Origin of the sequence: Micromonospora sp. DT31 (assembly GCF_049841795.1) — a bacterium.
Taxonomy (GTDB): domain Bacteria; phylum Actinomycetota; class Actinomycetes; order Mycobacteriales; family Micromonosporaceae; genus Micromonospora.
In genome coordinates, this window is record NZ_JBNCKZ010000004.1 from 166,953 (window position 1) to 218,079 (window position 51,127).

Genomic DNA, 51,127 nt, shown 5'->3' on the forward strand with positions numbered 1-51,127 from the left:
GAACGGCGCACCCGTCGACGTCTTCGCGGAACACCACGGCGCCGTGCACGTCCGTGTGCACAACGACGTCCCGATGTTCACCCAGGGGCGGCGTAGCGTCTCCAAGCGGATCGCCGAGGTCTACGACGACAACGGCACGATCAACGTCGGCCGGGTCCGCGGCGCGGCCTGATCCGTTAGTCGGCGCGGGGGACGGGCCGGTCGTGCCGGCGGCCGGTCCTCCGCGCGTTTCCCGTTCTCGTGTTCCCCGTCCCGCCAGACGGGCGGACAGCGGGGCGGCCCGCGCGTCCGTCACCGGGTGGACAGCGGAGCGACCGCGGCGAAGGCCTTGAGGTCCAGTTCGCCGGTGACCGGCACGACCGCCACGGTCAGCGCGCCGTCGACCTCGGCCGCACCACCTCGTCGGACGGCAGCCCGGCCGGGTCGGCGCCTACCCGCCTGGCCGGCAGACCAGCACCGTCGGCGCGCCGGCCACCCGGGTCAGCACCAGACTGGCCGGCGCGTCGCCGGCCAGCCGCAGATCGCGGCGCAGCTTCTCCGGCTCCAGCGCCGACCCGCGCTTGCGGATCTCCAACCGTCCGACCCGGCGCTCCCGCAGCAGCGCGCGCAGCCGCTTCAGCGAGAACGGCAGCACGTCGGTGATCTCCAGGCAGCGGGCGAACGGGGTGGGGCGGGCCTCGTCGGCGTACAGGTAGGCGATCGACGGGTCCGCCAGCGTGGCGTCGAGGTCGGCGGCCAGCTCGGCGACCAGGTGCGCGCGTACCACCGCCGGGTCCGGGTCGTAGAGGAACCGCCGCACCGGCCCCACCTCCGCCTCGGCCGCTCCGGTGCCGGTCAGGTGATAGGAGGGGACCCTTTTACTACCGGAGGCGTTAACAAGGGGCCCTTCCTTCTCACGCAGCAGGGTGGCGCGGCGGGGGACGCCGGCCAGGTCGCCGCACCACAGCGCGGCCTCCACCAGGTCGCCGTCGACGCTCACCCACTCCGCCTCGGCGCCGGCCGGGATCAGCGCGTGGTCCAGGCCGGGCGCGACCTTGACCACCGTGCGCGGCACCCGGTCGGCCAGTCCGGTGACGAAGTCCCACGGCGGCGAGTAGGCGTTCGGGTCGAACACCCGCCGCCCGGTGCCGGCCCGCCGCCGCGCCGGGTCGCAGAAGGCGGCGTCGACGCCGCGCACGTCGAACGCGGTGGCGTCGCCGCACTCCACCGTGACCGACCCGGCGAGCCCGGCCGCTTCGGCGTTGGCGGCGGCCATCGCCGCGGTCAGCGGGTCGGCCTCCACCGCGTGCACCCGGATGCCCGCGCGGGCCGCGGCCAGCGCGTCCGCGCCCAGCCCACAGCCCAGGTCGGCCAGGGTGCGCACGCCGGCGGCCCGCAGGCGCGCCGCCCGCCGGTCCGCCACCGCCCGCCTGGTGGCCTGTTCCAGGCCGGCCCGGGTGAGGAACATCCCGGCGGCCTCCGCCCCGAACTTGCCGACCGCCCGGCGACGCAGTTCCGCCTGGGTGAGTGCGGCGGCGGCGAGTCCGCCCGGAATGCCTGCCGAACGCAGCGCGGCGGCCGCGGTCAGCGGGTCGCCGCCGGCCACCCGGTCGGCCGCGGCGAGCGCGGCCGACCCCTCGGGGGTACGCAGCGCGGCGAGCTGGTCGAGGTCCACCGGACCATTCTCCCGACCCGGTTCCGGGGCGACACGAAGGGCACGGCGTTGGCACTCTCCTTGACGGAGTGCTAGCTGAGGAATAACCTGCGATTAGCACTCTCACCCTGAGGGTGCCAACGACCGGGCCTCGTGCCCGGGAGTTGAGCGCCAGGCGGACCGGCACCCGCGACGACGGTCCCGCCCGGTGGCATGTGGCAGATTGACGCCGGTCGGCACGCTGACCGGTAACGACACCAAGTACCCGGGAGGGTATGCCCGTGACTACCGCGACCAAGGTTGCGATCAAGCCGCTCGAGGACCGCATCGTGGTGCAGGCGAACGAGGCCGAGACCACCACCGCCTCGGGCATCGTGATCCCCGACACCGCCAAGGAGAAGCCGCAGGAGGGCACCGTCCTCGCTGTGGGCCCCGGCCGGATCGACGACAAGGGCAACCGCGTGCCGGTCGACGTGAAGGTCGGCGACACCGTTCTCTACTCGAAGTACGGCGGCACCGAGGTCAAGTACGCCGGCGAGGAGTACCTGGTGCTCTCCGCCCGCGACGTCCTCGCGGTCATCGAGAAGTAAGCAACCGATCAGTGTCGTTGCCCCGATCCGGCTCGCCGGGCCGGGGCAACGTCGCTTCGAAGGGATATTGATGGCGAAGATCCTGAGCTTCTCGGATGACGCCCGGCACCTGCTCGAGCACGGTGTCAACGCCCTCGCGGACACGGTCCGGGTCACCCTCGGCCCGCGCGGGCGCAACGTCGTCCTGGACAAGAAGTTCGGTGTGCCCACGATCACCAACGACGGCGTGACCATCGCCAAGGAGATCGAGCTCACCAACCCCTACGAGAACCTGGGCGCGCAGCTGGTCAAGGAGGTGGCGACCAAGACCAACGACGTCGCCGGCGACGGGACCACCACCGCGACCGTGCTGGCCCAGGCCATGGTCCGCGAGGGCCTGCGCAACGTGACCGCCGGCACCAACCCGACCGGCCTGAAGCGGGGCATCGACGCGGCGGCCGCCAAGGTCTCCGAGGCGCTGCTCGGCAAGGCCGTCGAGGTCTCCAGCAAGGAGTCGATCGCGCACGTGGCGACCATCTCCGCGCAGGACGCCACCATCGGCGAGCTGATCGCCGAGGCGATGGAGAAGGTCGGCCGCGACGGTGTCATCACCGTCGAGGAGGGCTCCGCGCTCACCACCGAGCTGGAGGTGACCGAGGGTCTGCAGTTCGACAAGGGCTTCATCTCGCCGAACTTCGTCACCGACGCGGAGGGGCAGGAGGCGGTCCTGGAGGACCCGTACATCCTGATCACCACGCAGAAGATCTCGGCCATCGAGGAGCTGCTGCCGCTGCTGGAGAAGGTTCTCCAGAACAACAAGCCGCTGCTCATCGTCGCCGAGGACGTCGAGGGTCAGGCCCTGTCCACGCTCGTGGTCAACGCCCTCCGCAAGACCATCAAGGTCTGCGCGGTGAAGGCGTCCGGCTTCGGCGACCGCCGCAAGGCGATGCTGCAGGACATGGCGATCCTCACCGGCGCCGAGCTGGTCGCCCCGGAACTGGGCTACAAGCTCGACCAGGTCGGCCTGGAGGTGCTCGGCACCGCGCGCCGGGTCGTGGTCGACAAGGAGAACACCACTGTCGTCGACGGTGGCGGACAGGCCTCCGAGGTCACCGACCGGGTCGCCCAGATCCGCAAGGAGATCGAGGCGTCCGACTCGGACTGGGACCGGGAGAAGCTGGCCGAGCGGCTGGCGAAGCTCTCCGGCGGCATCGCCGTGATCAAGGTCGGCGCGGCCACCGAGGTCGAGATGAAGGAGCGCAAGCACCGCATCGAGGACGCCATCGCCGCGACCAAGGCCGCGGTCGAGGAGGGCACGGTCCCGGGTGGCGGCGCCGCCCTGGCCCAGATCCTGCCGGTTCTCGACGACGACCTCGGCTTCACCGGTGAGGAGAAGGTCGGTGTCTCGATCGTGCGCAAGGCGCTCGTCGAGCCGCTGCGCTGGATCGCCCAGAACGCCGGCCACGACGGTTACGTGGTGGTGCAGAAGGTCGTCGGCCAGGACTGGGGCCACGGCCTGGACGCCGCCACCGGCGAGTACGTCGACCTGGCCAAGTCCGGCATCATCGACCCGGTGAAGGTGACCCGCAACGCGGTCACCAACGCCGCCTCGATCGCCGGCCTGCTGCTCACCACCGAGAGCCTGATCGTGGAGAAGCCGGCCGACCCGGAGCCGGCCGCCGCCGGTGGGCACGGCCACTCGCACGGGCACGGCCACCAGCACGGCCCGGGTTTCTGACCCGAGGAGTTCGGCCCGACGTCAGGGCACACCGCCGACGTGGCGGTGTGCCCTGACGCGTACCCGGCGCCGGACGAGGTTGGCGGCCGAGGCCCGCGGTCGACAACACTGGATGGGTGAACACCCTCTCCCGCCGTCGCGCGGCATTGTCCGGTGTGGTCGCCGCCGTGGTGGCACTCGGTGTGGCGGAGCCGGTGGCGGTGCTGACCGGTCCGCGGTCCGCCCCGCTGATCGCGGTCGGCGGCCTCGTCGTCGACCTGGTGCCGGAGCCGCTCAAGCAATTCGCCATCGACGTCTTCGGCACGTACGACAAGATCGCGCTGCTGATCGGGACGGGGCTGTTGCTGGCCGTCTTCGGCGCGCTGCTCGGTCTGGCCGCCGCCCGCCGGCTGGCGACCGGCCTGGCCGGCATCGCGGTGTTCGCCGCGCTCGGGGTGGCCTCCGCGCTGACCCGGCCCGGCGCGGGCCCGCTCGACGTGCTGCCGTCGCTCGTCGGCGGCGCCCTGGGCGCGCTCACGCTCTGGGCCTTCGTCGCCGGCCCGCTGCGCGGGGTCGACTCCGACCGGCCGGCCGGCGATGCCGCGGCACACCGCCGGGCGTCCGTACCGCCCCCGGCGGTCGCGGCGCTCGCGAAGGACGAGGAGTCCTCCGGCGGTTGGGAGCCACCCGCGCGGGACGACGATCCGGAGTCGCGTCGCCGGTTCCTGCGCGGCGTGGGGCTGTTGGCCGGCGCGGCGTCGGTCGCCGGTCTGGGTGGGCACTGGCTGGCCGGCCGGCGTGGTGTCTCGACGGCCCGCGCGGCGGTGAAGCTGCCGGCCCCGGCCGCGCCCGCGCCACAGGTGCCCGTCGGGGCGGACCTGTCCCTGCCCCGGCTCGCCCCCTACGTGACGCCGAACCGGGAGTTCTACCGGATCGACACCGCGCTGGTGGTGCCGCAGGTGGACCCGGTCACCTGGCGGCTGCGCATCCACGGCCGGGTGCGCAAGCCGATCGAGTTGAGCTTCGACGACCTGCTCGCCCGCCCGCTCGTCGAGCGCTACGTGACGTTGGCCTGCGTGTCCAACGAGGTCGGCGGGGACCTGATCGGCAACGCCCGCTGGCTCGGCGTACCGCTCAAGGACCTGCTGGACGAGGCGGGCCCGGAGGACGGCGCGGACCAGGTGGTGGGGCGCGCGGCCGACGGCTGGACCTGCGGCGCCCCGACCGCGGCGCTGCGCGACGGGCGGGACGCGCTGCTCGCGGTCGGGATGAACGGTGAGCCCCTGCCGATCGAGCACGGCTTCCCGGTGCGGATGGTGGTGCCCGGCCTGTACGGCTACGTCTCGGCGTGCAAGTGGCTCACCGAGTTGGAGCTGGCCAGCTTCGCGGACTTCGACGCGTACTGGGTGCCGCGTGGCTGGTCCGCCGAGGGGCCGGTCAAGACGCAGTCGCGCATCGACACGCCCCGGCCCCGCAGCCGCCCGGCCGCCGGCCCGGTGACGGTCGCCGGTGTGGCGTGGGCGCAGCACCGGGGCGTGCGGCGCGTCGAGGTGCGCGTCGACGGCGGCCCGTGGCGGGACGCGACGTTGGCTCCGACGGTGTCGACGGACACCTGGGTGCAGTGGTCGTGGCGTTGGGAGGCCACGCCGGGGGAGCACACGCTCCAGGTGCGGGCCACCGACGCGACCGGTGGCACGCAGCCGGAGCAGCGCAGGCCGGTCGCCCCGGACGGCGCGACCGGTTGGCACACCGTACGGGTCACAGTGGCCTGACCTCCCGAGGTGGCGCGAGCGCCTGGTGACGACATCCAGGCTGCTAGCCTGCGGCCGTCGGTGTGATCATCGAAACGGGGGATCGGGTGCACATCATGCGGGGGATGGCGCGGCTGGGTGTCGTGATCGTCAGTGTCGTCTCGTTGGTCGGCTGCGGAGGCGATGACCTTCCGACGACGAAGGACTCGTCGGCGACCACGGCGTTGCGTGCCGGCGCCGAGGCCGTACGGAGCGCGAAGACGGTGCGGGCGTCGTTCAAGGTCAAACTGTCCGAGGGGGGTCTCCTGACCGGCAAGGCGGAGACGGTCGTCGATCTCGCCACCTCCTTCTCCTACACGTTCCGCAACGACATGGTGCCGACGTCCGACATCGATGGGACCGCGGTGGCGGAGGCCGACAGGGCGTACCTCCGTTCCTCGCGGTGGAAGCCGCCGGCCGGCAAGCAGTGGTTCGAGGTGGGCCGGAGCGCGGGCGGCAAACTGGACGAGCCGGTCCAGGGAGACTGGCTGGCCGTGGCGATGTCCTGGCTGTGGGACCCGTCGTTCCTGCTCGACCAGGGGTTGTCCGAGGTGGAGCGGATCGAGAGCGCCGTGGACGCGAGCGTGCCGGGCGCCACGGTGCGGTACGACGTCGACGTGTTCGTCGAGCATGAACGCCTGGGTCAGGAATTGACCGCGTGGGCGAAGCAGACCGGCGGGTCGACGTTCGGCGTCGTCCTGTGGACGGATGAGGACAACCGGCCGGTGCGGTTGAAGGTCAAGTCCTCGACCGCGTACATGTTGTTCGACGCCGACGTGACCTTCACCGACTACGGCGCCCCGGTGCAGGTCATCGTGCCGCCCGCGAGCAAGGTCGCCCCCGTGAGGTGACCCGCCCGCCACCAGGGTCCTGCCGCTCGGGGCCGATCGACCCCTCGGCCTACGACACCGCCGCGCCCCGGAAGCCCGGGGCGCGGCGGTCGAGGATCGTGACGGTTCAGGCGACCTTGCGCTGATCGGGGACGGCGCTCTTGTGCGAGCGGCCGAGGCGCGCCTCCAGCCGGTCGATGTCCACCCGGCTCTGCCGCCGGTCGGCCAGGTCCTCCCAGCCGAGTGCGAGCAGCCGCAGTCGCTCCGACTCGCTGAAGCCGCCCCACACGCCGTAGGGCTCGCGGACGGACAGCGCGTGGGCGGCGCACTCGGCGCGCACCGGGCAGGCACGGCAGACCGTCTTGGCGCCGGTCTCCCGGCGCAGCCGGGAGGAGCCCCGCTCGCCGTCCGGGTGGAAGAACTGGGCGCTGTCGCGGCCGCGGCAGGCACCGAGCCGCTGCCAGTCCCACAGGTCGACAATGGGTCCAGGCAGCCTACGTACGTTCGACATCAGCACCCCTCCTCCCGCGCGGCACCGCGGATGATGTTCGTGGCCAGCTACCGGGCGGCGGTCCGCGCGGGATGCCGGTTCCGGATGAAGCCCTCGGTACCCGGGTCGTTGGCGGCTCACACATGTGTGATCGAAAAGCTCGGACAGCCGGTGGCATATGCCCCATCTGTCGGAAAAGTTCGAATGATTGCCCGGAACCCCCTCCCGAGAGCACCTCCGCGTGGTCTGCTCTGAGTCGGAGAGGAGACCACTGTGAGTAGTGTTCTTGTGTGCGTTCGGACACCATTGGCGGCCCAGCATCTGACGTCCGCGGCGGCGCGGCTCGGGCTGTCCGGCGTCGTCCGGACGGCCGTCTCCGACCCGGAGGTGATGCTGCGGTTGGCTGAGCGTCCGGTCGACGTGGTGCTGGCCGACACCGCCCTGACCCGACCGGACAGCGCCGGCTTCGTCCGCCGGGTGCTCGCCCGCGCCCCGCAGGCGGCGGTGCTGCTGCTCGGCGTCGAGGAGTCGGAGTCGGCGGCGGCCACCATCAGCGCCGGGGCCCGCGGTCTGATCCAGAACGTGGACCACGACCTGACCAGCGCGGTCGCCAAGGCGCTGCTGCTGCTGTCGGCCCCGGGGCGTAACAACCGCCACCGGGTGACCGATCCCGCCCGGGACGCGGCGGCGGTCGGCGGGACGACCCGGACGGCGACGCCGGGGCGTGCCCCGGGCGGGCCGGGCTGGCCCGCGGCGGCCGTGGATGCGGCCGGCCCGCCCACGATGGTGCCGGTGCAGCGGGGCGAGGACCCCAACGACCCGGTGGCCGACGGGGCGGAGGCGGCCCAACCGGCCGTCCAGCGGTCGGCGCGCTCGCCGCGCAGCGCCACCGGGCTCACCGAGCGGGAGCTTCAGGTGCTGCTCGGCATGGCCGAGGGTAAGAGCAACGCGGAGATCGGGCGGGAGCTGTTCGTCTCCGAGGACACGGTCAAGACACACGCCCGCCGGCTGTTCCGCAAGCTCGGTGCCCGCGACCGGGCGCACGCCGTGGCCGCCGGGTTCCGGGCCGGCCTGGTGGCCTGACCCGGACGGGCTCAGCCCTCGGCGGTCTCGTCGGTGCCCTCGGTGAGCGTGTCGTGCACGCCGTCGGCGTAGCCGCGGGCGTAGTCCCAGCTCACGTAGTGGTCGGGATCGGGGTCGAAGGCCGGCTCGTGCACCCGGGGACGCCCCGAGTTGAGCAGATGGCGCAGGTTGCCCCGCAGCAGGTCCCAGTCGAAGTAGTGCGGCTCCCGGCAGTCCTCGCACTCGATCACCAGGCCACGGACCCCGATCGGCTGGAGCAGGGCCTGGTAGATCTCCAGATCGGCGAGATCCTCCAGGACGTCCTGCCGCTCGCCTTCGGTCAGCGGGTCGAGCGCGTCCTCGTCGCCGGTGTCGTGCAGGCCGGCAGCCGGATCGGCGGGGTCGCCGTTGAACGGGTCGATGGGCTCCTCGTGCACCCCCTCACCGTAGACCCCGCGCCGCCGGAAAGCCCGCCCCCGGGCCCGCTGTGGTCCGGCCTACCCCCGGGCCCGCCGCTGCCCGGGGCGGAGCAGGCCAGTGGGTACGATGAGGCGACGCGCCGTCACCCGGCGCACGCCGGTGCCCCCGCGCGCCGCCTCGCTGCAGCCCGTTCGACCAGCTCAGGGGAGCAATCGTGGAGAATTCGCCCAGCACCGAGATCCCGGCCGGCGTCGACGGCGGGGAGCTGGGTGGCCATCTGCCCGAGCTGCCGGCCGGTTCGGCCCGGGTGGTGCCGCTCGGGCTGACCTTCGACGACGTGCTCCTTCAGCCGGGCGAGTCGGACGTCGTACCCAGCCGGGTCAACACCCGGACCCGCCTGACCCGCAACGTCGAGCTGACCGTGCCGCTGCTGTCCAGCGCGATGGACACCGTCACCGAGGGGCGGATGGCGATCGCCATGGCCCGCCAGGGCGGCATCGGCGTGCTGCACCGCAACCTCTCGGTGGAGGACCAGGCGCTCCAGGTCGACCTGGTGAAGCGCTCCGAGTCCGGCATGATCACCAACCCGGTCACCGCCAGCCCGGACGACACGCTGCGCGAGGTCGACGCGCTCTGCGGGCGCTACCGCATCTCCGGTGTGCCGGTGGTGGACGGGCAGGGCCAGCTGGTCGGCATCGTGACCAACCGGGACATGCGCTTCGTCTCCGACCCGGCCACGCCGGTACGCGACATCATGACCCGGACGCCGCTGATCACCGCCCCGGTCGGGGTGAGCAAGGACGACGCGCTCGGGCTGCTGCGCCAGCACAAGATCGAGAAGCTGCCGATCGTCGACGGGGTCGGCAAGCTGCGCGGCCTGATCACGGTGAAGGACTTCACCAAGAGCGAGCAGTACCCGGACGCCACCAAGGACGACGCCGGCCGGCTGCGCGTCGCCGCCGCCATCGGGGTCGGCGAGGACTCCTACAAGCGGGCCCGGGTCCTGGTCGACGCCGGGGTGGACGTGCTCATCGTGGACACCGCGCACGGCCACCAGCGGGCCGTTCTGGAGATGGTCGCCCGGCTCAAGCGGGACGTGAGCATCGACATCGTGGGTGGCAACATCGCCACCTACGCGGGGGCGAGGGCGCTCGTCGAGGCCGGCGCGGACGGCGTGAAGGTGGGCGTGGGCCCGGGTGCCATCTGCACCACCCGGATCGTCGCCGGGGTCGGCGTACCGCAGATCACCGCGATCATGGAGGCGGCCCGGGCCGCCCGCCCGGCCGGCGTGCCGGTGATCGGCGACGGCGGCATCCAATACTCCGGCGACATCGCCAAGGCCCTGGTGGCCGGCGCCGACACGGTGATGCTCGGCAGCCTGTTGGCCGGCTGCGAGGAGAGCCCCGGCGAGCTGATCTTCGTCAACGGCAAGCAGTACAAGGCGTACCGGGGGATGGGCTCGCTCGGCGCCATGCAGTCGCGCGGGCAGGTCAAGTCCTACTCCAAGGACCGCTACTTCCAGCAGGACGTGACGAGCGACGAGAAGCTGGTCCCGGAGGGCGTCGAGGGTCAGGTGCCCTACCGCGGCCTGCTCTCCCAGGTCGCCCACCAGCTCACCGGCGGCCTGCGCCTGGCCATGGGCTACGCGGGTGCGGAGACCATCGCCGACCTGCACCAGCGCGGCCAGCTCATCCGGATCACCGCGGCCGGGCTCAAGGAGAGCCACCCGCACGACATCCAGATGACCGTCGAGGCGCCCAACTACCACACCCGCTGACCCACCACCCCCAACCATCTGGAGTCCCCATGCGTGACGTGGTCGAGATCGGGCTGGGCAAGACCGCGCAGCGCGGCTACCACCTGGACGACATCGCCATCGTGCCGAGCCGCCGCACCCGGGACGTCGACGACGTCTCCACCGCGTGGCAGCTCGACGCGTACCGGTTCGACATCCCCTGCGTCGCGCACCCCTCGGACGCGACGATGAGCCCCGCCTCGGCGGTCCGGCTCGGCCAGCTCGGCGGGCTCGGCGTGCTCAACGTCGAAGGGCTGTGGACCCGCTACGAGAACCCGGGCAAGGTGCTGGAGGAGTTGGCCGGCCTCGGCGAGGACGCGCGGGCGACCAAGCGCCTCCAGGAGGTCTACGCCGAGCCGATCCGCCCCGACCTGATCGCCGAGCGGGTGCGCGAGCTGCGGGCCGGCGGCGGCACGGTGGCGGTGCGGGTGTCCCCGCAGCACACCCTGGCGCTGGCCCCGGTGATCCTGGACGCCGGGGTGGACATCCTGGTCATCCAGGGCACCCTGGTCTCCGCCGAGCACGTCTCCACCACCGACGAGCCGCTGAACCTCAAGGAGTTCATCGCCGACCTGGACCTGCCGGTCATCGTCGGCGGCTGCACCGACTACAAGACCGCGCTGCACCTGATGCGTACCGGCGCGGCCGGCGTGATCGTGGGCATCGGCGGTGACGACTGGTCGACCACCGAGTCGGTGCTCGGCATCCGGGTGCCGATGGCCACCGCCATCGCCGACGCCGCCGCGGCCCGCCGCGACTACCTGGACGAGACCGGCGGCCGGTACGTGCACCTGATCGCCGACGGCGACATGCAGACCTCCGGCGACGTGGCCAAGGCGCTGGGCTGCGGCGCGGACGCGGTGATGCTCGGCGAGCCGCTCTCGCTGTGCGAGGAGGCCCCGGCCGGTGGCGCCTGGTGGCACTCCGCGGCCAGTCACCCGTCGCTGCCCCGGGGCGCGTTCGAGGTGGCCGGGGAGCCGCTCGGCTCGATGGAGCGGCTGCTGTTCGGCCCGGCCGACGAGCCGGACGGGCAGCTCAACCTCTTCGGCGGCCTGCGCCGCGCGATGGCCAAGTGCGGCTACCGCGACCTCAAGGAGTTCCAGAAGGTCGGCCTGGTCCTCGACCGCTGAACACCGCGCGGCGCGGGTGCGGGTTCCGGCCCCGCCCGCGCCGCCGCGCGTCTAGGCTCGCCGGGTGGGCGCCCGTGCCGCCGTGACGTGCGTGTGACCGTCGCTGGGTAGGCTGCCGCGGGCGGAACGGCCCGCGGGGAGGGCCGCCGTGCGGGCTCCGGGAAGGATCGAGGCGATGACGCGGCGCGGGGGACGACGACTGCTGGGACTGGTGGCCTGCGGAACGCTCCTGGCCGGCTGTGGATCGGCCGAACCGGACCCGGCTCCGCCGTCGTCCGCGACCGCGTCGCCGTCGGCCACCCGCGGGTTCGCGCCCGGTGCGCCAGGTGTCGGCGATCCCTACTTCCCCCGGTACGGCAACGGCGGCTACGACGTCGCGCACTACACGCTGAAGGTGCGCTACGACCCGGCCACCGACAAGCTGACCGGGGTCACCACGCTGCGGGCCACCGCCACCGCCAACCTGTCCGCGTTCAACCTGGACCTGGCCGGGCTGACCGTCCGCTCGGTCACCGTGGACGGTGCCAAGGCCCAGCACAGCCGCACCGACAACGAGCTGGTCGTCACCCCGGCCACCGGCCTCACCTCCGGCAACGGCTTCGTCGCCGAGATCCGCTACGACGGGCGGCCGGAGGCGTTGCGCACCGAGGCGCTCGGCGAGGGCGGCTGGCTGCACACCGACGACGGGGCGATCGCGCTCGGGCAGCCGGAGTCGGCGAGCACCTGGTTCCCGGTCAACGACCACCCGTCGGACAAGGCCACCTACGACGTCGAGATCACCGTGCCGAAGGGACTGACCGCGGTCTCCAACGGGGTGCCGAAGCCGAGGACGACGAGCGGCGACTGGACCACCTGGCGGTGGTCGGAGGGCGCGCCGATGGCCAGTTACCTGACCACTGTGGTGATCGGGAAGTTCCGGGTCACCTCGGGGGAGCACAAGGGACGGCCGGTGTACCACGCCGTCAGCACGCGGTTGGCCGAGGGCGCCCCGGACCGGTCGATCGCCCGCACCGTGGAGGTCGCCGACTACCTGGAGAGCGTGTTCGGGCCGTACCCGTTCGACGCGTACGGGGGTGTGGTGGTCGCCGACGACCGGGTCCGCTACGCGTTGGAGACGCAGAGCCGGCCGGTGTACTCGGCGAACTTCTTCCGGCAGGGCGACAACACCGGTGTGGTCGCGCACGAGCTGGCCCACCAGTGGTTCGGCGACAGCGTGTCGATCCAGCGCTGGCAGGACATCTGGCTCAACGAGGGGCTGGCCACGTACGCCGAGTGGTTGTGGGCGGAGCACAGTGGCACGTCCACCGTGCAACGCACGTTCGAGCAGATGTTCGCGAACGCCTCCACGCAGGTGTGGCGGACGCCGCCGGGCCGGCCGGGGGTGGAGAACCTGTTCAGTCGGTCGGTCTACGACCGGGGCGGGATGACCGTGCACGCGCTGCGGGTGGCGGTGGGCGACGCCGCGTTCTTCCGCATCCTGCGCACCTGGGCGGCGGAACGGAAGAACGGCAACGCCACCATCGCGGACTTCGTGGCGCTGGCCGAGCGGGTCTCCGACAGGGACCTGGCGAAGGTGTTCGACCCCTGGCTCTACGGCACCGAGCGTCCGCCGACCCCGAAGGCCCTCTGAGCCCCGCCGGGCGGCTCAGTTCCTGACCCGCAGGGCCGGGTGGGCGGCCAGGAAGGGCTCCGCCCGCCCACGGCGCAGGGCGGTGAGGAAGTCCCGACCGAGCGGTTGGAGTTGCTCACCGCGGTACGCGCCGCCGCTGCCCACGCCGGCGCCGGGCAGCCCGACGAGGGTGAGCCGGTCGGCCGGCAGGCCACCGAGGGCGTACGCGAAGTCGATGAGCTTCCGTCCGCCCCCGGTGTAGACCAGGGTCCGGCCCAGCGCGGCGACCACCTGCTCGACCCGTTGCGGGTCGCGGGCCGTGCCCTGGCTGAGGATCTTGCGGGCCAGTGCCCGGAGCAGTTGCTGCTGGTGCCGCTGCCGGGTGTAGTCGCCACCTGCGGTGTAGCGCTGCCGCGCGTAGTCGAGCGCCTGCCAGCCGGTCAGGCGGCGGGTGCCCTTCTCGTAGACCATCTGCGGGCCGACGTATCCGCCGCCGGTGAGCGTGCGCATGGCGCCGTCCGGCCGGCGGTGCCGGGAGGCGACCCGCTGGTCGACGTAGAGGTCGACGCCGCCGAGCGTGTCCACCAGCCGGTCGAACCCGCCGAACGTGATCACCGCGCCGGCGTCGATGCGCAGCCCGGTGTAGCGGGACACGGTGGCGCGCAGCAGCTCGTACCCCTGCTCGGTGCTGGGGTGGGCCTTGTCGCCCGGCACCCGGCTGCCGTAGCTCATCGCGTGGGTCAGCTTGGTCCGGCCGCCCGGGTAGCGGGCCTTCGGGTAGGCGGGGATGTCCACCACCAGGTCGCGGGGGAGCGAGAACAGGTACGCGCGGTCCAGCCCGGCGGGCACGTGCAGCATCAGCACGGCGTCGGCGTGCGGCTCCCAGCCGGGGATGCTGACCCGGGTGTCGACGCCGACGAGCAGCAGGTTGAGCGGGCCGGTCAGGTCCGCGCCGGGCGGTGGTGCGGGGCTGGCGGTGGTCGGGGCCGGCGTGGGGGAGGGCGGGGGTGGTGTCGTCGGGTCGGCGACCGGGGCGGCCGGACGGTCCGCCACCAGTCGCGTGCCCACCACCGCCCCGGCGGTGACCAGCAGCAGCACCACCAGCGCGGCCAGGCCCAGCAGGCGTCGTCTCTCCACGGCGTCGTCCTCTCCCCGTCCGATTCGACGCGTCCGGGATGCCCTGGGTTGCATCGATGGGCTCCGGGCGGTCGAGCGCTCTGCATGATCTGCGAAAAACACTCGCTGGCGCCATAGCTACCGGTCGGTAATGATGCGTGCATGCGCTACGACGTGGTCGTCATCGGTTCGGGCTTCGGCGGCAGCGTCACCGCGCTCCGACTGGCCGAGAAGGGTTACTCGGTGGGGGTCCTGGAGGCCGGGCGGCGCTTCGCCGACGAGGACTTCCCGCGTACGTCCTGGCGAGCCCGCCGGTTCCTGTGGGCACCCCGGCTCGGCTGCTTCGGGCTCCAGCGGATCACCCTGCTCCGCTCCGCCGACCGTCGGGCCGGTGGCGGCGTCCTGGTGCTCTCCGGCGCCGGGGTGGGTGGCGGGTCGCTCGTCTACGCGAACACGCTCTACGAACCGCTGGACGCGTTCTACGCCGACCCGCAGTGGCGGGACATCACCGACTGGCGCGACGAGCTGGCCCGCCACTACGACCAGGCGAAGCGGATGCTGGGGGTCACCACGTACCCGGTCGACACCCGGGTGGACCGGGCGATGCGGGCGGTGGCGGAGCGGATGGGGGTGTCGCACACCTTCCACGCCACGCCGGTCGGGGTGCACATCGGGCGGCCCGGCGAGCGGGTGGCCGACCCGTACTTCGGCGGGGCCGGGCCGGAGCGCACCGGGTGCAGCCACTGCGGCTCGTGCATGACCGGCTGCCGGCACGGCGCCAAGAACACACTCGTGAAGAACTACCTCTGGCTGGCGGAGCGGCTCGGCGCGCAGGTGCATCCGCTGACCACGGTCACCGCCGTGCGCCCGGACCCGGCCGGCGGCTACACGGTGCACACCGAGCGCACCGGCGCCTGGCTGCGCAAGCGCCGCGAGGTGATCCACGCCGAGCAGGTGGTCTTCGCGGCCGGCGCGTTGGGCACCCAGCGGCTGCTGCACGGGATGAAGGCGACGGGCGCGCTGCCGGCGCTCTCGCCGCGGCTGGGCGACCTGACCCGGACCAACTCGGAGGCGATCCTGGGCGCCTCGGTGGCACCCGGCGCGGCCCGCCGGCGCGGCCTCGACTTCACCGAGGGGGTGGCGATCACCAGTTCGTTCCACCCCGACCCGCAGACCCACATCGAACCGGTCCGCTACGGCAAGGGCTCCAACGCGATGGGCCTGCTCCAGTCGCTGCTCGTCGACGGCGGGCCGCGCCGGGTGCGGCGCTGGCTGGGCAGCATCGTCCGGCAACCCGGGCTGGCGGCACAGATGCTGTCCGTACGCCGCTGGTCCGAGCGCACCGTGATCGCACTGGTCATGCAGTCGGTCGACAACTCGCTGACCACCCGCTACCGCAGGGGCCGGCTGGTCTCCGGCCCGGGTCACGGTGCGCCCAACCCGACCTGGATCCCGGCCGGCAACGCCGCGGTCCGGCTGCTCGCCGAGGAGATCGGCGGCACCCCGGGCGGGGCGGTCACCGAGCCGTTCAACATCCCGGTGACCGCGCACATCCTCGGGGGCGCGGTCATCGGCGCCACGCCCGACGAGGGGGTCGTCGACCCGTGGCACCGGGTGTACGGGTACCCGGGGCTGCACGTGGTGGACGGCGCGGCGGTCTCGGCGAACCTGGGCGTCAACCCGTCGCTGACGATCACCGCGCAGGCCGAGCGGGCGATGTCGTTCTGGCCCAACAGGGGCGAGGTCGACCCGCGCCCGGCGCTCGGTTCGGCGTACACCCGGGTGGAGTCGGTCCCGCCGCACCGGCCGGCGGTCCCCCCGCACGCTCCCGCCGCCCTGCGGTGAAAGGAAGGGCCCCTTGTTAACGCCTCCGGTAGAGGAGGGGACCCCTGTTGACACGTTCGCCCCGCCACACCGCCGGGGTGCGTCCGCGCGCCCGGTGACTGTCGGTAGGCTTTGCCCACATGAGCACGCCTCGCCCTGTCCTCGTGGTGGACTTCGGAGCCCAGTACGCCCAGCTCATCGCGCGTCGTGTCCGGGAGGCGAAGGCCTACTCGGAGATCGTCCCGCATTCCATGCCGGTGTCCGAGATGCTGGCGAAGGATCCCGCCGCGATCATCCTGTCCGGCGGTCCCGCCAGCGTCTACGCGCCGGGCGCGCCGCAGATCGACGCCGGGATGTTCTCCGCGGGCGTGCCCGTCTTCGGCATCTGCTACGGCTTCCAGGCGATGGCCCAGGCGCTCGGCGGCACGGTCACCCGCACCGGCAACCGCGAGTACGGCGGCACCCCGCTGCGCCCGCGCCTGACCGAGCCGGGGGTGCTGCTGCGTGACCTGCCGGCGGACCTGCCGGTGTGGATGAGCCACGGCGACTGTGTCACCGAGGCGCCGGCCGGGTTCACGGTCACCGCCGAGTCGGCGGGCGCGCCGGTCGCCGCGTTCGAGGACGTGCCCGGCCGTCGGGCCGGTGTGCAGTTCCACCCGGAGGTGGGGCACACCGCGCACGGCCAGGAGATGCTCACCCGTTTCCTGTACGACATCGCCGGCATCGCACCGACCTGGACGCCGGCGAACATCATCGACGAGCAGGTGTCGCGGATCCGGGAGCAGATCGGCGACAAGGAGGTCATCTGCGGGCTGTCCGGCGGTGTCGACTCGGCGGTCGCCGCGGCGCTCGTGCACCGTGCGGTGGGTGACCAGCTCACCTGCGTGTTCGTCGACCACGGCTTGCTGCGGGCGGGCGAGGCGGAGCAGGTGGAGAAGGACTACGTCGCGGCCACCGGCATCAAGCTGAAGGTGGTCGACGCCCGGGAGCGGTTCCTGGGCGCGCTGGCTGGGGTGACCGACCCGGAGCAGAAGCGCAAGATCATCGGCCGGGAGTTCATCCGGGTCTTCGAGGCTGCCGCCCGGGAGATCGCCGCGCACGGCGACGTGGAATACCTGGTGCAGGGCACCCTCTACCCGGACGTGGTGGAGTCCGGCGGCGGCACCGGCACCGCCAACATCAAGAGCCACCACAACGTCGGCGGCCTGCCCGAGGACCTCAAGTTCGCGCTCGTCGAGCCGCTGCGCACGCTGTTCAAGGACGAGGTCCGGACGATCGGGCTGGAGTTGGGGCTGCCGGAGGCGATGGTGTGGCGGCACCCGTTCCCGGGGCCCGGCCTGGCCATCCGGATCATCGGCGCGGTCGACGAGGAGCGCCTCGCGGTGCTCCGCAAGGCCGACCTGATCGCCCGTCAGGAGTTGACCGCGGCCGGCCTGGACCGGGGTGTCTGGCAGTTCCCGGTGGTGCTGCTGGCCGACGTGCGCAGCGTGGGGGTGCAGGGCGACGGGCGCACCTACGGTCATCCGGTGGTGCTGCGCCCGGTCTCCAGCGAGGACGCGATGACCGCCGACTGGTCTCGGCTGCCCTACGACGTGGTGGCCCGGGTCTCGACCCGGATCACCAACGAGGTCGCCGAGGTCAACCGCGTGGTCCTGGACGTGACGAGCAAGCCACCGGGCACCATCGAGTGGGAGTGAGGCCGGGTCACGCCGGCGGCGGCCCGGCGTCAGTTCGGGGCGCGGTCGGCGGCACCGGCGGCCAGCCCGGCGCGGTGCCCGGCGGGTGCGGCCACGCGGGCGCGTCGGCCGGCTCCTCGGGCATCAGGAACCACATGATCGGGTACGCGAGCGAGGCCAGACCGCCGGTGAGCACCGTGGCGGTCGCGAAGATGACCCGGATCAGGGTGGGGTCGGCGGCGAAGTAGCGGCCGAGGCCGCTGGCCACCCCGGCGACCATGCGGTCGCTGACGGGTCGACGGAGTTGTTTGTACGGGGTCGGCGAGGGCTGCGAGGTGGTCATGTCTCCACGGTCCCGCGTGGCGGGGCGGACGGCCTCGGTGACCGCCCGGACGCCTACCCTGAGCTGTCCCTGAGGTGCCAGACAAGAGTCAGGAATCTGACTCTTTTCGATGTCGGTAACCCGTTCCGGGGAGAATTTGACCCCGTGACCACCTCACTGGAGCCGCTTCGCAGGATCGCGGCATACGCAGTTTGTGCTGACTCGAACGGCCGAGTGTTGCTGGTCCGCGCATCGGAGCGCTCCGGCACCCCCGGCACCTGGTCGCTCCCCGGCGGTGCCGTGGACCACGGTGAGGACCCCAAACACACGGTCGTCCGCGAGACCGCCGCCGAGACGGGGCTCTCCGTCGCGGTCGCCGGCCTGCAGGACGTGCTCGCCGACATGCGGGCCCTGCCGGAGCGGCACATCACCATCCACACCGACCGGCTGCTCTACACCGTCTCGGTCCGCGGCGGGACGCTCACCGAGCGCGTCGACCGCCCCACCGACCTGGCCCGTTGGTTCACCCTCGACGAGGCCCGGGAGTTGCCGCTGCGGCTGTTCACCGCGCGCGCCCTCGGGCTGCCCACCTCCACCGACGACATCGTGCCGGAGGAGGTGCCCGAGTTCCCCTCGTTCTATGCCGTGCCCGGCCCGGACGGGCTGCACCGGGCGCAGCGCTTCGCCGCGTACGCGGTGGTGACCGACCCGGACGAACGGATCCTGTTGACCCGGGTGTCCGACGGTTACCCGGGCGCCGGGTGCTGGCACCTGCCGGGCGGCGGTACCGACTACGGCGAGCAGCCGGGCGCCGCGCTGATCCGGGAGCTGGTCGAGGAGACCGGGCAGACCGGACGCCTGGTGGAGTTGCTCGGGGTGGCCAGTCACCGGGACGCCGCCTCGCTCGGCCCGGAGGGCTACCCGATCGACTGGCACGGTGTGCGCGCCTTCTACCGGGTGGTCGTCGACCAGCCGGCGCCGGCCACCGTGACCGATGTCGGTGGCTCCACCTGCGAGGCCCGCTGGTTCGGCCGCGAGGAGCTCGGCGCCCTGCCCACCGACCGGCTCACCGAGGTGACGGCCGAAGCGGTCCAGGCCGCCCACCTCCTCTGACCCACCGACCGCCCCGCCGACCACGTGGTCGGCGGGGCGAGGTGTCCGCCTGGAAACCGCTAGCCTCATGATCGACCGGTGGGTGGGCGACGGGACGGTGGTGCGGGTCGTGGAGCAGCGGCGGCAGGTGGCGGCTTACGGGGTCCTTCGGGATGCCGGTGGGCGGGTGCTGTTGACACGTGGGGCGGCGGGATCCCCGTACCCGGGGGTGTGGCGGGTGCCGGGCGGCGGCGTCGCGCACGCCGAGCACCCGGCCGACACGGTGGTGCGCCAGTTCGCCGAGGAGACCGGCCTGACCGTCGCGGCCGGCCCGATCCGGGCCGCGCTCGCCGACGTGGCGGTGTTCGCCGCCGAACGGGTCGCGTTGCACACCGACCGGTTGATCTTCGAGGTCGAGGCGCGTGGCGGACGGCTGCGGCCCGAGCCGGCCGGCGACAACGACGAGGTGTGCTGGTTCACCCCGGACGAGGTGGCGGGCCGGCCGCTGATGCCGTTCACCGCCGACCTGCTCGGCCTGCCCGCGTCCCCGCTGCCGGCGGCCCCGCCCCGCGCACTGCCGGCTCCGCCCGCCGGCCCGACCGCCGACCGCCGGCAGCGTTTCGCCGCGTACGGGCTGGTCACGGACTCGGCGGACCGGGTGCTGCTGACCATGATCGCCGACGGCTATCCGGGTGCGGGTCGCTGGCACCTGCCCGGTGGGGGCACCGACCACGGTGAGCAGCCGGCCGCCGGGCTGTTGCGTGAACTGGTCGAGGAGGCCGGGCAGGTGGGGCGCGTGGTCGACCTGATCGGGGTGGACAACCTGCACAGTCCGGCCGCGCTCGGCCCGGAGGGCCGCCCGCTGAACTGGCACGGGGTCCGGGTGATCTACCGGGTTCTGGTGGACGCGCCGACCGAGGCGGTGGTGACGGAGGTGGCCGGGGGCTCGACCGCGCGGGCGGCCTGGTTCGCGCCGGAGCAGCTCAGCTCCCTGTTCCTGACCGAGGTGGCGGCGCGGGCCACCGGGCGGCGGGTGAGCTGAATCGCTCCCCGAGCCGCCCTGGGTGATCTCCGGTACAGTCAGAGACAGGCTGGTCGAGGAAATGGGCGTCGAAGCCCGAGATGGGAATAAGTGGGCGGTTAGCACCGTTGAGGCGGATATAAGCACCGTCGACGGCTATCGCCAACCCCCAGTTCCCTATGCAATGGTGTACTCCGCAAAAAGGCTGCCGGGCCCGCAAGGTCCGGCACGAGACAGCCGGACACCCGCCCCGTCGTGGGCGGCCAGCCGATCCGGTGATGGAGGAAGCGTGCCGAGAGCCCCATGGCGCCGGCGTCGTACGACTGACAGTCCGCGCCCCGCAGGGCGTCGCTGGGCGGGCAGGTTGCGCCGCAGCAGCACGTTCGCCCGCCAGGTGCTACTGGTCCGGGTGGGTCGCCGCGACGACCTCACCGGGCCGGGAACCGACCTGGTCACCCCCGACCACCGCTACGGCGACCGCCAGCGGCTCCGCTACGCCCGACGGGACGCCGACCGGGTACGCCCGAGCAACCCGGCACCCGCCCCGGCCGCGCCTGTCGACGAGTCCCCGGCGATGTCGATCCCGCTGCTGCCGGGCGAGCGCACGGCCGCCCGTCGGATGAAGTTCGCCCTGGTGAACGCGTGCAGCCTGAGCAGCCTCATGCTCGGCATGTTCGCCATCTTCCTGGCCATGCAGGGCGAGGTCCGGATCGCCGCGGTCTGCCTGATCGCGTGCGTCGTGTTCGACGGCCTCGACGGCGCGCTGGCCCGCAAGTTCGGTGTGGCCAGCCCGTTCGGCGCGCAGATGGACTCGCTCGCCGACATGTGCTCGTTCGGTCTCGCCGCGCCGGTCGTGGTCTACGCCTCGCTCGCCGGCTCGGCGCCCGCCGCGGCCGCCGCTGTCGCCTGCGCGCTGGTCGCCGCCTGCGCGGCCGTCCGGCTCGCCCGGTTCAACGTCTCGCCGAAGGACGGCCGCTTCTTCTGCGGTGTGCCGACCACGATGGCCGCCGCGGTGCTCGCCCTGACCGTGGCGATCGGGGTGCCGGTCCCCGGCCTGGCGATGGTCGCCGGCGTGGCGCTGCTCGCCTTCGCGATGGTGTCGAGCTTCCCCTACGCCAAGCTCGCCCGGCTGCTGAAGCTGCCGCCGTGGCTCTGGTTGCTCCCGGTGGTCGGCGCGCTTGTCGACATCCGGCTCACGTTCGTCCTCGTGGTGGTGGGCTACCTGGTCAGCGGGCCGCTGCTCTGGCTGCACCAGCGCCGGGCCGCCTGACCCGACGCACGACCGAAAGGGCGCCGCGGAAGCGGCGCCCTTTCGTCTGTCCGCGCCTCAGCGCCAGCGGGCGATGACCGTGGCGCCGCCGACCACCTTGTCACCGGGGCCCACGAGCGGGTCCGCGGCGTCGGCCGGCAGGTAGACGTCGGTCCGCGAGCCGAACCGGATCAGGCCGAACCGCTCGCCCCGAGCCAGCAGCGAGCCGACCGGCGCCCGCTGCACGATCCGGCGGGCGATCAGCCCGGTGCGCTGTGCCACGACCACCGTGCCGTGGTCGGTGTCCAACACCGTGTACGCGGCCACGTTGTGCTCGGCGTCCGGCTTCATGGCGTTGACGAACCCACCGTCGGCGACGAAGTAGTCGACCACCTTGCCGGCGACCGGCGAACGGTTGACGTGCACGTCCAGGACCGACAGGAACACCGCGACCCGCAGCCACTCGCCGTCGCCGAAACGCTCGTCGTGGAGGCGCTGCACGGACAGGACCTGCCCGTCCGCGGAGGCGACCACGGCCGACGGGTCCTCCGGCACATCCCGCTCCGGGTCCCGGAAGAACGCGGCCACCGGGGCGGCGGCCAACGCCGGCACCAGCCAGAGCCGGGACTTCGGCCGCGCGGCCCGGGCGAGGGCGGCCAGGCCGAGCGTGATGCCGGCCGCGGCCACACCGTTGGAGTCGATGTGCATCCCCCGGGTCAACGGCACACTCGACGGCCGGTACGCCGGGGACAGCGACGCGGCGAGCGCGGTGGGCGCCGGGGTGAAACGCAGGTGGTGTACGCGTACCGGCGGGGAGTTGCGCAGCACCAGGTCGGTGCGGACGCCGTGCAGCACGCTCTGCCGGTCGAGTTCACCGTCCGCGCCCTCGGTGCGGAACAGCGGTGCGGCCACGCCCAGCACCCCGCCCTCGGCGAGGTACTTCGCCAGGCCGTCGATCGCGGTGCGGGCCTCCTCGGCGGTACCGGTGAACGGTTCCGCGGCGACCACGACCGCGGCGGCGTCCGCCTCGGCGATGGCCTCGACGACGCGTACCCGGTCGGCGACCCAACGGCCCTGAGCCTTCACGTGCTCGCGTAGCGCCACCGCCGCGGCGCCCTCGGCCGGCACCACGGTGAGCCGGTCGCCGGGCAGCAGCGCCTCGATCGCCGCGGCCAGCACCGCGGACTCCGGGGTCGCGCCGACCAGCAGAACGGTCTTCGGGTCGTTACGCCGGGCGAACTCGCTGACGAGCGTGCGGGCGGCGCGCTCGCCGATGCGGACGGCACCGGAGGGGGCGGTGACGCGCACGGCGGGGGACTGGGTCATCTCGGGCGAGCTCCTGACGCGGTAGAGAACGGACGGGTCCGCTCCGGCGACGCGGCCGGCAGGTCCGGCTGGATCCTCAGGTGGCGCGGGCCGGCCGGCGGAGACGGGATCTCCCCGACCAGCATAGGCCGCGTCCGGAGCCGGGCGTAGCGGCGCGGTCAGGCCGCCGGCCCCTCCGGCGTACGGCCCGGCACCCGTGGCTCGTCCGGCGCCGCGTCGACCGGCGGCAACTCGCGGGTGGCCGGCTCGGGCACGTCGGTCGTGGCCCCGGTGCTCCACTCGTCGGCCGGCCCGGCCCGGCCCGGCCCGGCGAGGTCGTCGGCCGGGGCGTCGTCCCGGTACGGCACGGCGACCGTCACCTCCGGCGAGTTCGGCGTCCCGCAGCCCTCCGGCGCGCGGCTGGAACGCAACGCTCCGAGCAGCCCGAGCACACCGATCAGGACCAGCCCGCCGGCCAGGAACCACCCGACCGGCGGCACGGCCAACCCCATGATCCGGGCCAGCAGCCACCAGGTGGCCAGGCCGAGGAAGACGAGCCCGAAGAAGAACGACACGAGATCGGTGCGGTGGGCCTTCACCGGGTCACCTCCAGGTCGCCGGCGTTGACGTGTACGTAGAGGCGCAGCTTGCCCCCGCCGGGGCCGTCGGCGCCGGTGTCGGTGCTCTCGTACGGACGACCGCCGAAACCGCCGCTGCGCTTGCCGAACACGGAGATCTCCCGGGCGTTGCCGTCGGCCACCGTGGTGACGTCGACGTTCGGCGGTACGACCACCGTCGCGTTACCGAGGTTCACGTCCACGGTCACCTGGATCTCCTGGCCGTCGAAGTTGATCGCCCGCAGGTCGAGCACCGCGTCACCGATGTTGTTCTCGTAACGGGTGGCCAGGTCGCGGAGGTCGGTGGGTGCCCAGGTGACGTCGCCGTCGACACCGCGTACCCGGTCGTAGGACTCGGCGACGGTGGCGATGCCGAGCGCCGCCGCGGTGACCAGTCCGAGGGCGATCAGCCAGCGCGCCCGGCCGAACCAGGTGCCGACGAGCAGACCCAGGCCGATGGTGGCGAGCACCGCGGCGAAGTATCCGGCGGCGCCGACCGGGAAGACGTCGAGCAGGTCGACCATGGCGACCAGGCCCAGCGCCAGGAAGATCAGCGAGAACGTGATCGCACCGAGCGGGGAGCGTTCCTTCGGCCGCTTCGGCGGTCGGGGTGGCCGGGCCGGGCGGTCGGGTGGCGGCGGTGACCCGGCGTACGGGCCGTGCGGGGCGAACGGCGGACGGTAGCCGCCGGGGAGCAGCGGTGTGCCCACCGGGGTGGGGGGTGGTACGGCGGCCGGCTCGTCGAGCGGAGCGCCGATGGCGGGCGGCGCGGGCCAGGCGACGCGGCCGTCGACCGGGGCGACCGGGGCCGGCATCGCGGCGGTCACCGGCTCGGAACCGGAGGGTCGGGTGCCCGCCGCGGCGGGCCAGCCCGGTGCCGGCAGCGCCGGGAAGCCCACCGGGGCGACGGGGACGGTGCGGTCCGGCTCGGCGACCGGCGGGCGGTCCGGCTCGCCGCCGGGCGTCGGCGAGTGGGCCGGCTCCGACGGGTGGCCCGGCTCCGGGTGCCCGGCGAGCGGGTCGCCGGCGGGCGGGTCGCCGGCGGGCGGGTCGCCGAACGGGTCGAGGGTCGAGGGCCCGGGGCTGACCGGCCAGCCGGCGGGGCGTACCGGCGAGCCGACCTTGACCGGCTGGTGCGCCGCCGAGGCGGGGCCCACGGTCGGGTCCCCGGCTCCGGCCGGTGGCGTGGGCCAGGCGCCGGGGGGAGCCGGTGGGGTGAACGCGTCCGGCTGCCGGGGCGAACCGGGCTGTTCGCGGTTGAGCAGCAACGCTCCGCAGACCAGGATCACCGCGCCGAGCAGGATGGCTCGGAAGCCGTCGGTGACGACGTACGCGAAGCCGACCGCGACCACGATGCCGAGCACGATCACCGTGATCGGGGACATGCTGGACCGGCCGCGGCCGAGCATGGCCTCCACAGGTGAGGCGGTGTCCCCCTCGCCGGGGATGATCAGCCAGCCGGCGACGTACACGATGACGCCGATGCCGCCGAAGAAACCGAGCACGGCCAGCAGGACCCGCCACAGCACCGGGTCCGTGTTCGTGGCGCGGCCGATGGCGGCGCACACTCCGGCCAGATAGCGGCCCTGGCGGGGGCGGACCAGCCCGTACCGGGTGGTGAAGCCGGCGGCACCGGGCGGTGGGGCGTACCCGCCGGGCGGTGGGAGGTACCCGCCGGGCGGTGGGGCGTACCCGCCGGGGGGTGGGCCGGCGAACGACGCGCCCGCACCGGTGGGCGGGATCGGTCCGTGGGTAGGTGCGGCGCCGGGCGGGGGCGGGGGCGGGGCGTCCTGTGCTGCCGCCCAGGGGCGGGGCGGACGGGCAGCGTCCTCGGTCATGCCTCCGATACTGCGGCCCGCACGGCCCGGGTGGCCTCAGGACCCGACCCTGACGCCACCCTGAGATCCGTCGCAGGTGAAGTCCGGGGCGTCCCCGTGGCCGGCGGGGTTGCCGCCGTGTGACGATCGCAGCGTCGGCCGTAGCCGACCCCTGCGACTCGACCCGGGAGCCTCCGATCAGCAGCACCGCCGCCCCGCAAGCCCCGCGCCTCTACCGCGCCACCGAGCGCCGGATGGCCGCCGGGGTGGCCGCCGGCATCGCCGAGCACCTGGGCATCCCGGTGCTCCGGGTGCGGATGGCGTTCATGGTGCTGCTCGGGCTGAGTGGTCTCGGACTGCTGCTCTACGCCGCGTTCTGGGCAGTCGTCCCGCCGCGGCCGGGTGACAAGGCCGCTCCGCCGCGTCGAGACCTCGCCCAACTGCTGCCCTTCGTGGCGATCGGCCTGTGCGTGCTGCTGCTGCAGGTGTTCGCCTTCAACTCGGTGGGCGCCGCGGGCACCGCCGGTTGGCTGGTGGCGATCATCGCGGTAGGTGCCGGCGTCATCTGGCACCAGTCGGGGCCGGAGCGGCGCCGGCAGTGGGGCGACTCCGCGGTGCCGTGGCTGGGCGCGGTGGTGGAGGAGAGCGACAGGCGGGCGTTCGTGCTCCGCTTCATCGGCGGCGGCGTGCTCGTCGCGGTCGGCATCATCGGGGTGGCCGCGGTCTACTCGCCGGCGCAGAACGTCGACGCGGTGCTCAACGGCGTGATCTTCGCGCTGGTCGGCCTGGCCGGCGTGGGCGTGGTGACCGGCCCGATGCTCTGGCGGACCTGGAACCAGCTCCGGTCGGAGCGGGAGGGTCGGATCCGCGAGCAGGAGCGGGCGGAACTCGCCGCCATGGTGCACGACCAGGTACTGCACACCCTCGCCCTGATCCAGCGCAACGCCACCGACGTCAAGACCGTGCAGCGGTTGGCCCGTGGTCAGGAACGGTCGCTGCGCAACTGGCTCTACAAGCCCACCGCCTCGCCGACCGACCGCTTCGCGGCTGCCCTGGAGCAGGCCGCGGCCGAGGTGGAGGACACGTTCGCCATCACGGTCGAGGCGGTGGTGGTCGGCGACCGGGAGACCGACGAGCGGGTCGGCGCGCTCGTGGCGGCCGCCCGGGAGGCCCTGGTCAACGCGGCCCGGCACGCCGGGGTGCGGACCGTGTCGCTCTACGCGGAGGTGGAGCCGGAGCAGGTGAGCGTGTTCGTCCGGGACCGGGGCAAGGGCTTCGACCCGGATACGGTGGAGAATCACCGGCACGGCGTCCGGGGGTCGATCATCGGACGGATGAAGCGGCACGGCGGTCGGGCGGAGATCCGGTCCGAGCCGGGGGAGGGGACCGAGGTGCGGCTGATCCTGCCGATCACCGGCCCCGGTCCCACTGTGGAAAGGGACAGGTGACATGTCCGAACAGGAACCGGTCGAGGGCGCGGCGCCGCGAGGGCCGCTGCGGGTGTTCCTCGTCGACGACCACGCGATGTTCCGGGCCGGCGTCCGCGCCGAGCTGGGCACGCGTGTCGAGGTGGTCGGTGAGGCCAGTTCGGTGGCGGAGGCGGTGACCCGGATCGCGGCCACCCGGCCGGACGTGGTGCTGCTCGACGTGCACATGCCCGACGGCGGGGGCCGCGCGGTGCTGGAGGCGATGCGGCGTACCCAACCGCAGGTGCGGTTCCTGGCGCTCAGCGTCTCCGACGCCGCCGAGGACGTGATCGGGCTGATCCGGGCCGGCGCCCGAGGGTACGTGACGAAGACCATCTCCCCGGAGGAGCTGACCGACGCGATTCGCCGGGTGGCCGACGGCGACGCGGTGTTCAGCCCGCGGCTGGCCGGGTTCGTGCTCGACGCGTTCGCCTCCCGGCCGGACGCGCCGGTGGCCGACCCCGAGCTGGACCAGCTCACCAACCGGGAGCGCGAGGTGCTCCGGCTGCTCGCCCGTGGGTACGCCTACAAGGAGATCGCCAAGGAGCTGTTCATCTCGATCAAGACGGTTGAGACGCACGTCTCCAACGTCCTGCGCAAGCTGCAGATGTCGAACCGGTACGAGTTGTCCCGCTGGGCCGCCGACCGCCGCCTGGTCTGAGTCGACACCTCATCCCCGCGGCCGGCGGGGGTGCCTGCACAGTCCGTCCGGCATCCTCCGGACGGACAAAATATGCCGGGCCTGCCGGTGTGGCGGAGTTCTCTGCCGGGGTGGTCTGACTCTCAACCGCTCCCCCCGGGCGGCGGTGTTAACGACCCCGGGGTGTCCGTCTTTCCTGTTCAGGGCCCTGCCGCTGAGCTGCTTTGTGATCTTTTCTCAAGTATCGGCAACGTGGCAACCAACTAACGGCTTGATAACGGCACCTTCACGGAAAGGGCCGGTGGGTGTCACAGTGGCAACACCTCACCCCCCGGTGTGAGGCATCTCGTCGGGCCTTCCGGTCGCGTGACGCCGCCATCCGCGTCGCCGCGTGACCATCGGCCCTGCGCGGTGTCTATGTCCAGGGGTGTGGCGCCCGGCGGATCGGTACCCCTGGGGTGTCCCGAAATGCTCTGTGGTAAACCGGCGGTCTGTGGTTCAGCCCGTCGGTGGTGTCACCCCCCAAGCGTGCGTGAAACTCACGACGGAACCAGGTTAGAAAGAGGAGGCCCCTCGGAATGAGAGTCTCGAAGCGGGCGAGCGGCGCGCTCGCGGTGGGCGCGGCATTCGCGCTCGTCGCGTCCGGTTGCTCCAGCGGTAACGACGACGGTGGCGACACCGGCGCCAGCAAGGATGGCGCCATCGTCATCGACGGTACCCAGCCGGAGAACCCCCTGGTTCCGGCGAACACCACCGAGACCGGTGGCGGTGCGATCATCGACTGGATGTGGAGCGGCCTGGTCGAGTACCCCAACAACGGTGGGGCGCCGCAGAACCTGCTCGCCGAGTCGATCGACACGAGCGACTCCAAGGTCTTCAAGATCAAGATCAAGCAGGACACCAAGTTCCACGACGGCACCACCGTCAAGGCCGAGAGCTTCGTCAAGGCCTGGAACTGGGCGGCCTACGGCCCGAACGGCGCGCAGAACGCCTCCTTCTTCTCCGACATCCAGGGCTTCGACCAGGTCTACACCGAGGACCCGGACGGCCCGGAGGGCGCGAAGAAGGCCCCGGAGCCGCCGGCCAAGGAGATGTCGGGCCTGAAGGTCGTCGACGACTGGAACTTCGAGGTCACGCTCGCCGCGCCGACCGCCGTGTTCCCGACCAAGCTCGGCTACAGCGCCTTCATGCCGCTGCCGGACGCGTTCTTCTCGTCCACCGCGGCCGACTTCGGCAAGAAGCCGATCGGTAACGGCCCGGTCAAGCTCGTCTCCTGGCAGGACGACGTCGAGATCAAGCTGACCCGCTTCGACGACTACAGCCTGCGCGACAAGATGAAGGTCAAGGACGTCACCGTCAAGATCTACCAGGACGACACGGCGGCGTACAACGACCTGCTCGCCGGCAACCTGGACTTCCAGCAGCAGGTTCCGGTCTCGGCGCTGGCCGGTGACAAGTGGAAGACCGACCTGGCCGACCGGGCCATGTCCTCGACCACCCCGTCGACCGGCATCATCGCCTTCCCGATCTACGACAAGCGCTTCCAGAACCCGAAGCTGCGCAAGGCGATCTCGATGTCCGTCGACCGCCAGGCGATCACCGACAAGATCTTCTTCGGTAACCGCACGCCGGCTGACAGCTGGGCCAACCCGCTGACCCCGGGTGCCCAGCCGGGCAACTGCACCGCCTGCAAGTTCGACGCGACCCAGGCCAAGCAGCTCCTCCAGGAGGCCGGTGGCTTCCAGGGCAAGCTGACCCTGTCCTACAACGCGGACGCCAGCCACAAGGAGTGGATGGAGGCCGTCGCCCAGCAGATCAAGACCAACCTGGGCATCGACGCGGTCGCGGTCGGCGTGCCGACCTTCGCGGTCTTCCGCGCCAACATCAACGCCTACAAGATGACCGGCGCGTACCGGGCCGGTTGGCAGCAGGACTACCCGGACGTGGAGAACTGGATCAACCCGCTCTACGTCACCGGTGGTTCCTCGAACGACGGCAAGTACAGCAACCCGCAGGTGGACGCCCTCGCCAAGGAGGCCTCCGCGGCCCCCAGCCTCGAGGAGGCCCACAAGAAGTTCGCTGAGGCCGTCAAGCTGATCGACCAGGACGTCCCCGCCATGCCGATCTACTTCGGTGGCCAGCAGTCCGGCCACTCCGAGAAGATCAAGAAGATGGAGCTGACCAACGTCGGCGAGATCGACATCACCTCGGTCGAGATCTGATCCGAACGGTCTGACCCCGGGTCGGGCTCGCCTACCGGTGAGCCCGGCCCGGGGCCGTTCCGCGAGGGGCGTACAACGGGCCCCTCGCACGTTGTCGCCGCCGCGCCGGCTCACCCGGCGCTCCCTGTCTGGAGGACCACCCCATGGGCCGTTATCTCTTGAGACGGCTGCTGCAACTCGTGCCGGTGTTCATCGGTACGACGTTCCTGATCTACTGGCTCGTCTGGTCAGTGCCCGGTGACCCGTTCGCCGGCAAGTGCGGCGACCGTGGCTGCCCGCCGAACTACCGGGCCATGATGACCGAGAAGTACAACCTCGACGAGTCGATCTGGGTGCAGTACGCGACCTACATGAAGAACCTTCTCCAGGGTGACTTCGGTATCACGTTCAGCGGTCGCGAGATCAGCGACATCATCGCCACGTCGTACCCGAACACCCTGAAGCTGGCGGTGGTCGCCCTCGCCATCGAAGCCGTGATCGGTCTCGGTGCGGGCATCCTGACCGGCCTGCGGCGCAACGGCTTCCTGGACAACCTGGTCCTGGTGTCCACCCTCTTCCTGATCGCCCTGCCGGTCTTCGTCATCGGCTTCGTGCTGCAGTGGCTGCTCGGCGTGAAGTGGGGCATCATCAACCCGACCGTGTCCAACGAGATGCGGTTCAGCGAGCTGATCGTGCCGGGCTTCGTGCTCGGAAGCGCATCGATGGCGTACATCGCCCGGGTCGCACGGACGAGCATCGCGGAGAACCGGCGGGCCGACTACGTCCGCACCGCGATCGCCAAGGGCCTGCCGATGCGCCGCGTCGTCGGCGTGCACCTGCTGCGCAACTCGCTCATTCCGGTGGTCACCCTGCTCGGCACCGACCTGGGCGCGCTGATGGGTGGCGCGATCGTGACCGAGGGCATCTTCGGCATCAACGGCATCGGCCGGCAGGTGCTGCGCTCGATCGTCACGAAGGAGAGCGCTACCGTTGTCGGTATCGTGGTGGTGCTCGTGCTCGTCTACCTCGTGATGAACCTGGTGGTGGACCTGCTCTACGCCGCCCTCGACCCGAGGATCCGCTATGAGTGACCGCCGCAGCGATCGAATCGTCCCAGCAGTCTGCGCGGGTAACCACGCCCGCGCCGAGCGCAACGAGGTGCGGGCATGAGTGACCCGAGTTCTGCGTCGATCGTGTCGACGCCGCCCGCGACGATGCCCACCGAGGCCGGTTCGGGCGCACCGACCAACGCCGGCCTGCCGGAGAGCGCCAAGCAGCAGAAGCCCCGCGGCCTGCTCGGCGACGCCTGGATCGACCTGCGGCGCAAGCCGCTGTTCTGGATCTCGACGTCGTTCATCGTGCTCTTCCTCGTGATGGCGGCCTTCCCCTGGCTGTTCACCTCCACCGACGCGGTGAACGGAACGTTGGACCGCAGCCGCGTCGAGCCCTCCTCGTCCGCCTGGTTCGGCTACGACGTGCAGGGCCGCGACGTCTACGCCCGGGTCATCTACGGCGCCCGCGCGTCGATCGTGGTGGCGGTGGTCTCCACCCTCCTCACGCTGCTGTTCGGCGGCGCGATGGGCATCATCGCCGGCTACCGCGGCGGCTGGGTGGACGCACTGCTGTCGCGCATCGCCGACATCTTCTTCGGCCTGCCGTTCGTGCTCGGCTCGATCGTCATCCTGACCACCTTCAACGGCTCCGGCGCCGACAACGGCGAGTGGACGATCATGGGGCTAGTCATCATGTCCCTGAGCGTGCTGACCTGGCCGGTGGCGATGCGGCTGATGCGCTCCTCGGTGCTCGCCACCAAGGAGGCCGACTACATCGTCGCGGCCCGCGCGCTCGGCGCCAGTCACGGCCGGATCATCCTCAAGCACCTGCTGCCGAACTGCCTGGCGCCGCTGCTGGTCTACGGCACGATCCTGGTGGGTTCGTTCATCGGCGCGGAGGCCACGCTGTCGTTCCTCGGCATCGGCCTGAAGAACCCGGTGGTCTCCTGGGGCATCATGATCAGCGAGGCGCAGAACTACATCCGGGTCTCGCCGTACCTGTTGCTCTTCCCCTCCGCGTTCCTCGTCACCGCCGTCCTGAGCTTCGTGATGCTCGGCGAGGCGGTCCGCGAGGCCCTCGACCCGAAGCTCCGTTAGGGGAACTGAGTTGTCCGACATTCTCGTGTCCGAGCAGTCCGCGCCCGGCGCCGACGGCTCCGGCCGCCCTTCGGGCCGCCTGCTCGAGGTCGACGGCCTTCGGGTGGAGTTCCGTACCCGGGACGGCGTCGCCAAGGTCATCAACGGAGTCACGTACCACGTCGACGCGGGGGAGACCCTCGCCGTGCTCGGCGAGTCCGGCTCCGGCAAGAGCGTCACCGCGCAGACCATCATGGGCATCCTGGACACCCCGCCGGGCTTCGTCACCGGCGGTCAGGTCCGCTTCCACGGCAGGGACATGCTGAAAATGTCCGCCGAGCAGCGGCGGCGGATCCGTGGCGAGGGCATCGCCATGATCTTCCAGGACTCGCTCTCCGCCCTCAACCCGGTTTTCACCGTCGGCTTCCAGATCGCCGAGCAGTTCCGCATCCGGCGCGGCCTCAGCCGCGCGGACGCCAAGAAGCGCGCGATCGAGATGCTCGACCAGGTGAAGATCCCCAACGCCAAGGGTCGGTTCAGCAACTTCCCGCACCAGTTCTCCGGCGGTATGCGGCAGCGCGCCATGATCGCCATGTCGCTGGCGCTGGACCCGGAGGTGCTGATCGCCGACGAGCCGACCACCGCGCTGGACGTGACCGTGCAGGCCCAGATCATGGACCTGCTCGGCGAACTCCAGCGGGAACGGCAGATGGGCATGATCCTGATCACCCACGACCTCGGCGTGGTCGCCGACGTCGCGGACCGGATCGCGGTCATGTACGCCGGCCGGATCGTCGAGGAAGCCGACGTCTACGATTTGTACGCCAAGCCGGCGCACCCGTACACCCTCGGGCTGCTCGAGTCGATCCCGCGGTTGGACGAGAAGGGGCAGGAGCTCCGGACCATCAAGGGCCTCCCGCCGAACCTGATGAACATCCCGCCGGGCTGTCCGTTCAACCCGCGCTGTCCGATGGCGCAGCCGGTGTGCCGGGAGAACGTTCCGCCGCTGCTTCAGCTGGGCAACGGCCGGGCCAGCGCCTGCCACTTCGCCGAGGAGCTGGTGAACCGTGTCTGAGCACATCATCGAGGTTCGCGACCTGGTCAAGCACTACCCGGTGACCCGGGGCGTCGTGTTCAAGAAGACCATCGGGCAGGTCAAGGCGGTCGACGGCGTCTCGTTCGAGCTGAAGGCGGGCGAGACGCTCGGCGTGGTCGGCGAGTCCGGCTGCGGCAAGTCGACGCTGGCCCGGGTGCTGATGAACCTGGAGAAGCCCACCGCCGGTCAGGTGCTCTTCAAGGGGCAGGACATCTCCAAGCTGTCCGGCGGCGCGCTGCGCCGGCTGCGTCGGCAGATCCAGCTGGTGATGCAGGACCCGTACACCTCGCTCAACCCGCGGATGACGGTCGGTGACCTGATCGGCGAGCCGTTCGAGATCCACTCCGAGGTGGCGCCCCGGGGCAGCCGGCGCGGCAAGGTCAAGGAACTGCTCGACCTGGTCGGCCTCAACCCGGAGCACATCAACCGGTATCCGCACCAGTTCTCCGGCGGCCAGCGGCAGCGCATCGGCATCGCCCGGGCGCTGGCGCTGCGGCCCGAGGTGATCGTCTGCGACGAGCCGGTGTCGGCGCTGGACGTCTCCATCCAGGCGCAGGTGATGAACCTGCTGGAGAAGCTCCAGGGTGAGCTGGGCCTGTCGTACGTCTTCATTGCCCACGACCTGTCGGTCGTGCGCCACCTGTCCGACCGGGTCGCCGTGATGTACCTGGGCAAGATGGTGGAGATCGGCACCGAGGACGAGATCTACGAGCGGCCGACCCACCCGTACACCCAGGCGCTGCTGTCGGCGGTGCCGGTGCCGGACCCGACCGTGCGGGACAACAAGGCGATCATCCGCCTCCAGGGTGACGTCCCGTCGCCGGTCAGCCCGCCCTCGGGCTGCCGGTTCCGCACCCGGTGCTGGAAGGCGCAGGACGTCTGCGCCCAGGAAGTGCCGCTGCTGCAGATCCGGCCGGGCTCGGACCACCCGAGCGCCTGCCACTTCGCGGAGAAGCGGCAGATCGTCGTCACCCACGAGGTGGCCTGATCCGAAACCGGACCGCCCATCGGTGTCAGCGCGACGCCGGTGGGCGGTCCGTCGTCTGTGCAGCGGCGGTCACAGCGGGCCGCGGCCGGCGCGCAGCAGCAGGAGCGCGAGTTGGGTGCCGTCGGCGCCCAGTTCCGCCCGGAAGCGTTCCAGGATCTCCCGCTCGCGGGAGAGCACCAGCCGGGTCCCGCCGGAGGCCATCCGGGTCGCGCCGACCTCCTGGGACAGCGTGGCCCGCTCCCGCCAGAGCGCGAGGATCGTGCGGTCGATCTCGTCGATCCGCTGCCGGATCTCGTCGATCCGCTGCGCCGCCGCCGAGTCGCCGGTGCCGGTGGGGGCCGCCGCGGCCCCGGTCGGGTCGCCACCGCCCGGCCGGCCCTGCCCCGCCCTGCTGCCGCTGGACTCCACCACGTCAGTCATCATCGTCGTCCCTCTCGGGGCTCGGGCCCGGTACCCGGATCCCGGAACGAGAACGCCCCGGGCTCTGGGAGCCCGGGGCGTTTCGTAGGTCTGTGATCAGGCGCGACCCACGGCTGCCGGACTCCCGGTGCCGTAGTAAAAGGAGAAGCGCTGATCGAGCACGCGTCGAGTATGCCGACCGTCGGGGCGGGCGCGCAAGGAAACGCACCAACAGGTGGGACGGGATGCCGCCCGCGCGACCGGCCGCGCGGGCGGGGAACTGTCCGGCCGGCGGCATAGACTCGGGCTGCGATGCATCCTCTCTTCGACATCCCCGCGTCCCCGTCCGCGCCGGAGTCCCGGCCGACCCCGCCCCGCCGCCCCGCGGGCGCCGGGTCCGATCCGCAGGCACTCCTCGACGGCCTGAACGGCCCCCAGCGGGACGCGGTGACCCATGCCGGTTCCCCGCTGCTCATCGTGGCCGGTGCCGGCTCCGGCAAGACCCGTGTGTTGACCAACCGGATCGCCTACCTGCTCGCCGCCCGCGACGCGCATCCCGGCGAGATCATCGCGATCACCTTCACGAACAAGGCCGCCGGCGAGATGAAGGAGCGGGTGGCCGTGCTGGTCGGCCCGCGCGCCCGGATGATGTGGGTGTCGACGTTCCACTCGGCCTGCGTACGCATCCTGCGCGCCGAGCACGAGCACGCCGGGCTGAAGTCGACGTTCTCGATCTACGACGCCGACGACTCCCGCCGGCTGATGCAGATGGTCGCCCGCGAGCTGGACCTGGACCCGAAGCGCTACCCGGCCCGGGGCCTGGCCGCCCAGGTGTCCAACCTGAAGAACGAGCTGGTCGACCCGGAGGGGTTCGCCGGCCGGGCCCAGGGCCCCAACGAGCGGGCCCTGGCCGAGGCGTACACGCTCTACCAGCGGCGGTTGCGGGAGGCGCACGCGCTGGACTTCGACGACCTGATCATGACAACGGTGCACCTGCTCCAGTCCCACCCGCACGTGGCGGAGAGCTACCGGCGGCGGTTCCGGCACGTGCTGGTGGACGAATACCAGGACACCAACCACGCCCAGTACGTGCTGATCAAGGAGCTGGTCTCCGGCACCGAGGGGATCCCGCCGGCCGAACTCTGCGTGGTCGGCGACGCCGACCAGTCCATCTACGCGTTCCGCGGCGCGACCATCCGCAACATCCTGGAGTTCGAGCGGGACTTCACCGACGCCCGCACGATCCTGCTGGAGCAGAACTACCGGTCGACCCAGACCATTCTGAACGCGGCGAACGCGGTCATCGACCGCAACACCTCCCGCAAGCCGAAGCGGCTGTGGAGCGACGCCGGGGCCGGCGAGCAGATCGTCGGGTACGTCGCCGACACCGAGCACGCCGAGGCGGACTGGGTGGCCCGGGAGATCGACCGGCTGGTCGACGACGGTGACACCCGTCCCGGCGACGTGGCCGTCTTCTACCGCACCAACGCCATGTCCCGGGTGTTCGAGGAGGTCTTCATCCGGGTCGGCCTGCCCTACAAGGTGGTCGGCGGGGTGCGCTTCTACGAGCGCAAGGAGGTCCGCGACGCGCTCGCCTACCTGCGCGCGGTGGTCAACGACGACGACACGGTGAGCCTGCGCCGGGTCCTCAACACCCCGCGCCGGGGCATCGGCGAGCGGGCCGAGGCGTGCGTGGAGGCGCTGGCCTCCCGGGACCGCGTCTCCTTCGGCGCCGCGCTGCGCCGGGCCAAGGACGCGCCGGGCATCTCCACCCGGGCGGCGAACGGCATCGCCGATTTCGTCGGGCTGCTCGACGCGGCACGCGAGGTGGCCGCCACCGGCACCCCGGAGGCGGTGCTGGAGGCGGTGCTGACCCGCTCCGGCTACCTCGCCGAGCTGGAGGAGAGCCTCGACCCGCAGGACGCCGGCCGGGTGGACAACCTCCAGGAACTGGTGAGCGTCGCCCGGGAGTACACCGAACGGGTCGAGGCGTTGGGCGCCGACGACGAGCGCGCCACGCTGGCCGGGTTCCTGGAGCAGGTGGCGCTTGTCGCCGACGCCGACCAGATCCCGGCCGACGACCCCGACCACCAGGGCGTGGTGACCCTGATGACGCTGCACACGGCCAAGGGCCTGGAGTTCCCGGTGGTCTTCCTGACCGGCCTGGAGGACGGCGTCTTCCCGCACCTTCGTTCACTCGGTGACACCCGCGAGCTGGAGGAGGAGCGCCGCCTGGCGTACGTGGGCATCACCCGGGCCCGCCAGCGTCTCTACCTGTCCCGTGCGGTGACCCGGTCGGCCTGGGGTGCGCCGGCCTACAACCCGCCGTCCCGCTTCCTGGAGGAGCTGCCGCCGGAGCTGGTCCGCTGGGAGCGCACCGAGGGGTCGTACACCTCGTGGGGTGGCGGGGGCGGTGGCGTCGGCGGCCGGGCGGACCGGGTGGGCCGCGGCGGTTTCTCCGGCGGCACCCCCAAGGCGACCGAGTTGGCGAAGCGGCTCGGCGTGGACGCCAGCCGGTTGTCCACCGCGAGCGAGTTGAAGCAGGCTCCGAAGGTCTCGGTCGGCGACCGGGTCAACCACCAGCGCTACGGCCTGGGCCGGGTGTTGGCGGTCGAGGGCGCCGGGCCGGGGGCGCGGGCGCAGATCGACTTCGGTGACCAGACCATGTGGCTGGTGCTGCGGCACGCGCCGATCGACAAACTCTGACCCGACCGGCGGCAAAAAACCTCCGAACTCCGCCTGTTCCGCTGTAGACATCCGCCAACGCGAATGAACCAATATGGGCACCCGTGTCACAGCTGGTAGGAGGCCGTGCGGTGGCCCTGCGCCCGAAGCTTGTCCACTCTGTAGTCATCGCGTTGGCACTGGGCGCGCTCGGCGTACCGACGCCGGCGGGCGCGGCCCCCGCGGCGCGTGCGGCCGACGGCCGGGTCTCGTTGCGCGACGGCATCCCGGCCGCGCAGCGCCCCGCGGCGACCATCGGCACCAGGACCGGTCCGGCCGCCGCGCTCGTCGGCGAGAAGCCGCAGCGCCCGAAGCTGGATCCGGAGGCGACCGAAGCGGTACGTGCCGACGGCAAGGTCGGCGTGGTCATCCGGCTGCGCGACCAGGTGAACCTGTCGGACGTGGCCAGCCGGACCCGCAACACCACCGACCAACGGGTCCGCGGCGCGACCGTGGTCACCGCGCTGAAGGACAAGGCCGCCCGGACGCAGGGCGGAGTGCGCCAGCTGCTCGCCGCGGCCGGCGCCACCAGGGTGCGCCCTTTCTGGGTCTTCAACGGCGTCTCGGCGACGGTGTCCGCCGGCGCGTTGGACCGGCTCGCCGCCAGCCCGGACGTCGAGAGCATCAGCCTGGACGAGCGGTACACGCTGCCCGACACGACCGCCGGTGAGCCGCGGCTGCCGACCTGGGGCCTGGAGAAGGTGCGGGCCACCGACGTGTGGGCCGACTACGGTTTCACCGGCAGGGGCGTCGTCGTCGGCATCATGGACGGCGGGGTCGACGTCGGGCACCCGGCGCTGGCCGGCTCCTACCGGGGGCGCGACGGCGACCACGCGCACAGTTGGTTCAACGCCACCGGCGACAATTATCCGACGCCGGGGGACGGCAGTGGGCACGGCACGCACGTGGCCGGCACGATCGTCGGCGCGCCGCCGGGCAAGGTGACAGGCGTGGCCCCGGGCGCCGAGTGGATCGCCGCCAAGATCTTCAACGACGCGGGGCAGGCGACGTCGAGCGGCATCCACGCCTCCTTCGAGTGGATGCTCGCCCCCGGCGGCGACCCGGCCAAGGCGCCGGACGTGGTGAACAACTCGTGGGGCGCGGACGACGCCTACCGCACCGACTTCTGGGAGGACGTCAACGCCTGGGTGGCGGCCGGCATCTTCCCGAACTTCGCGGCCGGTAACAACGGGCCCGGCCCGATGACCGTCGGCTCGCCCGGGAGCTTCCCGCAGTCGTTCGCGGTCGGCGCGACCGACGTCAACGACCGCATCGCCTCGTTCAGCAGCCGCGGCTCACCGACCTGGGACGGTGTCCAGCTCCAGAAGCCGCAGGTGAGCGCGCCCGGCAAGGACATCTACTCCACCTGGCCCCGGGCGCTGGACCCGGACGGGTACCACACCATCAGCGGCACCAGCATGGCGACGCCGCATGTCACAGGCGTCATCGCGCTGCTGCTGCAGGCCAAGCCGGACCTCTCCGTCGATGCCGTCCGTGAGCTGCTGACCTCCACCGCGCGTACCGAGCCGCACATGGGCAAACTGCCCGACAGCAACTACGGCGCCGGCATCGTCGACGCCCGCGCGGCCATCGAGTCGGCCCGGTACAGCGGGACCGTCAGCGGCACCGTACGCGGCCCGGAAGGCCCGCTGGCCGCCACCGTCAGCATCCCCGAACTCGGCCTCAGCACCACCGCCGACCGGGCGACCGGCTCCTACGAGCTGCGGGTCAAGGCCGGCACCTGGACCGTGCGCTTCGCCGCCTACGGCTCGGTGCCGCAGGAGAAGCGGGTCACCGTGGTCGTCGACGGCACCCACGGCCTGGACGTCACGCTCGCCGCGGCCGCCGTGCACACCGTCTCCGGCACGGTACGGGCGGTCGGCGGCGCACCGCTGGCCGACGTCGAGGTCAGGATCGGCGGGACGCCACTGGCACCGGTCCACACCGGCCCGGACGGGAAGTACACGGTGTCGGTCGCGGCCGGGACCTATCCGGTCTCGGCGCAGCTCACCGGGTACGCCCGGCGGTCGGTGGAGCAGCCCGTCACCCGGGACACCACAGTCGACTTCACCCTGGCCGCGCTGGACGTGGACTCGACACCGGGCTGGCGCGAATACCAGAACAACCCGCGGCGCAGCGGCCACTCGGCCGACCCGGTGCGACCGGAGGCGCTCACCGCACGGTGGCAGGTCGACGTGCCGGGTGGCCAGGCGGTGTTCAGCTCGCCGATCGTCGCGGACGACCGGGTCTACCTGATCACCGAGGACGGGCAGATGCACGCCCGCGCCCTCGGCGACGGCGCCGAACTGTGGCGGTTCAGCGGCGGAGACCTGATGCGGGGCACCCCGGCGGTGGCCGGCGGCAAGGTCTACCTCGGCGGCGGGAACGACCAGGTGTTCTACGCCCTGGACGCGGCGACCGGAACGCCGGTGTGGACGTATCCGACAGGTGACAACCTGAACTACACCACGCCGACAGTGGTCGGCGACACGGTCTACTTCGGCACCGGCTGGGGCGAGGGCGACGGCGGTTGGGTGTACGCACTCGACGCCGGCACCGGCGCGCTGCGCTGGCGGTCGTTCATCGGCAGCCAGATCTACTTCGCCCCGGCGGTCGCCGCCGGTACCGTCTTCGCGGCGAGCTACGACGCCCGCCGGCTGGTGGCACTGGACGCCGCCACCGGCGCGCAGAAGTGGGCGCTGGCCCGCACCGCCGACTCGTTCGCCGCGATGCCGACGTACGCCGACGGCACCGTCTACGTGGGCACCGCCAACTTCGACACCGGGGCGGGCAGTCTGCTCGCCGTCGACGCGGCCAGCGGCGCGCTGCGCTGGGAGGCCGCCGGGCACGGTGACGCCTCCGGCAGCGCCCCGAACGTCCACGACGGCCTGGTTATCGCCGGCTCGCACGCGAACGCCTGGGTCGCGGCGTACGACCGCGGCACCGGTGCCCGGCGTTGGGTGACGCCGGCCGGCTCGGCGGTGAGCAACGCGATGGCGGTGGCGGACGGTGTGGTGTTCGGTGGATCGCAGCTGGACCGCCGGGCGTGGGCGCTGGACGCGTACACCGGGGCGTTGCGGTGGGAGGTGACGCTGGGTGAGAGCGTGCTCGCCGCACCCGCGTTCGCCGACGGAAGGCTTGTGGTCGCCGCCCGCAACGGACAGCTCACCATGTTCGAGTCACCGGCGACCGTCAGCGGGAAGATCACCGGAGTCGGCGGGGCGCCGCTGTCCGCCGCCGTCCGGGTCGTGCAGACCGGCGAGACGGTCCGGACCGATCCGGCCACCGGCGCGTACACCCTGCGGCACCGTGCGGGCAGTTGGCGGCTGGAGATCTCGGCGTACGGCCACCGCACCGCCAGCCGCGACGTGTCCGCCCGCCCGGGGCGGACCCGCACCGTCGACGTGAACCTCGAACCGGTCGCGGCCGGCTCGCTGTCCGGCGTGGTCACCGACGGGGCGGACAGGCCGCTGGCCGGGGCGACCGTCGCGCTGACCGGCACCCCGTTGCCCAGCACCGTCACCGACAGCGCCGGACGGTACACGTTCGCCGAGGTGGCGGCCGGCACCCACGAGCTGCGGGGGACGCGCGACGGGTACGCGCCGTACCAGAAACCGGTGACGGTCGCCGAAGGTGAGGACTCGGTCCGGGACCTCACCCTCCAGCGCTACCAGATCGCGGTGACCGGGGACTACGAGGGCACGTTGACGAAGCTGCTCACCTCGAAGGGGCACCGGGTCGAGGCGACCACGATCGCCGCGATCGCCGACCGGCCGGGCGACTACCCGGTGGTGGTGGCCAACGGCGCGGTGGACGACCCGGGCGCGGAGGTGTTCAAACGGTTCCTGACCAATGCGGACGCCGCGGGCACCAGCGTGGTCTTCCTGGACACCTGGGGCAACAACTACGGCTCGTTGTCGCACCTGTCCCGCTACACCGGCGACCCGCCGACCGTCGGCACCGGTGACGTCGACGGGGAGGTCAGCGTCATCGCCCGGGCCGGCCACCCGCTCACCAGGGGGCTGCCGATCGGGGTACGGACCCCGCTGATCACCACGGACCGCGAGTACGCCTGGTTCTCCGGTTACCGGGGTCACTCGGTCGCCGACCTGTACGTCGGCGCGACCGAGGTGACCGGCTCCACCATCGGCTACCAGCCGCGTACCCCGGGCAGCGCGCACGTGCTGCTCTCCGCCGGTGCGGTGAGCCCGTGGACCGGGCCGGGCAACGGCTGGCAGCCGGCCGCCTACACGGTGCTCGACAACGCGATCGCCTACGCGCTGGCGGCCAGCTACGGGACGGCGACCGGCCGGATCACCGAGGCGGACGGCGCGGCGGTGGCCGCCACGGTGAGCGTGGTGGAGACCGGGGACCGGGTCGCCGCCGGCGGGGACGGCAGCTACTCGGTGCTGCTGCCCGCGGGCACCTACACCCTGCGGGTGGAGGCGGTCGGCTTCACCACCCGCGAGGCCCGGGTCACGGTCGCCGACCAGGGCAGCACCACCACCGACCTGACCCTGCTCTCCTCGGGGCTGGGCACGATCACCGGTGTGGTGCGCAGCGGCGGCGAGCCGGTCGCCGGGGCCGCCGTCACGATGCTCGGCCTCGACCGGTCGGCCACCACCGCCGCCGACGGCCGGTTCACCTTCTCCGAGGTGCCCGGCGGCACCTACCGGCTGCGCACGACCGCGGCCGGCTACGTCACCAGCACGGTGACCAGCACGGTCACCGACGCCCGGGTGACCACCACGGACGTGGAACTGGCCCGGGCCCTGCGGGTCGCGGTGGTCGGGGACAGCCGGGACGTGGTGGACAACGAGTTGACCGCGCTCCTGAAGGCCAACGAGGTGGCGGCCACGGCGACCGGCTGGGAGGCGCTGGACCAGCTCGACCGCTACGACGTGGTGGTGTTCAACACCCCGACCAACCCGGGCCGGCCCGCGTTCCTCGCCGCCCTCGACAAGTTGGACGCTGCCGGCGTGTCCGGCATCTTCATCGAGCACGCGCTGAGCGGCAACAACGGCGGCGGGGCCGGCCTGCTCCGCGCCCATCTGGGCAACCCGACCGGCCGGGACACCACGTCCAACGCCGGAGACCCACAGCTGACGCCTGTCGACCCGGCGCACCCCCTGTTCGCCGGGGTGGGCAACCCGGCGAAGATCCTCGTCACCGATTCGTGGGCGGGCTACTACACCGGACACACCGGGTTCAAGCTCGCCGACTTCGGCACCAGCGGCAGCGGCGTGCTCGGCGGGGGCGCGTCCTTCGAGCCGCGCACCGCGACCAGCCTCCGGCTGCTGCTGTCCGGGCTGTCGGCCAGCAGCTTCGCCAGCCCGTCCGACGGGTGGAGCGCCGACGGCAAGCGGGTGTTCCTCAACGCCGTGAAGTGGGCCGCCTCGCCGGGGCTGGGCGGCTACGAGGCCCGGGTCACCGGCGCCGACGGCGAGGCGGCCGGGCTCAGCGCCCGGATCGTGGAAACCGACACCCCGGCCCAGGTCATCGGGAACGGCCGGCTCTCCGTCGCGCACCCGGCCGGCACCTACACCCTTGAGGTCAAGGCGTTCGGCTACCGGGTACACACCCAGCGGGTGACGTTCGCCGCCGGCCAGGTCGAGAACGCCGAGATCGCCCTCACCCCCGGCGCGGTCGGCACGGTCACCGGCCTGGTCACCGACCGGGCCACCGGCGCTCCGCTGCCAGGCGCCCGGGTCGAGGTGGACGGTGCGCCACGGGCCGCGACCACCGGCCCGGACGGCCGGTTCGTCCTGCCGATCGTGACCGCCGGGCGGTACTCGGTGCGGGTGACCGCCGCCGGTCACCTCCGCCAGGTCTTCCCGGACGTGGTGGTGAACGAGGGCGCCAGTACCGCGCTGGCCCTCGCGCTGCTGCCCACGGCCAGGGTCGCCGTGCTCGGCGACTTCGAGGGCCGGGCGAAGGCGCACCTTGTCGAGTGGGGCTACCAGGCGGAGGACCTGACCTGGGCCGACGTGTCCAAGGTCGGCGACTACGACCTGGTGCTGGCCAATCTGCCGGCGAGCACGGGCACGGACCCGGGGGCCGCCGGCTGGCGCGCGTTCACCGACGCGGTGGTCCGGGCCGACGTGCCTGTCGTCTGGCTGGACCAGTCCGGCCGGGGTGCGCTCAAATACCTGACCGCGTACGAGGGTGACCCGCGGGTGCGGGCCGACGACCGGCTCGACGGCCCGGTCCAGGCGAAGATCCTGGTCGACCATCCGCTGACCGCGGGCTTCCCGGCCGGCTCGACCGCCGCGCTGACCAGGGACGATGCCGAGTACGCCTACTACTCCGAGTTCTCCGGCGTGACGGTGGCCAACCTGGTCACCGGCGCCCAGGGCGAACGCGGCGGGACCATCGGCTACCGAGGCCGGTCCGCCGGCTCGGTGGACGTGCTGCTGTCCACCATGTCGATAAGCACCTACGGCTATCCGGCGCGGGCCGACCAGCCGGCCCGCAACTGGACCCCGCAGACCGAGCTGCTGTTCCACAACGCCCTGCGGTACGCCCTGGACGCACCGCCGCTGGCCGCGACCGTGCGGGGCACGGTCCGCACCGGCGGGACCGGTGAGCCGATCGCGGCCACCGTCACACTGGTCGAGACCGGCGCGGCGGTCACCGCCCGGGCCGACGGCAGCTACGCGCTGCCGGTGCAGCCGGGCACCTGGACCGTTCGGGTGAGCACATTCGGTCACCAGAGCGTCGAGCGCCGGGTGACCGTGGCCGCCGGTGACACCCCGACGATCGACGTCACCCTGCCGGTCGCCCCGAACGGCACCGTCGGGGGCACGGTGCGGACCGCCGGGGGCGCGGCGGTCGCCGGTGCCACGGTGACCGTCGTGGGCACCCCGCTCACCGCGACCACCGACGCCGACGGCACCTACCGGATCGCCGGCGTGCCGATCGGCGAGCACACCCTGCTGGTCCGGGCCGCCGGGTACGCCCTGGCCCGACCGGCCGTGACGGTGCGGGCGGGGGAGTCCACCGTGGCCGACGTACGGCTTGAGGTGTCCCGGGTGCTGGCCGTGGCCGGTGACTCGAACGGTGGCGAGGTCACCACGCTGCTGACCGGGAACGGCTACCAGGTGCGGAAGTGGAACTGGGCCGACATCCACCTGCACATCCCCGAGCTGGGTCAGGTCGAGGCGGTGGTGCTCAACGGCAGTGGCGCCGCGCCAACCGCGGCCGAGCTGAACGCCTTCCTCGCCGCCGCGGCGGAGGCGCAGGTGTCAGTGATCATGACCGGACAGTGGGGCTCCGGCGCGATCCGGGCGGCGCGCACCGCCCGCAACGACCCCAGCGGGATCAGCGACGGCTTCACCGAGGACGGGATGGCGATCACCTACACCCCGTCCGCGCCGCACCCCGTCTTCGCCGGGTTCGAGACCGGCAAGCCGATCCCGCTGATGCGCAACCCGCAGGGCAACGGCCAACAGTGGCAGCACTTCAGCGGCTACTCGGGCGAGACCATCGCCAGCATCGGTGAGGAGGACACCGGGGCGCTCGGCGGCGGGGTGGGGGTCAAGTTCACCTCCACGTCGAGCGTGGAGGTCCTGCTCGAAGGGCTGGCCTCGGGTTCCTACGGCCGCCCGGACGACAGGTGGACACCGGAGGCCGTCCGGATCTACCTCAACGCGGTCGCCTGGGCGCTGGACGCCCGGCAGGGCCGGATCACCGGCACGGTGACCGGTGCGGGCGCCCCGCTGGCCGGGGCCGAGGTGCGGGTGGTGGAAACCGGGGCGACGGTGCGGACCGCCGCGGACGGCACGTTCCAGGTCGCGCTCGTGGACGGGACGTACACGGTGCAGGTCAGCGCGGTCGGCTTCGCCACCCGGAGCAGCACGGTGACGGTGCGGGCCGGTGAGACGGCCACGCTGCCGGTGGACCTGGTGCCCGTACCGCGGGGGAGCGTCTCCGGCACGGTCACCAGCACGGACGGTACGGCGCTCGCCGGGGCGCGGGTGACGGTGACCGGGCCGGTGGCCGGTGCGGCGACCACGGACGCCGAGGGCCGTTACACAGTCGACCGCCTGGTGCCCGGCGACTACCGGGTGGTCGTGGCGGCGGATCGTCATCTCCAGGGTTCGGCCACCGTCGCGGTGGTGGCCGACCGGGTCGCCGCGGCGCCGGTGACGCTGAAGCGGATCGACGTCGCCGTGCTCGGTGACGTCCGGAAGGCGCTCACCGGGTTCCTGGTCGGCGAGGGAGTCGGCGCCGAGTCGGCGGACTGGTCCGGGGTGCTGGCGCGCCTGCGTGAGTACCGGGTGGTCGTGGTCAACGGTGGCGACCCGAGCGAGCAGGAGTTCGACGCGCTCGTCGAGGCCGCCGACGCCGCCGAGGTGAGCCTGGTGTTCACAGGTGCGTGGGGCGCCGGAAACGGCGGCATCCGGCTGCTGGAGCGGTACGGCGATGGCACGGTCACCGTCGGCGGCCAGGGCTACCGGAACGGCCCGGTGGGGCTCGTGGACGTCGACCGGGCGCACCCGGTGTTCGCCGGGATCACCGACCCGGCCGCGATCGTGGCCCCCGACGGGTACTGGAGCGACATCGCCAGCTACTCCGGCACGTACCTGGCGAGGCTGTCGGTCGGCACCGGGAGCGACGCCGGCAGGGGCGTCGCGGTGGCCTACGAGTTCCGCACCCCCCGCAGCATGCACCTGCTGGTCAGCATCGGCGGGGTGACCGACCTGATGGGTCCCGGCCACGGCTGGACCGCCGAGACCGAACGGCTGATGCGCAACGCGGTCGGCTGGGCCGGGGACGCGGTCCAGGCGGCACCCGCACGGCCGGTGCTCGCAGCCCCGGCGCCGAAGGTGTCGACGGAGAAGGTCACCCTCACCGGGACGGCCGAGTTCCGGTCCACGGTCGCGATCCACCGGGACGGTGTGCCGGTGGCGACGGTGACCCCGGGCCGGGACGGGCGCTACCAGGTCGAGGTGGCGCTGCGCCCCGGCGCCAACCGCTTCACCGCGGTGGCCGCCAACCTCGCGGGCGCTTCGGCGCCGTCGCCTGTGGTGAAGGTGGTCCGCTACACCGGCCGGTTCACCTTCGCCGGCCTGTCCGGCAACGGGACGACGGTGGCCGCTGTCGAGGTACGCGACGACACCGCGTCGCCGGCCCGGGTGGACGACGCAGTGGTCATGGTGCTGCGCGACGCCGCCGGAGCGGTGGCCGGCGAGCAGCGGATGACCTGGGATCCATCGGAACGGCGGTACCGGGCGGCGTTCAAGAAGCTGCCGAAGGGCGACTACCGGGTCGAGGTCCGGGCCACCGCCGACGGCTGGCCGATCCCGTTGGACGGAGGGCGGATCACCCGCGGGTGAGTCGGCCGTCGGCGGTGGGAGGGGGTGTCAGCAGGCCACGGCGACGCCCCGGGCGCGCAGGAACGGCGCCGGGTCGACCTGGTTCCACATCTGGCCCTGGTGCACCTCGAAGTGCAGGTGCGGGCCGGTGGAATCGCCTGTGGAGCCTTCCAGGCCGATGGTCCGGCCGGCGGTGACCTTGTCGCCCACACCCACCCTGGTGGTGCTCAGGTGGGCGTAGTGCGTGAGGTAGCCGTTGCCGTGGTTGACCACGACCGAGATGCCGTACCCGTCGCCGATGTCGCCGGCCTTCTCCACCGTGCCACCGAAGGCGGCGCGGACCGGGGTGCCGGCGGGCATGGCGAAGTCGATGCCGGCGTGCAGCACACCCCACCGGGGGCCGTAGCAGGACGTGATCGCCGCGCCCTTCATGGGAATCACCCAACTCGGTTTGGGCTTCGCGGTCTTCTTCGGCTTGGGCTTCGCGGTCTTCTTCGGCTTCGGGCTGGTGGCGCTCGGGCTTGGGCTCGGGGTGGGGCTGGCCGGGGTGGCAGACGGGGTGACCGGGCTGGCCGGCTCGCGTGCCGAGCGGTCGGCGCGGGCGGCGTCGTCGACGCGTGCCTGCATGCCGAGGTCGACCGCGGCCGGTGTGGGGGTGGAGCGGTCGGTGGTGGCGACGACGCCGCCGATGCCGAGGGCGAGCACGGCCACCGCGCCGGTGACCAGGTATGCGGTGCGCCGGGCGCGGCGGGGGCGCCGGTGCCGGGCGGGGGCGTTGTCCGGGGTGGGGCTGTTGTGCTGCACGGGATCCTTCACCAGTTCGAGGGGCGCGTGACCTGGAAATACTCATGTCGGCACGGCATCTGCCCGATGGCGGGTTCCGGCGTCGGTCGGCGGCGGGCGACGTGGCGCGCCCTGCTTTGCGCCGACTGGGCGGTTCGCCGGGGAAGATGATCACGGCTCGGTGTGGGGTCGCTCACACCCGCGGGTGTGACGTGGCAGACTTCCCCGCACGCGAAACCGCCCGGATCGAATGATCCGGGCGGTGAACGGGCGATACGGGGAGTCAGGAAGGGGCTACATCCCCGTAGAAAGACTCGTCTTCGAACTGGATGTCCACTCCGCGGTCCTTGAGCCACGCCACCGGGTCCTGCGGCTCGCCCTTGACATGGATCTCCAGGTGCAGGTGCGACCCGTAGGAGTGGCCGGTGTTTCCGACCAGGCCGAGCTGGTCACCGGCCTTGACCTCCTGGCCCTCCTTGACGGTCAGCGTGGAGGAGTGGCCGTAGATGGCCTCGGTGCCGTCAGAGTGCTTGACGATCACCGCGTAGCCGTAGCCGCCGAACCAGCCGGCCTTGGTCACCGTGCCGGCGTGGATCGCCTTGAAGGGCGTGCCCTCCGGCGCGACCAGGTCGATGCCGGTGTGCAGCTTGCCCCAGCGCATCCCGTAGGGGGACTTGAAGTCGTAGCCGTGCAGCGGGAGGAGCCAGAGGTCCTGCTCCGCGGTCTTGCCGTCGGACCGTTCGGACCGGGTCGAGCGATCCGCGCTGTCGGTGCGGTCCGCGGCGTCCTGGCTGGCGACCGAGGCCTGCCGGAGCTCGTCGAGGACCGACGGGTTGACGCTCTTGGCGTCGGGCAGGGCGTTCGCGCCGATGGCGACGATGCCGGCGCCGACGAAGGCGGTGGTGACCACCGCGGCGTAGCGGCTCCGCGGTGGGGTGGGTACGCGACGGCGGCCTCGATAGCGATCGGGCTCAGACGACAGGCGCTGGCGCACGCACACCCTCCGTTGTCGGGGATCCGATGCGACGTCGGACCGTTCGGTGAAGCTCGGTGAACCTCCGGCGTCGCGTCGTCACCCGTCCGTGGACTTGATGACAACCGTGGTCACGTTAGCCAACTGCCACTCCTGTCACAAGCCGAAGCGCCGAAGTGCTAACTCGTTATGTCCCTTTCCGTCCGAGCTTGTGGTATCTCGTGCCGCTGATCGGATGGGTAATCGACTGTCCATTCGTCGCGGACAGTGACCGATCGGCGGAGGTGTCCGGCTTTGGGTGCGGGCCGCCGGGCGGTAAGACACGGGCCGGCTTCCCGCCTCCCGCCCCCGCGGGTTACCGTTCGTTCAGTTCCGCAGTGTCGGTGCAGGTGAAAGGTGTGCGCAGATGAGCTCTCGTATCCGGGTCGTCGTCGCTAAGCCCGGCCTGGACGGCCATGACCGGGGCGCCAAGGTCGTCGCCCGTGCCCTGCGCGACGCGGGCATGGAGGTCATCTACACCGGGCTGCACCAGACGCCCGAGCAGATCGTGGAGACGGCCATCCAGGAGGACGCGGACGCGGTCGGCCTCTCCGTGCTCTCCGGCGCGCACATGACGCTGTTCAAGCGCGTGGTCGAACTGCTCGCCGAGCGGGACGCCACCGACATCGTGGTCTTCGGTGGCGGCATCATCCCCGAGGCCGACCTTCCGGAGCTGCAGCGGCTCGGCGTCGCGAAGATCTTCACGCCGGGCGCCACCACCGGGTCGATCGTCGAGTGGGTCCGGGAGAACATCCCCCAGCCGGTCGCCTGACGCCGGGCACGGGGGAGGGGCCGGACGCACCCCTCACACGCCCGGCCCCTCTATGCACGATGCCCCGCCGCCACCCCTCGACCGACAGGGCATCGGCCGCTCCCGCCGTCGCGCTTCGCAGCGCTCCGACATCACACTCAACGACGCCCCCGACCAGCGGTTACGCCCCCGCCGTCACATCTCCCGTACGGCTGACGCCGGGATCCGGCGACGGTGGCCGCGTCGTCCCGGGCGGCTGTGCATTACCGCACACCGCGCACCCGCTCGGTTGCCGCCCGTTCCCATCTCGTTAGGCTGCGGCAAACGGCCTGTCTCATCTGATGACAGGCGTCAAACTGATTTTCCAACGCTGGTGGCGGCGCGACGGCGCGCCGCGGAGACGGGACGGGACGCGCAATCGTGGACCTGTACGAGTACCAGGGGCGGGACCTGTTCGAGCGGCACGGCTTGCCCGTGCTCGCCGGCGGCGTCGCCACTACCCCGGAGGAGGCCCGCGCGATCGCCGAACGCCTCGGCGGTCGGGTGGTCGTCAAGGCGCAGGTGAAGGTCGGTGGCCGCGGCAAGGCCGGCGGCGTGAAGCTGGCCGAGGGCGCGGAGGAGACGGTGGCCCGCGCCACCGACATCCTCGGCATGGACATCAAGGGCCACACGGTCCACAAGGTCATGATCACGGTGACCGCGGACGTGGCCGAGGAGTACTACTTCTCCTACCTGCTCGACCGAGCGAACCGCACCTTCCTCTGCATCGCCAGCGTGGCCGGCGGCATGGACATCGAGCAGGTCGCGGCCGAGACCCCGGACCGGGTCGTCAAGGCCCCGATCGACGCCAACACCGGGGTGGACGAGGCGAAGGCGCGCGAGATCGTCGCCGCGGCCGCCTTCCCGGCCGAGGTGGCCGACCAGATCGTGGACGTCGCGGTGAAGCTGTGGCAGGCGTTCGTCGCCGAGGACGCCACGCTTGTCGAGGTGAACCCGCTGGCCACCACCAAGGACGGCAAGCTGCTGCTACTCGACGCCAAGATCACCCTGGACGAGAACGCCGCGTTCCGGCACCCGGACCACGGGGCCCTGGTCGACCAGGCGTCGGTGGACCCGCTGGAGCAGGCGGCCAAGGCCAAGGACCTCAACTACGTCAAGCTCGACGGCGAGGTCGGCATCATCGGCAACGGCGCGGGCCTGGTCATGTCCACGCTCGACGTGGTCGCGTACGCCGGTGAGCGGCACGGCGGCGTCAAGCCGGCCAACTTCCTCGACATCGGCGGCGGCGCGAGCGCCGAGGTGATGGCGAACGGGCTGGAGATCGTGCTCTCCGACCCGTCGGTGAAGAGCGTCTTCGTCAACGTCTTCGGCGGCATCACCGCGTGCGACGCGGTCGCCAACGGCATCGTGCAGGCGCTGGCGCTGCTGGAGCAGCGCGGCGAGAAGGCCACCAAGCCGCTCGTGGTCCGCCTCGACGGCAACAACGCCGAGGCCGGTCGGGCGATCCTCGACGGCGCGGCCAACCCGCTGATCCAGCGGGTGGACACCATGGACGGCGCGGCCGAGCGGGCCGCCGAGCTGGCAGCTGCGGGGGTCTGACAATGGCTATCTGGCTGACCAAGAACTCCAAGGTCATCGTGCAGGGGATGACCGGTTCCGAGGGTTCCAAGCACACCCGGCGGATGCTTGCCGCCGGCACCGACGTGGTCGGCGGCGTCAACCCGCGCAAGGCCGGCACCAGCGTCGACTTCGACGGCACCGAGCTGCCCGTCTTCGCCTCCGTCGCGGAGGCGATGAAGGCGACCGGGGCCGACGTCACGGTCATCTTCGTGCCGCCGCAGTTCACCAAGGCCGCCGTGGTCGAGGCGATCGACGCCGGCATCGACCTGGCCGTGGTGATCACCGAGGGCGTGCCGGTGCACGACACCGCCGCGTTCTGGGCGTACAACATCGCCCAGGGCGAGCGGACCCGGATCATCGGCCCGAACTGCCCGGGCATCGCCTCGCCGGGCGCGTCCAACGCCGGCATCATCCCGGCCGACATCACCGGCACCGGCCGGATCGGCCTGGTCAGCAAGAGCGGTACGCTGACCTACCAGATGATGTACGAGCTGCGGGACATCGGCTTCTCCACCTGCGTCGGCATCGGCGGTGACCCGATCATCGGCACCACCCACATCGACGCCCTGGCCGCGTTCGAGGCGGACCCGGAGACCGACGCGATCGTCATGATCGGTGAGATCGGTGGCGACGCCGAGGAGCGGGCCGCCGAGTTCATCAAGGCCAACGTGACCAAGCCGGTGGTCGGCTACATCGCCGGCTTCACCGCCCCGCCCGGCAAGACCATGGGTCACGCCGGCGCGATCATCTCCGGTTCGGCGGGCACCGCCGACGCCAAGAAGGCGGCGCTGGAGGCGGTCGGCGTCAAGGTCGGCAAGACGCCGACCGAGACCGCCAACCTGATGCGGGAGATCATGTCCGGCCGCTGAGCGGCCGCGCTGAACGCGCCGAGGGGGTCGACCGGAACCCGGTCGACC

General features: G+C 72.3%; 37 protein-coding genes (1 of these 37 running past the window's edge). 26 read left to right on the forward strand and 11 right to left on the reverse strand.

The features are described from left to right. Positions 1-172: the 3' portion of a hypothetical protein gene (locus ACLQ2X_RS09305; RefSeq protein ID WP_387188769.1), read on the forward strand. 86 nt of this gene lie to the left of the window's left edge; only the last 172 of its 258 coding nucleotides appear in the window; its start codon lies off the left edge, out of view; it ends in the stop codon at positions 170-172. Between the two features lie 258 nt (positions 173-430). On the opposite strand, the gene ACLQ2X_RS09310 is transcribed toward ACLQ2X_RS09305, so the two are convergent. Further along, positions 431-1,654, reverse strand: a complete 1,224-nt coding sequence (locus ACLQ2X_RS09310) for a THUMP-like domain-containing protein (protein ID WP_425680558.1) — start codon at positions 1,652-1,654, stop codon at positions 431-433. Between the two features lie 254 nt (positions 1,655-1,908). Between ACLQ2X_RS09310 and groES the strand changes: the two genes are divergently transcribed. The 4 genes from groES to ACLQ2X_RS09330 all read left to right on the forward strand — a co-directional run bounded on the left by groES (position 1,909) and on the right by ACLQ2X_RS09330 (position 6,560). Then, entirely contained in the window at positions 1,909-2,223 is a 315-nt protein-coding gene (gene groES, locus ACLQ2X_RS09315) for a co-chaperone GroES (protein ID WP_088998427.1), read from the forward strand. Positions 2,224-2,293: 70 nt separating this feature from the next. After that, a complete protein-coding gene (gene groL / locus ACLQ2X_RS09320; protein ID WP_425680559.1) occupies positions 2,294-3,940 on the forward strand; it encodes a chaperonin GroEL in 1,647 nt (548 codons plus the stop codon). A 116-nt stretch (positions 3,941-4,056) separates the two neighbouring features. Further along, positions 4,057-5,691: a molybdopterin-dependent oxidoreductase gene (locus ACLQ2X_RS09325; RefSeq protein ID WP_425680560.1), complete on the forward strand. Its 1,635-nt coding sequence runs from the start codon at positions 4,057-4,059 to the stop codon at positions 5,689-5,691. A gap of 104 nt (positions 5,692-5,795) precedes the next feature. Continuing rightward, entirely contained in the window at positions 5,796-6,560 is a 765-nt protein-coding gene (locus ACLQ2X_RS09330; RefSeq protein ID WP_425680561.1) for a hypothetical protein, read from the forward strand. Positions 6,561-6,666: 106 nt separating this feature from the next. Here ACLQ2X_RS09330 and ACLQ2X_RS09335 read toward each other — a convergent pair whose 3' ends face one another. Beyond that, complete coding sequence (locus ACLQ2X_RS09335) at positions 6,667-7,050, reverse strand: WhiB family transcriptional regulator (protein WP_425680562.1); 384 nt, start codon at positions 7,048-7,050, stop codon at positions 6,667-6,669. Between the two features lie 252 nt (positions 7,051-7,302). On the opposite strand from ACLQ2X_RS09335, the gene ACLQ2X_RS09340 reads away from it, so the two are divergent. Then, positions 7,303-8,112 carry a LuxR C-terminal-related transcriptional regulator gene (locus tag ACLQ2X_RS09340; protein ID WP_425680563.1) on the forward strand — a complete coding sequence of 270 codons (810 nt, stop codon included), beginning with the start codon at positions 7,303-7,305 and terminating at the stop codon, positions 8,110-8,112. Between the two features lie 11 nt (positions 8,113-8,123). Here the strand turns inward: ACLQ2X_RS09340 and ACLQ2X_RS09345 are convergent, their stop codons facing one another. Continuing rightward, a complete protein-coding gene (locus tag ACLQ2X_RS09345; RefSeq protein WP_425680564.1) occupies positions 8,124-8,528 on the reverse strand; it encodes a DUF5319 domain-containing protein in 405 nt (134 codons plus the stop codon). Positions 8,529-8,725: 197 nt separating this feature from the next. On the opposite strand from ACLQ2X_RS09345, the gene guaB reads away from it, so the two are divergent. The 3 genes from guaB to ACLQ2X_RS09360 all read left to right on the forward strand — a co-directional run bounded on the left by guaB (position 8,726) and on the right by ACLQ2X_RS09360 (position 13,066). After that, positions 8,726-10,288, forward strand: coding sequence for an IMP dehydrogenase (gene guaB, locus ACLQ2X_RS09350; RefSeq protein WP_425680565.1), 1,563 nt, complete (start codon positions 8,726-8,728; stop codon positions 10,286-10,288). Positions 10,289-10,317: 29 nt separating this feature from the next. After that, positions 10,318-11,436: a GuaB3 family IMP dehydrogenase-related protein gene (locus ACLQ2X_RS09355; RefSeq protein ID WP_425680566.1), complete on the forward strand. Its 1,119-nt coding sequence runs from the start codon at positions 10,318-10,320 to the stop codon at positions 11,434-11,436. A 175-nt stretch (positions 11,437-11,611) separates the two neighbouring features. Further along, complete coding sequence (locus ACLQ2X_RS09360) at positions 11,612-13,066, forward strand: M1 family metallopeptidase (protein WP_425680567.1); 1,455 nt, start codon at positions 11,612-11,614, stop codon at positions 13,064-13,066. A 15-nt stretch (positions 13,067-13,081) separates the two neighbouring features. On the opposite strand, the gene ACLQ2X_RS09365 is transcribed toward ACLQ2X_RS09360, so the two are convergent. Further along, positions 13,082-14,182, reverse strand: coding sequence for an LCP family protein (locus ACLQ2X_RS09365; RefSeq protein WP_425680568.1), 1,101 nt, complete (start codon positions 14,180-14,182; stop codon positions 13,082-13,084). 141 nt (positions 14,183-14,323) lie between these two features. On the opposite strand from ACLQ2X_RS09365, the gene ACLQ2X_RS09370 reads away from it, so the two are divergent. Further along, complete coding sequence (locus ACLQ2X_RS09370; RefSeq protein WP_425680569.1) at positions 14,324-16,006, forward strand: FAD-dependent oxidoreductase; 1,683 nt, start codon at positions 14,324-14,326, stop codon at positions 16,004-16,006. A gap of 119 nt (positions 16,007-16,125) precedes the next feature. Further along, complete coding sequence (guaA, locus tag ACLQ2X_RS09375) at positions 16,126-17,682, forward strand: glutamine-hydrolyzing GMP synthase (protein WP_425680570.1); 1,557 nt, start codon at positions 16,126-16,128, stop codon at positions 17,680-17,682. 7 nt (positions 17,683-17,689) lie between these two features. On the opposite strand, the gene ACLQ2X_RS09380 is transcribed toward guaA, so the two are convergent. Further along, positions 17,690-18,004: a PspC domain-containing protein gene (locus ACLQ2X_RS09380; RefSeq protein WP_425680571.1), complete on the reverse strand. Its 315-nt coding sequence runs from the start codon at positions 18,002-18,004 to the stop codon at positions 17,690-17,692. A 144-nt stretch (positions 18,005-18,148) separates the two neighbouring features. On the opposite strand from ACLQ2X_RS09380, the gene ACLQ2X_RS09385 reads away from it, so the two are divergent. From ACLQ2X_RS09385 to ACLQ2X_RS09395, 3 genes are all read left to right on the forward strand, one after another. Continuing rightward, a complete protein-coding gene (locus ACLQ2X_RS09385) occupies positions 18,149-19,096 on the forward strand; it encodes an NUDIX domain-containing protein (RefSeq protein ID WP_425680572.1) in 948 nt (315 codons plus the stop codon). Positions 19,097-19,163: 67 nt separating this feature from the next. After that, positions 19,164-20,117: an NUDIX hydrolase gene (locus ACLQ2X_RS09390; RefSeq protein ID WP_425680573.1), complete on the forward strand. Its 954-nt coding sequence runs from the start codon at positions 19,164-19,166 to the stop codon at positions 20,115-20,117. Between the two features lie 343 nt (positions 20,118-20,460). Further along, positions 20,461-21,366 carry a CDP-alcohol phosphatidyltransferase family protein gene (locus ACLQ2X_RS09395; protein WP_425680574.1) on the forward strand — a complete coding sequence of 302 codons (906 nt, stop codon included), beginning with the start codon at positions 20,461-20,463 and terminating at the stop codon, positions 21,364-21,366. Positions 21,367-21,423: 57 nt separating this feature from the next. On the opposite strand, the gene ACLQ2X_RS09400 is transcribed toward ACLQ2X_RS09395, so the two are convergent. From ACLQ2X_RS09400 to ACLQ2X_RS09410, 3 genes are all read right to left on the reverse strand, one after another. Beyond that, positions 21,424-22,671, reverse strand: coding sequence for a phosphatidylserine decarboxylase (locus ACLQ2X_RS09400; protein ID WP_425680575.1), 1,248 nt, complete (start codon positions 22,669-22,671; stop codon positions 21,424-21,426). 158 nt (positions 22,672-22,829) lie between these two features. Beyond that, on the reverse strand, positions 22,830-23,249 hold the full coding sequence (locus ACLQ2X_RS09405) for a hypothetical protein (RefSeq protein ID WP_425680576.1): 420 nt from the start codon (positions 23,247-23,249) through the stop codon (positions 22,830-22,832). Next, entirely contained in the window at positions 23,246-25,105 is a 1,860-nt protein-coding gene (locus ACLQ2X_RS09410; RefSeq protein WP_425680577.1) for a PspC domain-containing protein, read from the reverse strand. The genes ACLQ2X_RS09405 and ACLQ2X_RS09410 overlap by 4 nt, the downstream gene beginning before the upstream one ends. Positions 25,106-25,281: 176 nt before the next feature. Between ACLQ2X_RS09410 and ACLQ2X_RS09415 the strand changes: the two genes are divergently transcribed. The 7 genes from ACLQ2X_RS09415 to ACLQ2X_RS09445 all read left to right on the forward strand — a co-directional run bounded on the left by ACLQ2X_RS09415 (position 25,282) and on the right by ACLQ2X_RS09445 (position 33,604). Further along, the gene (locus ACLQ2X_RS09415) at positions 25,282-26,532 is read left to right on the forward strand and encodes a PspC domain-containing protein (RefSeq protein WP_425680745.1); all 1,251 of its coding nucleotides are present in this window, start codon (positions 25,282-25,284) and stop codon (positions 26,530-26,532) included. A 1-nt stretch (position 26,533) separates the two neighbouring features. Further along, a complete protein-coding gene (locus tag ACLQ2X_RS09420; protein ID WP_425680578.1) occupies positions 26,534-27,211 on the forward strand; it encodes a response regulator in 678 nt (225 codons plus the stop codon). 557 nt (positions 27,212-27,768) lie between these two features. Then, complete coding sequence (locus ACLQ2X_RS09425) at positions 27,769-29,412, forward strand: peptide ABC transporter substrate-binding protein (protein ID WP_425680579.1); 1,644 nt, start codon at positions 27,769-27,771, stop codon at positions 29,410-29,412. Positions 29,413-29,555: 143 nt separating this feature from the next. Further along, complete coding sequence (locus tag ACLQ2X_RS09430) at positions 29,556-30,482, forward strand: ABC transporter permease (protein WP_425680580.1); 927 nt, start codon at positions 29,556-29,558, stop codon at positions 30,480-30,482. A 75-nt stretch (positions 30,483-30,557) separates the two neighbouring features. Continuing rightward, positions 30,558-31,541 (forward strand): ABC transporter permease, encoded by a 984-nt coding sequence (locus ACLQ2X_RS09435; protein WP_425680581.1) that lies wholly within the window; start codon positions 30,558-30,560, stop codon positions 31,539-31,541. A gap of 25 nt (positions 31,542-31,566) precedes the next feature. Next, positions 31,567-32,595 carry an ABC transporter ATP-binding protein gene (locus ACLQ2X_RS09440; protein ID WP_425680746.1) on the forward strand — a complete coding sequence of 343 codons (1,029 nt, stop codon included), beginning with the start codon at positions 31,567-31,569 and terminating at the stop codon, positions 32,593-32,595. Next, positions 32,588-33,604 carry an ABC transporter ATP-binding protein gene (locus ACLQ2X_RS09445; RefSeq protein WP_425680582.1) on the forward strand — a complete coding sequence of 339 codons (1,017 nt, stop codon included), beginning with the start codon at positions 32,588-32,590 and terminating at the stop codon, positions 33,602-33,604. The genes ACLQ2X_RS09440 and ACLQ2X_RS09445 overlap by 8 nt, the downstream gene beginning before the upstream one ends. A gap of 69 nt (positions 33,605-33,673) precedes the next feature. On the opposite strand, the gene ACLQ2X_RS09450 is transcribed toward ACLQ2X_RS09445, so the two are convergent. Continuing rightward, on the reverse strand, positions 33,674-34,027 hold the full coding sequence (locus tag ACLQ2X_RS09450) for a chorismate mutase (protein ID WP_425680583.1): 354 nt from the start codon (positions 34,025-34,027) through the stop codon (positions 33,674-33,676). 288 nt (positions 34,028-34,315) lie between these two features. Between ACLQ2X_RS09450 and pcrA the strand changes: the two genes are divergently transcribed. Further along, positions 34,316-36,709, forward strand: a complete 2,394-nt coding sequence (gene pcrA / locus ACLQ2X_RS09455) for a DNA helicase PcrA (RefSeq protein WP_425680584.1) — start codon at positions 34,316-34,318, stop codon at positions 36,707-36,709. 110 nt (positions 36,710-36,819) lie between these two features. After that, positions 36,820-46,065, forward strand: a complete 9,246-nt coding sequence (locus tag ACLQ2X_RS09460; RefSeq protein WP_425680585.1) for a carboxypeptidase regulatory-like domain-containing protein — start codon at positions 36,820-36,822, stop codon at positions 46,063-46,065. 27 nt (positions 46,066-46,092) lie between these two features. On the opposite strand, the gene ACLQ2X_RS09465 is transcribed toward ACLQ2X_RS09460, so the two are convergent. Next, a complete protein-coding gene (locus ACLQ2X_RS09465) occupies positions 46,093-46,848 on the reverse strand; it encodes a M23 family metallopeptidase (protein ID WP_425680747.1) in 756 nt (251 codons plus the stop codon). Positions 46,849-47,110: 262 nt separating this feature from the next. Then, positions 47,111-47,821 carry a M23 family metallopeptidase gene (locus tag ACLQ2X_RS09470; RefSeq protein ID WP_425680586.1) on the reverse strand — a complete coding sequence of 237 codons (711 nt, stop codon included), beginning with the start codon at positions 47,819-47,821 and terminating at the stop codon, positions 47,111-47,113. A 385-nt stretch (positions 47,822-48,206) separates the two neighbouring features. Between ACLQ2X_RS09470 and ACLQ2X_RS09475 the strand changes: the two genes are divergently transcribed. From ACLQ2X_RS09475 to sucD, 3 genes are all read left to right on the forward strand, one after another. Then, positions 48,207-48,611 (forward strand): cobalamin B12-binding domain-containing protein, encoded by a 405-nt coding sequence (locus tag ACLQ2X_RS09475; protein WP_425680587.1) that lies wholly within the window; start codon positions 48,207-48,209, stop codon positions 48,609-48,611. A 399-nt stretch (positions 48,612-49,010) separates the two neighbouring features. Then, entirely contained in the window at positions 49,011-50,189 is a 1,179-nt protein-coding gene (gene sucC / locus ACLQ2X_RS09480; RefSeq protein WP_425680588.1) for an ADP-forming succinate--CoA ligase subunit beta, read from the forward strand. Between the two features lie 2 nt (positions 50,190-50,191). Beyond that, positions 50,192-51,079 carry a succinate--CoA ligase subunit alpha gene (gene sucD / locus ACLQ2X_RS09485; RefSeq protein ID WP_425680589.1) on the forward strand — a complete coding sequence of 296 codons (888 nt, stop codon included), beginning with the start codon at positions 50,192-50,194 and terminating at the stop codon, positions 51,077-51,079. Positions 51,080-51,127 lie beyond the last annotated feature (48 nt).

Excerpts from the sequence above, each read along its gene's own strand:
- ACLQ2X_RS09410 (WP_425680577.1), bottom strand. The coding sequence starts at position 25,105 with ATGACCGAGGACGCTGCCCGTCCGCCCCGCCCCTGGGCGGCAGCACAG.
- ACLQ2X_RS09360 (WP_425680567.1), top strand. The coding sequence starts at position 11,612 with ATGACGCGGCGCGGGGGACGACGACTGCTGGGACTGGTGGCCTGCGGA.
- ACLQ2X_RS09400 (WP_425680575.1), bottom strand. The coding sequence starts at position 22,671 with ATGACCCAGTCCCCCGCCGTGCGCGTCACCGCCCCCTCCGGTGCCGTC.
- pcrA (WP_425680584.1), top strand. The coding sequence starts at position 34,316 with ATGCATCCTCTCTTCGACATCCCCGCGTCCCCGTCCGCGCCGGAGTCC.
- ACLQ2X_RS09330 (WP_425680561.1), top strand. The coding sequence starts at position 5,796 with ATGGCGCGGCTGGGTGTCGTGATCGTCAGTGTCGTCTCGTTGGTCGGC.
- ACLQ2X_RS09430 (WP_425680580.1), top strand. The coding sequence starts at position 29,556 with ATGGGCCGTTATCTCTTGAGACGGCTGCTGCAACTCGTGCCGGTGTTC.
- sucD (WP_425680589.1), top strand. The coding sequence starts at position 50,192 with ATGGCTATCTGGCTGACCAAGAACTCCAAGGTCATCGTGCAGGGGATG.
- ACLQ2X_RS09390 (WP_425680573.1), top strand. The coding sequence starts at position 19,164 with ATGATCGACCGGTGGGTGGGCGACGGGACGGTGGTGCGGGTCGTGGAG.
- ACLQ2X_RS09450 (WP_425680583.1), bottom strand. The coding sequence starts at position 34,027 with ATGATGACTGACGTGGTGGAGTCCAGCGGCAGCAGGGCGGGGCAGGGC.
- ACLQ2X_RS09420 (WP_425680578.1), top strand. The coding sequence starts at position 26,534 with ATGTCCGAACAGGAACCGGTCGAGGGCGCGGCGCCGCGAGGGCCGCTG.
- ACLQ2X_RS09475 (WP_425680587.1), top strand. The coding sequence starts at position 48,207 with ATGAGCTCTCGTATCCGGGTCGTCGTCGCTAAGCCCGGCCTGGACGGC.
- ACLQ2X_RS09435 (WP_425680581.1), top strand. The coding sequence starts at position 30,558 with ATGAGTGACCCGAGTTCTGCGTCGATCGTGTCGACGCCGCCCGCGACG.
- ACLQ2X_RS09355 (WP_425680566.1), top strand. The coding sequence starts at position 10,318 with ATGCGTGACGTGGTCGAGATCGGGCTGGGCAAGACCGCGCAGCGCGGC.
- guaA (WP_425680570.1), top strand. The coding sequence starts at position 16,126 with ATGAGCACGCCTCGCCCTGTCCTCGTGGTGGACTTCGGAGCCCAGTAC.
- ACLQ2X_RS09380 (WP_425680571.1), bottom strand. The coding sequence starts at position 18,004 with ATGACCACCTCGCAGCCCTCGCCGACCCCGTACAAACAACTCCGTCGA.
- ACLQ2X_RS09370 (WP_425680569.1), top strand. The coding sequence starts at position 14,324 with ATGCGCTACGACGTGGTCGTCATCGGTTCGGGCTTCGGCGGCAGCGTC.
- groL (WP_425680559.1), top strand. The coding sequence starts at position 2,294 with ATGGCGAAGATCCTGAGCTTCTCGGATGACGCCCGGCACCTGCTCGAG.
- ACLQ2X_RS09335 (WP_425680562.1), bottom strand. The coding sequence starts at position 7,050 with ATGTCGAACGTACGTAGGCTGCCTGGACCCATTGTCGACCTGTGGGAC.
- groES (WP_088998427.1), top strand. The coding sequence starts at position 1,909 with ATGCCCGTGACTACCGCGACCAAGGTTGCGATCAAGCCGCTCGAGGAC.
- ACLQ2X_RS09425 (WP_425680579.1), top strand. The coding sequence starts at position 27,769 with ATGAGAGTCTCGAAGCGGGCGAGCGGCGCGCTCGCGGTGGGCGCGGCA.